General features: G+C 59.9%; 49 protein-coding genes and 1 pseudogene (1 of these 50 cut by a window edge). 19 read left to right on the forward strand and 31 right to left on the reverse strand.

Going from position 1 to position 49,683, the window contains the following annotated elements:
• The 7 genes from B9Z52_RS14705 to B9Z52_RS14735 all read left to right on the forward strand — a co-directional run.
• Positions 1-3,065: the 3' portion of a non-ribosomal peptide synthetase gene (locus B9Z52_RS14705; RefSeq protein ID WP_108414609.1), read on the forward strand. 2,770 nt of this gene lie to the left of the window's left edge; the window shows 3,065 of its 5,835 coding nt (coding positions 2,771-5,835); its start codon lies off the left edge, out of view; it ends in the stop codon at positions 3,063-3,065.
• Positions 3,062-3,874 (forward strand): 4'-phosphopantetheinyl transferase superfamily protein, encoded by an 813-nt coding sequence (locus tag B9Z52_RS17715; RefSeq protein WP_146182867.1) that lies wholly within the window; start codon positions 3,062-3,064, stop codon positions 3,872-3,874. The genes B9Z52_RS14705 and B9Z52_RS17715 overlap by 4 nt, the downstream gene beginning before the upstream one ends.
• Positions 3,875-3,945: 71 nt before the next feature.
• Complete coding sequence (locus B9Z52_RS14715) at positions 3,946-4,938, forward strand: hypothetical protein (RefSeq protein ID WP_146182868.1); 993 nt, start codon at positions 3,946-3,948, stop codon at positions 4,936-4,938.
• A gap of 24 nt (positions 4,939-4,962) precedes the next feature.
• Positions 4,963-5,529, forward strand: coding sequence for a hypothetical protein (locus B9Z52_RS14720; RefSeq protein WP_108414612.1), 567 nt, complete (start codon positions 4,963-4,965; stop codon positions 5,527-5,529).
• An 83-nt stretch (positions 5,530-5,612) separates the two neighbouring features.
• Positions 5,613-5,840 carry a hypothetical protein gene (locus B9Z52_RS14725; protein ID WP_108414613.1) on the forward strand — a complete coding sequence of 76 codons (228 nt, stop codon included), beginning with the start codon at positions 5,613-5,615 and terminating at the stop codon, positions 5,838-5,840.
• Positions 5,841-6,012: 172 nt separating this feature from the next.
• Entirely contained in the window at positions 6,013-6,297 is a 285-nt protein-coding gene (locus tag B9Z52_RS14730; protein ID WP_255417851.1) for a VanZ family protein, read from the forward strand.
• Positions 6,298-6,427: 130 nt separating this feature from the next.
• Positions 6,428-7,075: an OmpA family protein gene (locus B9Z52_RS14735; RefSeq protein ID WP_233251977.1), complete on the forward strand. Its 648-nt coding sequence runs from the start codon at positions 6,428-6,430 to the stop codon at positions 7,073-7,075.
• Positions 7,076-7,309: 234 nt separating this feature from the next.
• Here B9Z52_RS14735 and B9Z52_RS14740 read toward each other — a convergent pair whose 3' ends face one another.
• From B9Z52_RS14740 to B9Z52_RS14800, 13 genes are all read right to left on the reverse strand, one after another.
• A complete protein-coding gene (locus tag B9Z52_RS14740) occupies positions 7,310-7,639 on the reverse strand; it encodes a type II toxin-antitoxin system YafQ family toxin (RefSeq protein ID WP_108414614.1) in 330 nt (109 codons plus the stop codon).
• Entirely contained in the window at positions 7,611-7,892 is a 282-nt protein-coding gene (locus tag B9Z52_RS14745) for a type II toxin-antitoxin system RelB/DinJ family antitoxin (protein ID WP_108414652.1), read from the reverse strand. Before B9Z52_RS14745 ends, B9Z52_RS14740 begins: the two co-directional genes overlap by 29 nt.
• Positions 7,893-8,047: 155 nt before the next feature.
• Positions 8,048-8,635 carry a MarR family winged helix-turn-helix transcriptional regulator gene (locus B9Z52_RS14750; RefSeq protein ID WP_369907936.1) on the reverse strand — a complete coding sequence of 196 codons (588 nt, stop codon included), beginning with the start codon at positions 8,633-8,635 and terminating at the stop codon, positions 8,048-8,050.
• The gene (locus tag B9Z52_RS14755; RefSeq protein WP_108414615.1) at positions 8,632-10,359 is read right to left on the reverse strand and encodes an acyl-CoA dehydrogenase family protein; all 1,728 of its coding nucleotides are present in this window, start codon (positions 10,357-10,359) and stop codon (positions 8,632-8,634) included. Before B9Z52_RS14755 ends, B9Z52_RS14750 begins: the two co-directional genes overlap by 4 nt.
• Positions 10,360-10,824: 465 nt before the next feature.
• Positions 10,825-11,556: an ABC transporter ATP-binding protein gene (locus tag B9Z52_RS14760; protein WP_108414616.1), complete on the reverse strand. Its 732-nt coding sequence runs from the start codon at positions 11,554-11,556 to the stop codon at positions 10,825-10,827.
• A gap of 1 nt (position 11,557) precedes the next feature.
• The gene (locus tag B9Z52_RS14765) at positions 11,558-13,327 is read right to left on the reverse strand and encodes an ATP-binding cassette domain-containing protein (protein ID WP_108414617.1); all 1,770 of its coding nucleotides are present in this window, start codon (positions 13,325-13,327) and stop codon (positions 11,558-11,560) included.
• A gap of 1 nt (position 13,328) precedes the next feature.
• Positions 13,329-14,369: a branched-chain amino acid ABC transporter permease gene (locus B9Z52_RS14770; protein WP_108414618.1), complete on the reverse strand. Its 1,041-nt coding sequence runs from the start codon at positions 14,367-14,369 to the stop codon at positions 13,329-13,331.
• Between the two features lie 166 nt (positions 14,370-14,535).
• The gene (locus B9Z52_RS14775) at positions 14,536-15,669 is read right to left on the reverse strand and encodes an ABC transporter substrate-binding protein (RefSeq protein ID WP_108414619.1); all 1,134 of its coding nucleotides are present in this window, start codon (positions 15,667-15,669) and stop codon (positions 14,536-14,538) included.
• Between the two features lie 76 nt (positions 15,670-15,745).
• A complete protein-coding gene (locus B9Z52_RS14780; RefSeq protein ID WP_019430319.1) occupies positions 15,746-16,165 on the reverse strand; it encodes a thioesterase family protein in 420 nt (139 codons plus the stop codon).
• A gap of 10 nt (positions 16,166-16,175) precedes the next feature.
• Positions 16,176-16,961: an SDR family NAD(P)-dependent oxidoreductase gene (locus B9Z52_RS14785; protein WP_108414620.1), complete on the reverse strand. Its 786-nt coding sequence runs from the start codon at positions 16,959-16,961 to the stop codon at positions 16,176-16,178.
• A gap of 590 nt (positions 16,962-17,551) precedes the next feature.
• Positions 17,552-18,802, reverse strand: a complete 1,251-nt coding sequence (locus B9Z52_RS14790) for a thiolase family protein (protein WP_108414654.1) — start codon at positions 18,800-18,802, stop codon at positions 17,552-17,554.
• Positions 18,803-18,993: 191 nt separating this feature from the next.
• Positions 18,994-20,844, reverse strand: a complete 1,851-nt coding sequence (locus B9Z52_RS14795) for a feruloyl-CoA synthase (RefSeq protein WP_108414621.1) — start codon at positions 20,842-20,844, stop codon at positions 18,994-18,996.
• Between the two features lie 33 nt (positions 20,845-20,877).
• On the reverse strand, positions 20,878-21,684 hold the full coding sequence (locus tag B9Z52_RS14800) for a crotonase/enoyl-CoA hydratase family protein (protein WP_108414622.1): 807 nt from the start codon (positions 21,682-21,684) through the stop codon (positions 20,878-20,880).
• A gap of 452 nt (positions 21,685-22,136) precedes the next feature.
• Here B9Z52_RS14800 and B9Z52_RS14805 point away from each other — a divergent pair, with 452 nt between their 5' ends.
• Both B9Z52_RS14805 and B9Z52_RS14810 read left to right on the forward strand, forming a co-directional pair.
• Positions 22,137-23,009: an amidohydrolase family protein gene (locus tag B9Z52_RS14805; RefSeq protein WP_108414623.1), complete on the forward strand. Its 873-nt coding sequence runs from the start codon at positions 22,137-22,139 to the stop codon at positions 23,007-23,009.
• A gap of 103 nt (positions 23,010-23,112) precedes the next feature.
• A complete protein-coding gene (locus tag B9Z52_RS14810) occupies positions 23,113-23,790 on the forward strand; it encodes an SOS response-associated peptidase (RefSeq protein WP_108414624.1) in 678 nt (225 codons plus the stop codon).
• 139 nt (positions 23,791-23,929) lie between these two features.
• Here the strand turns inward: B9Z52_RS14810 and B9Z52_RS14815 are convergent, their stop codons facing one another.
• The 7 genes and pseudogenes from B9Z52_RS14815 to B9Z52_RS14845 form a co-directional block, all read right to left on the reverse strand.
• A complete protein-coding gene (locus B9Z52_RS14815; RefSeq protein ID WP_108414655.1) occupies positions 23,930-24,556 on the reverse strand; it encodes a pyridoxamine 5'-phosphate oxidase family protein in 627 nt (208 codons plus the stop codon).
• A gap of 41 nt (positions 24,557-24,597) precedes the next feature.
• Positions 24,598-24,813 carry an addiction module protein gene (locus tag B9Z52_RS14820; RefSeq protein ID WP_108414625.1) on the reverse strand — a complete coding sequence of 72 codons (216 nt, stop codon included), beginning with the start codon at positions 24,811-24,813 and terminating at the stop codon, positions 24,598-24,600.
• 3 nt (positions 24,814-24,816) lie between these two features.
• Positions 24,817-25,410: an RES family NAD+ phosphorylase gene (locus B9Z52_RS14825; RefSeq protein WP_108414626.1), complete on the reverse strand. Its 594-nt coding sequence runs from the start codon at positions 25,408-25,410 to the stop codon at positions 24,817-24,819.
• A 12-nt stretch (positions 25,411-25,422) separates the two neighbouring features.
• A complete protein-coding gene (locus B9Z52_RS14830; RefSeq protein ID WP_108414627.1) occupies positions 25,423-25,890 on the reverse strand; it encodes a helix-turn-helix domain-containing protein in 468 nt (155 codons plus the stop codon).
• Between the two features lie 142 nt (positions 25,891-26,032).
• Positions 26,033-26,341 (reverse strand): helix-turn-helix transcriptional regulator, encoded by a 309-nt coding sequence (locus tag B9Z52_RS14835; RefSeq protein ID WP_233251978.1) that lies wholly within the window; start codon positions 26,339-26,341, stop codon positions 26,033-26,035.
• Positions 26,334-26,660: a type II toxin-antitoxin system RelE/ParE family toxin gene (locus B9Z52_RS14840; RefSeq protein WP_108414629.1), complete on the reverse strand. Its 327-nt coding sequence runs from the start codon at positions 26,658-26,660 to the stop codon at positions 26,334-26,336. The genes B9Z52_RS14835 and B9Z52_RS14840 overlap by 8 nt, the downstream gene beginning before the upstream one ends.
• A gap of 50 nt (positions 26,661-26,710) precedes the next feature.
• A pseudogene (locus B9Z52_RS14845) lies at positions 26,711-26,824 on the reverse strand (DUF924 family protein); the annotation flags it as partial.
• On the opposite strand from B9Z52_RS14845, the gene B9Z52_RS14850 reads away from it, so the two are divergent.
• A complete protein-coding gene (locus B9Z52_RS14850) occupies positions 26,818-27,015 on the forward strand; it encodes a hypothetical protein (RefSeq protein ID WP_199222114.1) in 198 nt (65 codons plus the stop codon). The pseudogene B9Z52_RS14845 and the gene B9Z52_RS14850 overlap by 7 nt on opposite strands.
• Positions 27,016-27,130: 115 nt before the next feature.
• Complete coding sequence (locus B9Z52_RS14855; RefSeq protein WP_108414630.1) at positions 27,131-28,015, forward strand: BRO family protein; 885 nt, start codon at positions 27,131-27,133, stop codon at positions 28,013-28,015.
• A 69-nt stretch (positions 28,016-28,084) separates the two neighbouring features.
• Here B9Z52_RS14855 and B9Z52_RS14860 read toward each other — a convergent pair whose 3' ends face one another.
• Together B9Z52_RS14860 and B9Z52_RS14865 are read right to left on the reverse strand one after the other, a co-directional pair.
• Positions 28,085-28,972: a GIY-YIG nuclease family protein gene (locus tag B9Z52_RS14860; protein ID WP_108414631.1), complete on the reverse strand. Its 888-nt coding sequence runs from the start codon at positions 28,970-28,972 to the stop codon at positions 28,085-28,087.
• Between the two features lie 4 nt (positions 28,973-28,976).
• Positions 28,977-30,800: a glutamine--tRNA ligase/YqeY domain fusion protein gene (locus tag B9Z52_RS14865; RefSeq protein ID WP_108414632.1), complete on the reverse strand. Its 1,824-nt coding sequence runs from the start codon at positions 30,798-30,800 to the stop codon at positions 28,977-28,979.
• A gap of 163 nt (positions 30,801-30,963) precedes the next feature.
• Here B9Z52_RS14865 and B9Z52_RS14870 point away from each other — a divergent pair, with 163 nt between their 5' ends.
• The 3 genes from B9Z52_RS14870 (at position 30,964) to B9Z52_RS14880 (ending at position 33,603) form a co-directional block, all read left to right on the forward strand.
• Positions 30,964-31,332, forward strand: coding sequence for a hypothetical protein (locus B9Z52_RS14870; protein WP_108414633.1), 369 nt, complete (start codon positions 30,964-30,966; stop codon positions 31,330-31,332).
• Between the two features lie 332 nt (positions 31,333-31,664).
• Positions 31,665-32,372 (forward strand): DUF2239 family protein, encoded by a 708-nt coding sequence (locus B9Z52_RS14875; protein WP_108414634.1) that lies wholly within the window; start codon positions 31,665-31,667, stop codon positions 32,370-32,372.
• On the forward strand, positions 32,365-33,603 hold the full coding sequence (locus tag B9Z52_RS14880) for an MFS transporter (protein WP_233251979.1): 1,239 nt from the start codon (positions 32,365-32,367) through the stop codon (positions 33,601-33,603). Before B9Z52_RS14875 ends, B9Z52_RS14880 begins: the two co-directional genes overlap by 8 nt.
• A gap of 28 nt (positions 33,604-33,631) precedes the next feature.
• Here B9Z52_RS14880 and B9Z52_RS14885 read toward each other — a convergent pair whose 3' ends face one another.
• The 4 genes from B9Z52_RS14885 to B9Z52_RS14900 form a co-directional block, all read right to left on the reverse strand.
• Positions 33,632-34,447 carry a LytTR family DNA-binding domain-containing protein gene (locus B9Z52_RS14885; RefSeq protein WP_108414635.1) on the reverse strand — a complete coding sequence of 272 codons (816 nt, stop codon included), beginning with the start codon at positions 34,445-34,447 and terminating at the stop codon, positions 33,632-33,634.
• Positions 34,444-35,559, reverse strand: coding sequence for a sensor histidine kinase (locus B9Z52_RS14890; RefSeq protein WP_158270570.1), 1,116 nt, complete (start codon positions 35,557-35,559; stop codon positions 34,444-34,446). The genes B9Z52_RS14885 and B9Z52_RS14890 overlap by 4 nt, the downstream gene beginning before the upstream one ends.
• A 334-nt stretch (positions 35,560-35,893) precedes the next feature.
• Complete coding sequence (locus tag B9Z52_RS14895; RefSeq protein WP_108414637.1) at positions 35,894-36,412, reverse strand: DUF6622 family protein; 519 nt, start codon at positions 36,410-36,412, stop codon at positions 35,894-35,896.
• A 52-nt stretch (positions 36,413-36,464) separates the two neighbouring features.
• Positions 36,465-36,860, reverse strand: coding sequence for a DUF2306 domain-containing protein (locus tag B9Z52_RS14900; protein ID WP_108414657.1), 396 nt, complete (start codon positions 36,858-36,860; stop codon positions 36,465-36,467).
• Positions 36,861-37,051: 191 nt separating this feature from the next.
• Here B9Z52_RS14900 and B9Z52_RS14905 point away from each other — a divergent pair, with 191 nt between their 5' ends.
• A complete protein-coding gene (locus B9Z52_RS14905) occupies positions 37,052-37,876 on the forward strand; it encodes an undecaprenyl-diphosphate phosphatase (protein ID WP_108414638.1) in 825 nt (274 codons plus the stop codon).
• Positions 37,877-38,007: 131 nt separating this feature from the next.
• Here B9Z52_RS14905 and B9Z52_RS14910 read toward each other — a convergent pair whose 3' ends face one another.
• The 4 genes from B9Z52_RS14910 to B9Z52_RS14925 all read right to left on the reverse strand — a co-directional run bounded on the left by B9Z52_RS14910 (position 38,008) and on the right by B9Z52_RS14925 (position 43,371).
• Entirely contained in the window at positions 38,008-38,811 is an 804-nt protein-coding gene (locus B9Z52_RS14910; protein WP_108414639.1) for an alpha/beta fold hydrolase, read from the reverse strand.
• Positions 38,812-38,956: 145 nt separating this feature from the next.
• On the reverse strand, positions 38,957-39,784 hold the full coding sequence (locus B9Z52_RS14915; RefSeq protein WP_108414640.1) for a proteasome-type protease: 828 nt from the start codon (positions 39,782-39,784) through the stop codon (positions 38,957-38,959).
• Positions 39,785-39,795: 11 nt separating this feature from the next.
• A complete protein-coding gene (gene mutS / locus B9Z52_RS14920; protein WP_108414641.1) occupies positions 39,796-42,423 on the reverse strand; it encodes a DNA mismatch repair protein MutS in 2,628 nt (875 codons plus the stop codon).
• Positions 42,424-42,426: 3 nt separating this feature from the next.
• Positions 42,427-43,371, reverse strand: a complete 945-nt coding sequence (locus tag B9Z52_RS14925) for an inositol monophosphatase family protein (RefSeq protein ID WP_108414642.1) — start codon at positions 43,369-43,371, stop codon at positions 42,427-42,429.
• Between the two features lie 149 nt (positions 43,372-43,520).
• On the opposite strand from B9Z52_RS14925, the gene B9Z52_RS14930 reads away from it, so the two are divergent.
• Both B9Z52_RS14930 and cysE read left to right on the forward strand, forming a co-directional pair.
• Entirely contained in the window at positions 43,521-44,252 is a 732-nt protein-coding gene (locus B9Z52_RS14930; RefSeq protein WP_108414658.1) for an RNA methyltransferase, read from the forward strand.
• 9 nt (positions 44,253-44,261) lie between these two features.
• Positions 44,262-45,029 carry a serine O-acetyltransferase gene (gene cysE / locus B9Z52_RS14935; protein ID WP_108414643.1) on the forward strand — a complete coding sequence of 256 codons (768 nt, stop codon included), beginning with the start codon at positions 44,262-44,264 and terminating at the stop codon, positions 45,027-45,029.
• A gap of 97 nt (positions 45,030-45,126) precedes the next feature.
• Here the strand turns inward: cysE and dnaG are convergent, their stop codons facing one another.
• On the reverse strand, positions 45,127-47,181 hold the full coding sequence (dnaG, locus tag B9Z52_RS14940) for a DNA primase (RefSeq protein ID WP_108414644.1): 2,055 nt from the start codon (positions 47,179-47,181) through the stop codon (positions 45,127-45,129).
• Positions 47,182-47,309: 128 nt separating this feature from the next.
• Between dnaG and B9Z52_RS14945 the strand changes: the two genes are divergently transcribed.
• Together B9Z52_RS14945 and B9Z52_RS14950 are read left to right on the forward strand one after the other, a co-directional pair.
• A complete protein-coding gene (locus B9Z52_RS14945; protein ID WP_108414645.1) occupies positions 47,310-48,968 on the forward strand; it encodes an acyl-CoA synthetase in 1,659 nt (552 codons plus the stop codon).
• Between the two features lie 84 nt (positions 48,969-49,052).
• Complete coding sequence (locus B9Z52_RS14950; protein ID WP_108411841.1) at positions 49,053-49,583, forward strand: helix-turn-helix domain-containing protein; 531 nt, start codon at positions 49,053-49,055, stop codon at positions 49,581-49,583.
• The last annotated feature ends 100 nt before the right edge of the window (positions 49,584-49,683 follow it).

The following is a 49,683-nucleotide window of genomic DNA, read 5'->3' on the forward strand; positions in this document are numbered from 1 at the left end:
ATCCAGATGTAGAAAATTTAATAGGACTCTTTACCAACACCGTGGCATTGCGCATGAATCTGGCGGATCAACCGAGCATGCGGGTCTTGGTGTCGCGTGTTAAAGACACGTGCATTGATGCGCAAGTGCACCAGGATGTGCCTTTTTCTAGGGTGGTGGAGGCGCTGCGGTTTGAGCGCGAACCCAGCCGCGAGCCATTGGTGCAGGTAACGTTTGTTCTGCAAAACAACGATTTAACGGTGATCAAAGCCCCTGACCTGATCGGTCATGCTGTAAATATTGGCAATGCCACGTCAAAACAGGACTTGCTGCTTTTGGCAACGGAGAACGCGGGTGGACTGTCGTTGCGCTTGGAGTACGCCTTGGACTTGTTCTTGCCTGAAACGGCACGGCGTATGGCCAGCCAGTTTGTCAGCATACTGACGGGGGCATTAAAGCAGCCAGACCAGCCGCTAGAGTCCTTGTCGCTGCTGAGTGAGCTTGAGCGCGATCGTCTAATTGCCATGAATGTTGAAAAAGAACCTGCAATGACTGGTTCCATTCATGAGTGTTTTGCGATGATGGCTTTGCGGCAACCCCACGCTCCGGCCTTGCATGACGGCGAAGCTTGCATGACTTATGCGGAGCTTGACGCACGAGCCAATGGACTTGCGCATCATTTGCGTGACTGGGGTGTCGACGCAGATGTGCCAGTGGGTCTGGCGTTCGATCGCGGCATTGAAATGGTGGTGGCCATGTTGGCTGTGCTCAAGGCCGGTGGTGCGTATGTGCCGCTTGATCCGACCTACCCGCCACAGAGATTGATGAACATGTTGGAGGATTGTGGTGCTTCCATCGTGCTGACGGTGACAGCCCTGCAAACCCAGTTGCCAAGTCGCTCGAACCTGAAGTTACTGTGTTTGGATGCAAACGGCCGGGTATCTCCCCGAAGCGATGCACCGGTGGTCAACGTCAAAGCCCGCGATCTTGCTTATTTGATTTACACCTCGGGCTCTACCGGGCGTCCTAAGGGGGTTGCTGTGCCTCATCAGGGCGTTTTGCGCCTGGTGGCGCAGGACAGTGCTTTTTGCATCAGTCCAGATGATGTTGTTCTTCAGTTTGCCTCTGCATCGTTTGATGCCGCAACGCTAGAGATTTGGGGCGCTTTGCTCAATGGTGCTTGCTTAGCAGTGCATCCACCTGGTATGCCTTCAACCACAGAATTGGCTGAATTTCTGGTGACGCACAAGGTGAGCTTTGCTTGGTTGACCTCGGCGCTTTTTCAATTGATGGTCGATGAACAACCACATGCCCTGGCGGGGATACGGCAGCTGTTGTCCGGCGGCGATGTGCTGTCTGGCCGACATGTATGTCGCCTTTTGGCGCTCATGCCGAAAGAACATGCCCTCATCAATGGTTACGGACCAACAGAAAACACCACCTTCACTTGCTGCTATCGCATGCAAGGCGGTGCGGTGCCAGCAGATCGTTTTGAGAACGGAGTTCCGATTGGGTATCCCATTGCCTTCACGGATGTTTGGGTGCTGGATGAGAACCTGCAACCATTGCCCGTGGGGATGGCCGGTGAACTTTATACCGGTGGGCTGGGCTTGGCCCGTGGTTATTGGGGACAGTCGGCGTTAACTGCGCAGCGGTTTATTGCGCATCCCTGGCATGAGGGCGAGCGTTTGTACCGCACAGGCGATCAGGTGCGATGGCGAGTGGACGGTGCTCTGGAGTTTGTCGGGCGGCTTGACCAGCAAATTAAGCTGCGCGGCTTTCGCATCGAGTTGGGGGAAATTGAGTCAGCCTTGCGAGCGCACGATTCAGTGCGTGATGCTGCTGTAGTGGCATACAAGCCTCAGCAGGGAGACGCTCGCTTGGTGGCCCACATCGTGGCTCAGACTCCAATGGTCTTGCCTGATGCAGAAAAGATGCGCAACTTCTTGCAGCGAAGTTTGCCTGCATACATGTTGCCATCAACTTATCTGCAGGTGGAGGCGTTGCCCATAACACCCAATGGAAAGCTGGACCGCGATGCACTCCTGAGATCGTCAGCAATGAGTGCGAGTGTGCAAGCATCTCCAGTGACCCCGGCAACCTTGATGACCGGTAATTTACTGGAGTCCCGTTTGCTCGAATTGTGGCGCGATGCCTTAGATCAGCCAAATTTGAAAGTGGATGACAACTTCTTTGCTTTTGGAGGGCATTCTTTGGCTGCGGCGCGTTTGGTTCAACGGGCCGCCAAAGAGCTGGGGCTGAAGATGCAAGTGGCTCAATTCTTCTCTACACAAACCGTGGCCGAAATGGCGCAGCATCTGGGTTGTGCTGAGCAGCCACCCGCTTGGAGCACCATCGTACCCATGCAGCCGAAAGGCACAGCTAATCCCTTGTTCTTTTTCCATGGCGTTGGTGGTGATGTCTATGCCTTTGTGCCCATGGCCCAAGCGTTTGCACCTGAGCAACCCGTATACGGTATCCAAGCACAGGGCCTGGATGGAACTGCTGAGCAGCCCCTTCGCATTGAGGACATGGCCCAGCACTATGCAGATCAGTTGCTATCGGTGTCCTCCGGGCCCTTTCGACTGTGTGGCTATTCACTGGGAGGTTGGATTGCATGGGCAACGGCTGATGAGTTATTGAGGAGAGGTGTTCAAATTGAAGTGCTGATGATGCTGGATGTGCACAGCAGTGCCGATATGCCGCTTTGGGTGCGTTTCGGTGATCTGTTTTTTTCCTTTCCACAGCGTGGCCTGCGTTACTTGAGACGGCGTTCGAAAGCTGTCTTTAAGTTATTAGGGAATCTAGTTTCAGGTAAATATCGACACACTACTACCGTAACTCCCGGTAAGGAGTGCCTTATATATCTTTCTCATCGCAAATACCGTCCAAAGCGGTTGCCTGTGAAAGTTGAAGTTTTGTATCCAAAAGATACATCAAAATTCCACTTTTGGTATTGGTGGTTTATGGCGAAAAAAGGTTTTTCGCTTCACAAGTTACCACTCGAACATCATTTGACTTTTTTTGAAGCCCATCACGCCCAATTGCTGGTCAAGAAATTAGACGAGCTATTGAATAGCCGGTGATAATCAACAAAGAAGAGTTGGCATTGTCTAACTTGGAAAGTTGGACACGAAAATTAAGCTTCGATTGTCGGCAGCAACGGTTTGATGCGTGTGTGGTTTTTTTGAAATCAGACAACTTGTCATCAATACAGCTCAATAGCTTAGCTTCTCAACTTCCACAAGAGGAGCTTGCAGATGTTTTTAAAAATTCTATTTTCAGTCGACAAACAGATTATGTGCTGGGACGACTCTCGGCACGCAAAGCAGTATTGACTGCATTAGGCAATGATCCATTTCACAAGATTTCTGATTCGCAAAATCTGCGCATTTTGCCTGGCGTTTTCAATCAACCTGTTTTGAGTGCCCATGGCCAAGCCAACAGACTTGGCGTGAGCATCAGTCACCGCTGTGGCTCTGCCGTTGCTTTGGCATTTGACAGGAGGCACCCTATGGCATTGGATCTTGAATGCATCGATCCTGCACAGGAGATTGTTTTTCAGCAATTTGTCGATTCGGATGAACTTCAGAGCATTCGGTCTTCACTGTCTGGCTTGACTCACTTGGAGCAGATTTCCTTGATATGGACATGCAAAGAGGCGCTTGGCAAAGTGATGGGATGCGGATTGACTGTCCCCTCAGATTTTTTAGCTGTTGCCGGAGCCGAGCCAAGTCTTTGCTTTGAGCAACCGCAGGGCAGTGTATCGGGTTGGCGCGGCTTATTTCGAAATTGCCCTCAGTTTTCTTGGTACGCATGGAAACTGGAGGACTACTGGTTAACTGTCGTTGCACCTGCTCAGAGTCGTTTGATTTTTATTTCTCCAAGTCTATAATGAATTTAAAGCCTTGCTGCTGAGTTGCTTGAGTTGTTATCGGTGAAATAATTGATTCCGTTCATCTGTAAATGTGTGTTGGTATTGAAGTCGGTTGTGAGGAATTTTCTGTTTGGCTGATTTTTGAAAAGGAATTTCAAATGATTGATAAAAAACTTAAACAAATAAATTTTCCCCATTTTTCTAAGGTAAAAAATATGAAATTAAAAAAAATCGCCATCGCTGCGAGCGCCAGTTGTTTTGTTTTGTTGGGATACGCTCAACAAGCGAAACAAGGCGAATCTGTCAACTCGCAAGAGGTCGAGCAACTGAGCAAAGACCTTCAAGCCTTGCTCACGTTCACCAATACGCCACCGGCATCGTTGAACAAATTCATTGGTGCTCCAGGTACGACTTTTGGAACGCCATCGGCCTATGGTGCATCTCGGGGTCAGGGTTTTGTCGGTGTTTCCGGCATTTACGATTTCGATGGCAAAGGCATGGTTGACGGTAATGGCCGAGTAGACGGCTCCGTGGCTGCAGGTGTCGGGTTTGGTGACCCCGTCAAAGCGGTGGGTGTGGAACTCATGGGCTCGCTCACAAGCGTTAACCCAAGGGATGGCACTTTTGGCGACAGCGGCCAAATAGGTGTCAAGGTGCACCGCTTATTAGACGCAGCCTCGGGGCTGTCGATCGCGGTGGCCAGCACAGATGTCGCTCGCTGGGGAACTGCCAAATTAAGTCTTAGGAGCACCTATGTGGCCATGACCGGTAATTTGCCGATCAAACTCATTGGCAATTACCCGGTCTCGGCCACACTGGGGGCGGGCAATGGCAACTACCGTCCTTTCAGTGCCGTGCAAACGGGTCAAGACAAGGTGGGCGCGTTTGCGAGCATTGGCACCCAACTGACCGAAAGAACCTCTTTGAGTTTGAGCCACTTGGCGGGCCGTACCAACTTGGGTGTGGGCATCACGCCATTTGATGCGCCCATCTCTGTCATGGTGGGTCTGACGGACATTGATGGCCGCAGTGCGGCCGGTCGACAGTTGAACGTCAACGTTGGTTACGCTTTTAAATTCTGATTCAGTATTCGCCGGAGAATTTTCATGAAATTCAAGTCATTTCCTTTGCTGCCTGCTTTGTGCGCAGCTTTTATTGCCATTTCAGCCCATGCTGGAACCAAGCCCGCCACGATGGGGGGGAGCGCTAGCATGGTGGGTAACATTTTTGTGCCTGTCAGCATCAATCAAAACGTGATACCCGTCGTGAGCACGGGCACCAATGCCGTCACGCTTGCGCCTGTTGTGATCAATGCGGTGGCACCCTCGCAAGGTACTTATGCGGTTATTTCGCCAGCCGCAGTCCAGACGCTAGGGGTGATGTTCGGCCTGACCCCACCCGGCCCGAATTCTGCTGCCGCGGTCAATAACTTTGCGTCGAACATGACCAACATCATGCCGGCGCTCAATTCCGTTAACGTCAATCTTGGCTCCGGCAGCGCGCCAGTCAATCTGGGGCAATCCATCCAGGCTAGCTTATCGGTGCCCAGTTTGACCAGCGTCTTGAGTGCACTGCAGTTGACCATCATTGCGATTCAACAAAATCCTGGCAATCCTGCAGTCGTTCAGCTCGCTCGGCAGTTGATTGGAACTTACAAGTTGGTATCCAATTGATTTTTTAATAAGTACTAAAAAATACAATCAATTGATCAGCTGCTAAAGCGGCTGGTTTTCTCGACAGTTTTTGTGTGCACGTGATGGACAAGTTCAAAACACCGAGCTCGGACAATGTTCGATACCGAACAAAGAAAACAGGCCGAGCGGAGTCGGCCCGCTCGCGCAGCAGCAGGCGACGCAAGGACACCAAGTTGGACGCAGCCCGTTTGATCGAACTTTTGCGCAGGCACAGCACCTTGACCCTGATGGTCTGCGTGGTGATCATCAGCCTGTTGACGGGCTACGTCGCGATAGAACTCGGCGCTTGACCCTGTGCCGACACTTTCTTGCTGTGTTCGGTAAAGAACATAATCAATGGGCTCTGACCTGCCATTTCTCTAAAGCCAAGCATTGAAAAACACCCGGCTCAAACGACTTGTTTTTTGGACAGCAGCTTGTGTGATCGCTGTGTTGGCTTTGATGCCAGCTCAGCACCTGCAGATGCCACTGTTGGATTGGTGGGACAAGGCTCAGCACGCCTTGGCATTTGCGGTGCTGATGCTTTTAGGGGTGATGGCATATCCGTTTGCACCTGTTCGCGTGGCGCTGAGCTTGTTGGTTTTTGGGGTGGCCATTGAGTTGCTTCAGGACCTTTCTGGCTGGCGCAATGGCGATTGGCACGATGTTCTGGCCGATGCTGCCGGTCTGTTTGTGATGTGGGCGCTTGTGGGTTTGCATCATGAATATCGAGGCGAAGTCGCTTCGAGTTCACCCGATCGCCTTTGAGTTTTTTAAGCCAAAGTGTTGAACATTCGGCAGATGAAACGATTGCTTGCAACTTAAGTGTGGCGTATCACATGAACGAGCCGCAGGGCAGGGTAAATTCAAGAGAGTTCACAAAGGAGTAACTACCATCATGAAAAATGCACACATGACATCCATGGGTATCGCAGCTTGTGCCGTTGCTGTGTTGTTGGCCGGTTGCGCCACTGCAAGCTCTGAGCAAAAAGGAGCGGGTACAGGCGCTTTGATTGGCGCTGTGGCAGGGCAGGTGCTTGGGCACGATGCCCGATCTTCGGCCATTGGTGCCGGTTTAGGTGCGCTGGGCGGCTACATCTGGTCCAAGAACATGGAAGACAAAAAGCGCGCCATGGAGCAGGCTACTGCAGGCACAGGCACCGTGGTCACGCAAACAGCCGATAACCAGCTCAAGTTGAGCATTCCGAATGACATTTCATTTGCCACCGGGCGTCATGACATTCAGCCTCGCCTGATGCCCATTCTGGACCAGTTTGCGCAAGGCTTGAACCAGCAGCCGTCGATGGAGGTGCGCATTGTGGGGCACACCGACAACACGGGCAGCGATGCCATCAACAACCCTTTGTCGGTCAACCGTGCACAAAGCGCGCGTGACTATCTGGCGGGGCGTGGGGTGAGTGTGAACCGCATGGCCATCGATGGTCGTGGCTCGCGTGAGCCGATTGCCGACAACAGCAGCGAAGCCGGCCGTGCGCGCAACCGCCGCATTGACATTTTCTTGGCTGAACGCGCTACTGGCCGTTAAGCCCTCGCGTTGACAGATCCAAGGCGTGCCCGCGCAAGCGGGCACGCCTTCTTTTTGGGCGATGAGCGATGAGTTGTTTTGTAGGAGCCCACCCCGTGGGCGATGAGCTATTTTGTAGGAGCCCACCCCGTGGGCGATGAGCGATGAGCGTTGGGCATGACACACGCCCTGCAAGGCATCGCCCACGGGGTGGGCTCCTACGACAACAAAAAACGCATGACGATTCGTTGGCATTTACGAGAAAAGCTCTGAGTGAGTCCCGCTACGCACAAACACCACAAAGCCAGCTTTACCCGAATCATCAAGTCTGTAGATCAGTAGGAAATCACCGCCTACATGGCACTCACGATGGCCTAGCCAATCGCCCGTCAAGGGATGGTCTAACCACTCGGGGGGTAGCGGCCCATTGTTAGCAACCAGAAGCAACATGGCCTCTTTCAGTCCATTCATGTCGTACCGACCTGAATGAGAAAGACGCTGCCAATCCTTCTGAAATTCTCTGGTGTAGTCCGAAGCCCGAGGCAGGCTTGTCCGCTTACTTGAGGCTGGCTTTTTCGAGGTCATTCAACAGCGCGTCAGCAGTTGCAAAACGAGCTTGGCGGCTCTGAACTATCTGATCAGCCTCAGCGATGGCCGCACGACTGGTTTCATTAGGAGCTTTGAGCGCGAATGGCAGTTCTTTGTCCGCAACGATACGAGTCAGGAACACGCGAACAGCATCTGAAACAGTCAGCCCCATAGAGCTAAGCGTCTCAGCAGCTTGAGCTTTGATTTTTTCGTCCACCCGAACGTGGACCATTGTGGTGGTAGCAGCCATGATTGCCTCCTGAGACAGTGTATTGAGATACATTGTAACTCAATGCGCTGGTTTGACTAGAGCGCGGCCATCATCCATCCTAAGCGCCAAACCATTCCCAAGAAATTCGATATTTTTTGCCAATATTTACGAACTTCTCACAAACAGACCAAGACTCAGAGGTAGATTTTTTGCAGCAGTTCCAGCAAGGTCTTGCGCTGCGCAGGGGTCAGGCGTGTTGTTTTTTCGATTTCCAGGTCCGAAGCGGTTTGCTCGGCTTGTTCCATCAGGGCATGCCCCTTGGGGGTGGCATGCAGGCCCACGGCACGGCCATCGTGCGGGTGCGGTTTGCGTTCGATCAAGCCGCGAGACTCCAGCGACTGGATCAGCCCCACCAAGTTGGGGGGCAGCAAATTCAGGGCCGCGCACAACTGGCGTGAAGTCACGCCAGGGTTGTGGTGGATGGTGGTCATCACCGAAAAGTCCACGGGCTTGAGGCCATAAGGGGCCAGGCGCTCCAGAAACAATTCGATGATGCTCAGCGCCGCACGCCGGGCGTTGTAGCCCATCAGCGATTGCAGGTAGGAGGTGTCCACTTTGTCCACCGCCGCCACATCGCTGCCAGCGGCGGGTTGGGCTACAGCCGATGCACGCGATGCTTTGGCCGCTGGTGTTTTGGCCGCGCTGGCGCGCACCTTGGCCGCTGGCGCGGCCTTGGGGCCAGCGCTCAAAGTTTTTGAGCGTGAGCGCTGTGTCTCGCTCATGCCGCTGCCGCTGCTGCTGTGCACTGCTGCACGATGATGAAGGTGCGCATCTGGAACTCCGGCAGCACCCAGCTGCGCAGCGCTTTGGCCGGGGCCCGCCAGCGTGCATCGGCGTTGGGGGTGTCGGCATCCACACCCGCTTCGATGCGCAGCCAGGCCCAGTCCATCAGCACCAGCGCCACGGCGCGCAAATAATCGTCGGCCACGCGGAAGGCCAGCGCCGCGTCTTGCGGCGCGGTCTTTACGATCTGCTCGGTCACGGCGCGCAGGGTCTCGATGCGGGCTGCGGCTGCCGTGCTGGCTTGGGCACCTTGCGGCAAGTCGGCCACGATCGTGTCCAGCAGTGCGTTCATGCCGGTGCCGCCATCGGCCAGCACTTTGCGCACCAAGAGGTCAATCGCCTGGATCTCGTTGGTGCCTTCGTAAATCATGGCCACACGGGCGTCGCGCACGATCTGCTCGATGCCCCATTCGCGCACATAGCCATGGCCGCCAAACACCTGCAGGCAGTCGCTGCCGCCATGGAAGGCTTGGTGGGTGAACACCGACTTCATGACGGGCGTGACCAGCGCGCACCAGCACTGAGCAGCCGCTTGGGTGTCTGCGTCCTGGCTGTGCTTGATCAGGTCCAGCTCCAGCGCGGTGCGGTAGGCCAGCACGCGACCGGCATCGACCCAAGCACGCTGCGTGTCCAAGATGCGGCGCATGGCGGGATGCTCGCCAATCAAATCCGCTTCGCCAGCGCTCTTGCCTTTGCCGGGCGCACGCATCTGGCGGCGCTCTTGCGCATACGCATCGGCCTTTTGCCAAGCGGCATCCAGCAGGCCAATGCCTTGCAGGGCCACATGCAGGCGGGCGGCGTTCATCATCACGAACATCGCGCCCAAGCCCTTGCCGGGCTCGCCCACTATGGAAGAGACCGCTTCGTCAAAGCGCATCACGCAAGTGGGGCTGCCGTGCAGGCCCATCTTTTCCTCGATGCGGTCGCAGTGCACGCGGCTGCGCGAGCCGTCGGGGTAAAACTTGGGGACCAAAAACAGCGACAGGCCTTTGGGGCCGGGCGGCGCGTCGGGCAGGCGGGCCAGCACCAGGTGCACGATGTTGTCGCTCAGGTCGTGCTCACCACCCGAGATGAAAATTTTGGTGCCGCTCACGGCGTAGGTGCCATCGGCCAAGGGCACGGCCTTGGTGCGGGCCAGGCCCAGGTCAGAGCCCGCATGGGGCTCGGTCAGGCACATGGTGGCCAGCCATTCGCCGGTCGCTACTTTCTCCAGGTACAGCGCTTTGAGCTCGTCGCTGGCGTGGTGCTTGATGCACTCGTAAGCGCCGTGCAGCAGGCCGGGCGCCATGGTCCAGCCGTGGTTGGCGGCAGACAGCATTTCGTACAGCATGGCTTCGAGCACGCTGGGCAGGCCTTGACCACCGTCTTGGGTGCTGGAGGCCAGCGCGGGCCAGCCCGATTGCCAGAAGGACCGGTAAGCCGCTTTGAAGCCCGGCGGCATGGTGACCGCGCCGCCCGCCCATTGCGCACCGATCTCGTCGCCATCGCGGTTGAGCGGGGCGATGACTTCGCCCACAAACTTGCCTGCTTCATCGAGCACTTGCTGCATCAGGTCAGCGTCCACCTCGGCAAAGGCGGGCAGGGCTTGCAGTTGGGCGGGTGCGTTCAAAACGCGTGACAACACAAACTGCATGTCGTCGGTGCGGGGTTGGTAAGCGTTCATAAGGCGTTTCAGGTTGAGCGTTGTGATGGATACAGCCCCTTGAAGTCTTGAGAAACAGACAAGGGATGGATTTTTTTGTAGGAGCCCGCCCCTGTGGGCGATGGGCGTGGCACACGCCCTGCAAACCATCGCCCACAGGGTGGGCTCCTACTTTAGGAACAAGTAAGGCATGGATTTTTGTAGGAACCTACCCCGTTGGCGATGGTCTTTAGGAACAAGTAAGGCATGGATTTTTGTAGGAACCTACCCCTGTGGGCGATGGCCTTTAGGAACAAGTAAGGCATGGATTTTTGTAGGAGCCCACCCCTGTGGGCGATGGTCTTTAGGAACAAGTACGGCATGGATTTTTTGTAGGAGCCCACCCCTGTGGGCGATGGTTTGCACGGTGATGATGTGGAGGCCGTGTTCCAGGCCCATCGCCCACAGGGTGGGCTCCTACCCCAAGACATGCACGATGCCCTTCGTTCAACCTTTCTTAGCAGCACCCAAGTAGGTGTCGATCACACGCGGGTCATTGGCCAGGTCGGCGGCTTTGCCGTGCAGGCCAATCTCGCCCATCTCCAGCACATAGCCGTCGTCGGCCACGGCCAGCGCGGCGCGGGCGTTTTGCTCGACCAGCACGATGGTCACGCCGGTTTGGCGCAGGGTCTCGATGATCGAAAAGATTTCTTTGACGATCAGCGGGGCCAGGCCCAAGCTGGGCTCGTCCAGCATCAACAGCGAAGGGCGCGACATCAGCGAGCGGCCCACCGCCAACATTTGGCGTTCACCGCCCGAGAGCGTGCCGGCTTCTTGCAGACGGCGTTCTTTCAGGCGCGGGAACAGGTCGAACACATCGTCCAAGCGGCTGCGCCACTGCGCGTTGCCCAGGCGCATCTGGCGGTAGCCGCCCAGCACCAGGTTGTCTTCCACGCTCATGGTGCCAAACAGCTCGCGTTTTTCGGGCACCAGCGAGATGCCTTGCATCACGCGCTCTTCGAGCGTCAGCTCGGTGATCGACTGGCCCTCGAATTCGATCTGGCCCTTGGCGGGCAGGATGCCCATCAGGCTGTTCAAGAAGGTGGACTTGCCCGCACCGTTGGGGCCGATCACGGTGATCACGCTGCCCTTGTTGGCTTGCAGGCTCAGGCCGTGCAGCACTTCGGCTTTGCCGTAGCCCGCACGCAGGTCGGTGACTTTGAGAAGAGGGGTCGCCATGTCAGTGTTCCGTTCCAAGGTAAGCCGCACGCACGGCAGGGCTGGCCTGAATTTCAGCGGGGGTGCCTTGGGTCAGCAGCGTGCCGAACTCCATCACCACCAAGTGGTCGCACACGTCCATCACCAGGTCCATGTCGTGCTCGACCAGCAAGATGCTCATGCCCTCAGTTTGCAGCTGGCGCAGCACGGCGGCCAGGGCTTCCTTTTCCTTGTGGCGCAAACCGGCGGCGGGCTCGTCCAGCAGCAGCAGCGCAGGATCGCAGCACAGCGCCCGGGCGATTTCCATCAGGCGTTGCGGGCCCATGGCCAGGTTGCCGGCCTGCTCGTGCAGGTAAGCGCCCATGCCGATGCGTTCGAGCTGGCGCTGGGCTTCTTTCATCAGGCTTTGTTCTTCGGCCTGGTTGGTGCGCAGCATGGACGCGACCACGCCACTGCGGCCACGGGTGTAAGCGCCCATGGCCACGTTTTCGAGCACGGTCATGTCGGGGATCATCTTCACGTGCTGGAAGGTGCGGGCCATGCCCTGACGCGAGATGTCGCGTGAAGGCAGGGCGCTGATGTCGCTGCCACGGAACAAGACCTGCCCGCTGGTTTTGGACAACACGCCGGTGATCAGGTTGAAGGTGGTGGACTTGCCTGCACCGTTGGGTCCGATCAGGCCCACGATCTGGCCCGCCGCGATGTTGAAGCTGATGTCGTTGACGGCGGTCAGGCCACCGAACTGTTTGCGGATCTTGTCCACTTGCAGCACCACATCGCCTTGCGCTGGCTTGCTGCGTGCAGGCAGGTCGGGCGCGTTGTGCCAATCCACCTTGCGCGGCGGGCTGGGCATTTTGCGGGCGACGATCGACCACAGGCCATCGGGCAGGTACTTGAGCACCAGCACCAGCGCGATGCCGAAGACGATGACTTCGTAGCTGCCGCTGGTGCCGATCAGGGCAGGCAGCAGCACTTGCAACTGGTCGTCCAACAACTTGATGAGCCCCGCGCCTACGATGGCGCCCCAAACATAACCCACACCACCGACCACGGTCATGAACAGGTACTCAATGCCCATCTTCAGGCCAAAGGCCGAGGGGTTGACGGTGCGCTGGAAGTGCGCGAGCAACCAGCCCGCCACCGATGCGAACAGGGCGGCGATGACGAAAATCGTGACCTTGTAGCGGAAAGTGCTGATGCCCATGGCTTCGGCCATTTGCGTGCCGCCCTTGAGCGAGCGGATCGCCCGGCCAGGTCGCGAGTCCAGCAGGTTGAGCAGCGCAATCGCCCCGGCCAGCAAAATGGCCCAGGTCAGCACAAAAAACAGGCGGCCCTGGCCGATGTCAACGCCACCAATGGACAAGCTTTTCAGGCCCAGCAGGCCGTCGTATTTGCCCAATGCATCCAGGTTGCCCATGAGGTAGTACAGCGCCAGGCCCCAGGCAATCGTGGCCAGCGGCAGGTAGTGACCCGACATGCGCAGCGTGATCAGTCCCACGACCAGCGCACTGACGGCGGTGAAGCCCAAGCCCACAAACAAGGTCAGCCAGGGCGACATGCCGGTGTTGAGTGTGAGCCAGGCGGTGGTGTAGGCGCCGATGCCCACAAAGGCCGCTTGGCCAAACGAGGTGAGGCCACCCACGCCGGTCAGCAGCACCAGACCCAGACACACCAAGGCATACAGCCCGATGTAGTTGAGCTGTGCGATCCAGAAATCAGGCAATGGCAGCACGGCCACCAGCGGGACGGCGGCGATCAGCAGCCACAAAGCGATGTTTTGTTTTTTCAGCATGTCAGTGGTCCTCGTCCGAATGGCCGCTGCGCAGCGAGCGCACGAGAAGAATGGGCAGCACCAGCGTGAACACGATCACCTCTTTGAATGCACTGGCCCAGAAAGAGCCGAAAGACTCGACCACGCCGACGAACAGGGCGCCCAGCAAAGCGCCAGGGTAGCTCGACAGACCCGCGATCACGGCGGCCACAAAACCTTTGAGACCGATCAGGAAACCCGAGTCGTAAAACACGGTGGTGGTGGGGCCGATCAGCAGACCCGACAAAGCCCCGATGAAGGCCGCCAGCAAGAAGGTCAGTTGCCCCGAGGTGTGGCTGGAGATGCCCATCAGGCGGGCCCCCGTGCGGTTGACGGCGGTGGCGCGCAGGGCTTTGCCGCGCAGCGACTTTTCAAAGTACAGCCACATGAGCACGATCAGGGCCAGTGACACCACGAAGATGATCACAGTCTGGCCCGACAGCGCCAATGGGCCGACGGTGAAACGTTCGTCCCAAAACGGCGGGTTGCGAAAGCCTTCGGCGCCAAAGAACAGCAGGCCCAGACCCGTCATGGCGAAGTGCACACCGACCGACACGATCAACAGCACCAGCGGGGTGGCCGCTTCGAGCGACTGATAAGCCACGCGGTACACCAGCGGGCCAAATGCTGTGACGATGGCCACGCTGAGTGCGGCTTGCACGCCCAGCGGAAATTGTTGGGGCGCAGCCCAGATGGACAGCACGGAAATGAGGGCTGGGAAGGCCAAGGTCTTGAGTGCGGACTGTGCGGCACGCAGGGCATGACCATGGTGACGCCAGCGCTCAAACAGCTCCATCAGCGCCGCGACCACGGCCAAAATCAGCAGCAGCCAGACGGTGCCGGGCGTTTTGCCGGTTTGCAGCATGGCCAAGGTGAGGGCACCGTAGGCCACAAATTCACCTTGCGGAATGAAGATGACCCGCGTGACGGTGAACACCAGCACGGTGGCCAGCCCAAGCAGGGCATAGACAGCGCCATTGGTGAACCCGTCCAGCAGCAAAATGCTGGCGATCGAGAAGTCCATGGGAAACCTTGAAGAGAAAAACGGGGGAGCCCTTTGGCTTGGTGCACATGCCCACTTGAGGGCGATGTCTGGCATCTTTCGCCAGTCAGGCGGGGCCTGCAACAAGCCACATTCGCCCGCAGGGGCGGGCTCCTACAAGTGCGCCCCTGCGGGTGATGGCAAGGTCTTATTCGACCTTGAACTTGCCGTCGGCCACTTTCATGACCACACCGGTTTCCATGGTGTAGCCCCAGTGGTCAGTGGCGGTCCAGTTCATCACGCCGTGCGCGAACACGGTGCGGCCCATGGTTTCCAGCGAGTCGCGCAGTGCGGTGCGGAATTCAGGCGTGCCGGGCTTGGCTTTTTTCAGCGCCATGGGCACAGCTTTTTCCAGTGCGATCTGGGCGTCATAAGCGTGGCCCGAGAACTGGTTGTGTGTGCCCGCGCCGTAGGCTTTGTCGTACTTGGCCACGAAGTCCAGCGCCACCTTCTTGGAAGGGTGGCTGTCGGGCAACTGGTCAGGCACGATGACGGGACCGGCGGCCACAAAAGTGCCCTCGACGGTCTTGCCGCCCACGCGCATCAGGTCCATGGTGGCTGCGGCGTGTGTCTGGTAAATCTTGCCTTTGTAACCACGCTCGGCCAGGCCCAGCTGGGGCATGGCAGCGCCAGAGCCCGAAGCCACGACCAGCACCGCATCAGGGTTGGCGGCGTTGATCTTCAGGGCTTGTGGGGTCACGCTGGTGTCGGTGCGGGCAAAGCGCTCGGTGGCGACGATCTTGATGCCTGCCTTGTCGAGCAAAGGCGTGACTTCTTTGAGCCACTGCTCGCCATAAGCGTCGGTGTAGCCCAAGAAGCCCAGGGTCTTGATGCCCTGCTTTTTCATGTGCTCCACCATGGCGTGGCCAATGACCGTGTTGGACTGGGGCAGACGGAACATCCACTTGTCTTTGCCTGCTGGCACACCCACAGGTGAACCAGCCAATTGCACGGTGCCGGCTTCAGCGGCGATGTCGGTCATGGCGGCAGCCACGGCGGTGATGCACGAGCCGATGATCAGGTCGACCTTGTCCTCGGTCACAAAGCGGCGGGCGTTGGCCGCGCCTTTGCCGGGATCGGTGCCGTCGTCCAGCACGATCAGCTGGACTTTTTCACCGCCAATGGTTTGCGGGAAGAGCTTGAACTGGTTTTGCATGGGGATGCCCAGGCCGGAGCCAGGGCCGGTCAAGGCCAGGCTCACGCCGATCTTGATGTCGGCCAGCGCAGCGGTGCTGGACACGGCAGTGATGGCCAAAGCCAGCAGGGTTTTCTTGAGTTTCATGCTTGTCTCCTCGGAGGGTGGGTTGGAAAACGCAGGTTAGGGGATAACGGAAAAGTTGACAGCGGCAAGGCCCTGATCAGCTGCACAAGGCCTTGATGTCTTCAGGCACAGGGATCGCTTTGATGCGGTCCGGATCTTCGGGGTGCTTGATGCAAAAGGCGCGCACTTCGGTGCCTTCGCACAGCACGGTGTCGCCCCGCATGACCACATGCTTGTGGACGATGACCTTCTCGCGCCACTCCTGCACGCTGGTGTGCACTTGGATGGTTTCGCCATAGGTGGCGGGGCGGATGAATTTGGTGTTGATTTCCAAGAGCGGCGTGCCGATGATGCCGCGCGTCTTGACCAGCTCGCGCCAGGGCGGCACGCCGCACTTGACGAAAAAATTCAAGGACGAGGCGTCCATCCACTTGGAGAAGTTGGGGAAGAAAACGATGCCTGCGGGATCGCAGTCACCGAACATCACTTGCACTTCGTAAACAACGGTTTTGCTCATGTTTGTTCTCTCAGCGTGGGGCCATGCGCAGCGCGCCGTCCAGACGAATGGTTTCGCCGTTCAGGTGGTCGTTGCTGACGATGTGGCAGGCCAGCTCGGCGAACTCGCTGGGTTTGCCCAGACGTGCGGGGAAGGGAATGCTGGCGGCCAGCGACTGCTGGATGGGCTCGGGCAAGGTTTCCATCAGCGGGGTCTTGAACAAGCCGGGGGCGATGGTGCACACACGGATGCCGTGTTGCGCCAGATCGCGCGCCATGGGCAGCGTCATGCCGGCCACACCGGCTTTGGATGCGCTGTAGGCTTGCTGGCCGACTTGACCATCAAAGGCCGCGACCGAGGCGGTGAAGACCATCACGCCACGTGCACCGTCTTCCATGGGGTCGAGCTTGGCACAGGCGGCTGCAAACAAACGCGCGGCGTTGTAGGTGCCGATCAGGTTCACGTTGATCACCTTGGCGAAGTCTTCCAGCGGCGCGGCGTTACCGTCTTTGCCGACCACGCGCTTGGCCGAGCCGATGCCGGCGATCTGCATCAGGATGCGGGCGGGGCCGTGGGCAGCGGCGGCGGTCTCGATGGCATGCTGCATGCTGTCGGGGTCGCTCACATTGCACTTGACGGCCACGGCGCAGCCGTTTCCAAATTGCGCGCCGATGTCTTTGGCCACGCGTTCGGCGTTGTCCATATTGAGGTCGAGCACCGCGACCTTGGCGCCCAAACGGGCCAATTCGCGGGCCGTGGCCTCGCCCAAACCGGAGCCACCGCCGGTGACCAGTGCTGCTTGTCCTTGGATGTTCATGTCAGTTCCTTTTCGTGTGTCGTGTTTTGTAGGAGCCCACCCCCGTGGGCGATGGTATTAGACGGCGTGTACCACGCCCATCGCCCACAGGGTGGGCTCCTACAAAGGGTTCAAATGTGTTTGATCAGTGCGAGTCTGCTGTTGTTGTTGTAGGAGCCCACCCCGTGGGCGATGGCATTTGAGGGCGTGTACCACGCCCATCGCCCACAGGGTGGGCTCCTACAAAGGGTTCAAATGTGTTGGATCAGTGCGAATTTGCTGTTGTTGTTGTAGGAGCCCACCCCGTGGGCGATGGCATTTGAGGGCGTGTACCACGCCCATCGCCCACAGGGTGGGCTCCTACAAAGGGTTCAAATGTGTTGGATCAGTGCGAATTTGCTGTTGTTGTTGTAGGAGCCCACCCCCGTGGGCGATGGTATTAGACGGCGTGTGCCACGCCCATCGCCCACAGGGTGGGCTCCTACAGAGGGTTCAAATGTGTTGGATCAGTGCGAATCTGCTGTTGTTGTTGTAGGAGCCCACCCCGTGGGCGATGGTATTCGAGGGCGTGTACCACGCCCATCACCCACAGGGTGGGCTCCTACAAGGGGTCATATGGCTTCGGGGTTTTCGATCAGCAGCGCAATGCCTTGCCCACCGCCCACGCAGGCACTGGAGATGCCGTAGCGCAAACCGCTGCGTTTCAGTTCACGCGCCAGCGTGATGGTCAAGCGCACGCCGGTGGCGGCCAGGGGGTGGCCCAAGGCGATCGCGCCGCCGTTGACGTTGAGCTTGGACAAATCCAGGCCGAGCTCGCGGCCCACGGCCAGGGTTTGAGCGCCTTGGGCTTCGTTGATTTCGAAGCGGCCAATGTCGGACAGCTTGAGGCCTGTGCGCTCCAGCAGCAAGCGAATGGCGGGTGCGGGGCCAATGCCCATGATCTCGGGTGGTACGCCCACAGCCGCTGCCGCGACCACGCGGGCCAGCGGCTTTTTGCCTTGCGCTTTGGCGTAAGCACCGGACGTGACCACACAGGCCGCAGCAGCATCGACCAGGGCCGAGCTGTTGCCGCCGGTCTGCACGCCGCCTTCGTAAACAGATTTGAGCTTGGCCAGCACTTCGGGCGGCGAGATGCGGGGGTGCGTGTCGGTGGCCACTTCGGTGACCTTGCCTTGCAGCTTGATGCCACGGGCTTTGTAGCCTTCGAGTTCAAATTTTTCGGTGACCACGGGCACGATTTCACCGGCATGAAAACCGGCGGCTTGTGCGGCCACGGCCTTGGCAAACGAGTCGGACGCGAACTGGTCCACCTCTTCGCGGGTGATGTTGTACTTTTTGGCCAAGTTCTCGGCCGTCTGGATCATGTTGATGCCTGCGGCCGGATCTTTCAGCGCTTCCCACATGTAGTCTTTGAAGCCCACGGGTGCACCCAGCTTGAAACCGGTGCGGTGGTCAAAGGCGGCAATCGGGTTGCGCGTCATGCTCTCGGTGCCCACCACCAGTGCGGCGTCGCAAACGCCCGCTTCGATCTGCTCGCCCGCTTGGCGGAACAGTTCAAAGCCGGTGCCGCAAATGCGCTGGGTCATGATGGCGGGCACTTCTTGCGGCACGCCGGCATACAAACCAATGTGGCGGGGCAAGAAGAATTGGTCAAAGTCGCCAGGGGCCATGTTGCCGGTGATGACCGAGCCAATCTCGGTGGGGGCAATGCCTGCACGCTTCAAAGCTTCGCGTGCCGCCTTGATGCCCAAGTCTGTGGGCGAGATGTGGCCGAGAGCGCCGCAATAGTCCACCATGGGCGTGCGCACGCCTTCGTGCATCCACACATCGGCAAACGCGTTGAAAAATCCTTTGGAAGCCATAGTTGTCTTTCTGTTTTTGTAGGAGCCCACCCCGTGGGCGATGGCTTGCTGTGTATCCGGCGGCGAATCGCCCACAGGGGTGGGCTCCTACAGGGGTGTCATTGTGGTGTTTTGGTTTTTTGTAGGAGCCCACCCCGTGGGCGATGTATCCGGCGGCGAATCGCCCACAGGGGTGGGCTCCTACAAGGGGTTCATTGGGGTTTCACGATGTAGTGCAGCGTGCCTTCGTGCAGCGCCGCCACGGTGTCGGCGCGGTGGGTGAGCACCGAGCGTTGGTTGATCGAGCCCTTGTCGGTGATCTCGCCCTTGTCAATCGTCGGCGGCTCGCTCAGCAAGCACAGGCGGGCAATGCGGTTGGCGCTGCCGGTGCCGGTTTTGGCCAACGCGTTGACGATCTCCTGAAACTTGGCCAGCACCGGGGCTGAGGCGAGCACTTCGGACAAAGGCACATCAACGCCCAGACCGCTCAAAGCGCGCACAGCAGGCGTCGGGAAAATCATGGCCCCGACTTCTTTCATGTTGATGCCCGTCAGCACCGCGTCTTGAATGTAGGGCGCTCCGGCCGCGATGATCTTGCCGCGCAGCGGGCCCACACTCACGAAGGTGCCGGTGGCCAGTTTGAAGTCTTCGGCAATGCGGCCGTCAAACTTCAGGCCCAAATGCACATCGGTCTCGTCGATCCACTTGACCGCGTCGCCCGTCTTGAAGAAGCCTTCTTCGTCAAAGGCACCAGCGGTTTCTTCCGGGTTGCGCCAGTAGCCCGGCGTGATGTTGGGGCCACGGTACCGCACTTCGGTCTTGCCTTGCATGTCCACCAGCTTGAGTTCCAAGCCGGGGGTGGGCACGCCCAGGTCGCCCGCTTGCACAAAGGGGTTGGTCACGAAGATGCCGAACGGCCCGGACTCGGTCATGCCGAGACCCGTGCCCATGACGATGCGTTCTCCAACTTCGCGTTCTTGCGATTCGTACAGGCTGTCCCAAATCGGCTGGGCCAAGGCGGCACCGGCATAAAAGAACATCTGCACGCGTGACAGCAAGGTCTTGCGCAGTTGATCGTCGGTTTTCATCGCGTGGGCGATCGCTTCAAAGCCGGTGGGCACGTTGAAGTAGACCGTGGGCGCGATCTCGCGCAGGTTGCGCAAGGTCTCGCCAATCAGTGCGGGGGTGGGCTTGCCGTCGTCAATGTAGAGCGTGCCGCCGTGGTAGATCGTCATGCCCACGTTGTGGTTGCCACCGAAGGTGTGGTTCCACGGCAGCCAGTCGACCAGCACCAATTCTTTTTCGGCCAGCACCGGCATGGACTGCGCCATTTGCTGCTGGTTGGCGCACCACAGGCGCTGGGTGTTGATGACGGCTTTGGGCAACTTGGTCGAGCCGCTGGTGAACAAAAACTTGACGATGGTGTCGGGGCCGGTGGCAGCAATGGCGGCGTCCACGGCTGGCGTGGCGGTGGTGGCGCACAGGCTCTCGAACGTTGTGACTTGCCGGCCTTCCACAGCGCCATCACACATCACCACTTCCATGTCCTCACTCACCGTGGCGGCAATGGCTTTGGCGTAGCGCGCGTCGGTGGCGAACACCATGCCAGGCGTGACGGTTTTGAGCACATGCTTGAGCTTGTCGTAGTCGACGCTGACCAGCGAGTAGGGTGGCGAGGTGGGCACAAAGGGCACGCCTGCGACCATGGCCCCCAAGGCCAGCAGGGCGTGTTCCAGGCTGTTCTCGCTCAAGATGACCACGGGACGCTCGGCGTTCAGACCCCGGTCGATCAGGCCTTGCGCAATGCTGCGTGCGGTCTGCCAGGCTTGTGCGTAGCTGATGTGTTTCCAGTCGCCAGTGCTGCCGTCGGCTTGCTTGACACGGCGTGCCATGAACGTGTGGTCTGGCTGGGTTTCAGCCCAGTGTTGCAGGCGGTCGGTCATGCGCTCGGCAAAGGGCTGCAGTTCCTGATCGGCTTTGAGGTAGTGGGTGCCAGGTGCACCATCGCGCAGCGTGACGCGGGTCACGCCGAACTTCAGGGGGCGGAATTGGGGGGCGTTCATGCTTGTCTCCGTTGTTCTTCTTTGAGTGTTGACTCAGCTCTTTTGCACTTTGGCCGCCTTGCCTTCGAGGAAAGCACGCACACGGGCTTTGGCCTCAGGCGCGGCCTGGGCAATCGAGGCCATCAGCGCTTCGGTGAACAGGCCGTGGTCTGCAGGCTGTTCGGCAATGCGGGGCAGGGCGTGGGTCAGGGCGAAGTTGGTCAGGGGCGCATTGGTGGCAATGCGGGCGGCCAGCTCAATGGCCTTGGTCAAAGCCGTGCCGGTGGGCACCAGGTATTGCGCAAAGCCCACGCGTTCGCCGTCTTGCGCGTTGTACACGCGGCCCGTGAGCATCATGTCGGTCATGCGGGCTGCGCCAATCAGTTTGGGCACACGCACCGAGCCGCCGCCGCCCACAAAGATGCCGCGTGTGCCTTCGGGCAGGGCGTAAAAAGTGCTCTCATCGGCTACGCGGATGTGTGAGGCACTGGCCAGCTCCAGGCCACCACCGACCACCGCGCCGTGCAGGGCTGCGACCACGGGCACGCGGCCTTGCTCAACGGCGTTCAGGGCCACATGCCAGCTGCGTGAGTGGTGAATGCCTTCACCGGCATCGCGCTCTTTGAGTTCGGACAGGTCCAGACCGGCGCAAAAGTGGTCGCCTTCACCGTGGATGACGGCCGCACCGGCCTCTGGGGGCAGGTTTTGGAACACATCGCGCAGGGCTTCGATCAGGCCATCGTTCAGCGCATTGCGCTTGGCCGGGCGGCACAGACGCACCACGGCCACAGCGCCTTGCATCTCCAAAACAACGCCATTGGCGGCTGCACGATCAAGGATGGGATTGCTTTGCGGGGTCATCGGTGGGTCTCTCAAATGGCTTGACCAGAAGGTCAAGAAGGTTATTATTGATAACGATATTGTGACCAGTCGGTGGTGCTTTCTTGCTTGGTGTTTTCCCTAGAGTTGCGGCTTGACACGTGACTTTTGCTTGCCTTTTGTAGGAGCCCACCCCGTGGGCGATTGCATGCATTGGCGCGATGCCCAAAATCGCCCACAGGGGTGGGCTCCTACAAACAGCCACCCAGGCCATTGCTTGTGCCGTCGTAAGAGCCCACCCTGTGGGCGATGGGTTTGTTGTAGGAGCCCACCCCGTGGGCGATGGGCTTGTTGTAGGAGCCCACCCCGTGGGCGATGGGCTGGCATTCATGGGGCGATAGGCTTGGCCTGCGCAAAGGGGGTGGTCTTGCTGGTGACCTGAGCGGCGGCAGGCATCGGCTATTGTTCGTTCATATTTGCCGACAAGGAAACCCATGAAACACCAAGACCTGATCGCCATCGACATCCACACCCACGCCGAAGTGAGCTGCTGGAACCCCTTTGACAACTACGGTGAGGAATACGACCGCGCTGCTGACAAGTTCTTTGGCAGCAACCGCCGCCCGACCATCGACGAAACCGTGGCCTACTACCGTGAGAAGAAGATCGGTTTGGTCATGTTCACCGTGGACAGCGAATCGCAGCTGGGGCGTCGGCGCATTCCCAATGAAGAGATTGCCAAGGCCGCACGCGACAACAGCGACATGATGATTGCCTTTGCGAGCATCGACCCGCACAAGGGCAAGATGGGCGCCCGCGAGGCCGAACGCCTGATCAAAGAAGAAGGCATCAAAGGTTTCAAGTTTCATCCCACGGTGCAGGGCTACCACCCTTACGACAAGATGGCCTGGCCCATTTACGACGTGATCAATGAATACAAGCTGCCCGCGATCTTTCACACCGGACACAGCGGCATTGGCTCGGGCATGCGCTGCGGTGGTGGCTTGCGACTGGCCTACAGCAACCCCATGCACCTGGACGACGTGGCGATCGACTGGCCCGACATGCAGATCGTCATGGCGCACCCCAGCTTCCCGTGGCAAGACGAGGCCCTGAGCGTGGCCACACACAAGCCCAATGTGTGGATCGACCTGTCGGGTTGGAGCCCCAAGTACTTTCCCAAGCAGTTGATCCAGTACGCCAACACCCTGCTCAAAGACCGCATCTTGTTTGGCAGCGACTACCCGCTCATCACGCCCGAGCGCTGGATGAAAGACTTTGAAGTGGCAGGCTTTCGCCCCGAGGTGATGCCAGGCATCTTGAAAGACAACGCGGTGCGTTTGCTCGGGCTCGACAAAACCGCCTGAGTTTTCAGGCGACACAGTCTTTGGCGGTGGCTTTACTGTTTTGTCAGCGCTTGGGCTCCGACAAGCGGCTGTCCCCACCGTTGTGTGGGTTAGCATCCCCTGCATGAGTTCCCAATACGAATGCCTGAAAAGCGCTGACCTTTATGCCGAGGCCTTTGGCGTCTCGGCCCCCGAAACCCTGCTGGACAAAGAAGTTTGGCCACGCAAACAAGGCTTTTTCATCCGCAAGGCACACACCGATGCACCCACTGCACCCGATGAAGCAGCACCGCCTGTGGTGCTGGAGCTGGCCCAAGGCCAGTTCGGTCTGGTGCCCACCTGGGTCAAATCGGCGTCAGACGCCAAACTGCGCTCGACCAAACTGGCCGTGACCCGCTACGAAACCATGAGCACCGCCACGCCCACGCGCGGTACATGGCTACAAGGCCAGCGCTGCATCATCCCCATGCAGGCGTTTTTTGAAGACGACTGGCGCAGCGGCAAAGCCGTGCCCACCCGCATCGCCCGCGTGGACGGCAAACCCATGGGCGTGGCTGGTTTGTGGGAGCACTGGACCAAAGACGGGGAAGAAATCACCAGCTTCACCTTGCTGACGGTCAACGCCAACAGCCACGCGCTGATGAACCGCTATGGCCAAAACGGCAACGAAAAACGCATGCCCGCCATCTTGAACGAAGGCGCTTGGTCCGCTTGGCTGAGCGCACCGATCGACAAAGCGCGTGAATTCATGCGGGCCTACCCGGCCAACTTGCTGTTGGCCAATCCGGTGCAGAAAAAATAAGACGCTTCGGCTGCCTGTTTAAAAGGCAGTCCGTGGCAGACCGCATGGTTTAAGGGTTCACGCGGATATCCCTGCAGTTGTCCACAGCTTCATTCACAGAAGCGCGTAACAACTTCTGGCCATTCGCCGTTTGACGTTTTCACAGTGACTGCCGGTAGCGCACCAGCATCTGGGCCTGGGTTTCGATCTCGATCTCTTCGCCCTCGAGGGTGCGGATCTGGTCACGCATCATCTCGGCCATGCTGGGCATTTGCGCCCGGTCGATGTGGCGCGAGGCATCCCACAAGCCCGAGCGCATGAAAGCCTTGGCGCAATGCAAATACACCGACTCCACCGACAGGCGGATCACCAGCGCGGGCGTGCGCCGCGCATCGGCACACAGGGCCAAGTCGGCCGGGTCGGTGGACAGCACAGCGCGGCCATTCACCCGCAAAGTCTCGTCAAAGCCCGGCACCATGAACAAAGCGCCCAAGCGGCCGGTGGCGATGATGTTCTCCAGCGTGTCGAGGCGGTTGTTGCCCGGCGCATCGTGCACCAGCAGCGTCTGCGTGCCGAGCACCTTGACGAAACCCGCATCGCCCCCGCGAGGCGATGCGTCCATGTGCCCATCCGCATCGCTGCTGGCCAGCACCACAAAGGGCGACAAGCCAATGAACCGCACCGCATGCGCGTCCAGCGCCGGAATTTCCTTTTTGAGCGAACGCTCACGGGCAGGGCCGTAGAGCTGGCGCAGGGCGGGGAGGGTGGTGATGTGATGGGTGGTCATGGGCGGAGTTGAATTGTTGGGCATACCCAAATTGGGTTGGTTCATGCCCATTTTGGGTATTTGGCAAGCACTGCTTCCAAAGGCGTAGCTTCAACCTTCCCGCTTCGATATGCCGCCAGACGGGACTCTGCTTCGAGTCCCCACTGGACATCGATGGAGAGTCCTTGTGTTTCTGGTGTTCGATCGTCCTGAGTGCCTCGCTCTTGAGAAACCGATGGTGGAGTGTGATCCCGGAGTTTTTTGATGTTGTGGTTCATTGCTCATTCCATGTCAGCGAAGTCCATCAGGGGAACACCAGAACGCCTTGCGGCATCGCTTACGCATGTCAGCAGTTGCCGAGTACCCGGTTTGACCAGCGGCAGGGATACGACTTTCTTCACCTGCGCCATGCCCGACGCGAACAGCGCAAGGCACGAATGCAGCGGGTGCTGGGCCGATGCATAGACGATGCCGTCCAGTTGCTGGGCACGGCACTCTTGGGCAAAGGCTTGGGTGATGGCGATCCGTTGGGCTTGAAGCACGGGGTAGGGCTCGGCCAGCGCCCGCACATCGGCCAAACGCAAACTGCCTTTGGTGGTGAACGTCACCAGCGACTTACGGGCCAATTCGTCGAGCGAGCGGCTGTGCACATCGCGCCGAAAGATCGACTCATAGAGCGCTGTGTGCTCGCTGTCGGCCAGATAGGCCGTGGGCTCGGATGGCAAACAAAAACGCCCCGATTGCAAACCGGTGGGTGCCAACAACAAGCCGTTGATGCGCACGCTGGTTTTGCGCGCACGCGTCAGCTGCACGCGGTGAAACGTCTGGCCCGGGGCCAGCTCAAGAATGGGTGGATGCAGGTCTTTGAATTTCATGGAAAGAGGCGGTCAATGCCCCTCTGCCGTGGCCAGATTGATCACGCGCTGGGCGGCTGTGCCTTGCTCCAGCGCGGTGCGGGGTGACTGGCCGTCCAGTGCCGGGTGCGGGCTTTCCAAGAAAGCCAGCAATTGCCAGCCGTCGGTCGAGGCCAAGGCCGCAGCCATGGGCGCGATGACCGGAAAGATGAACGGCTCGAACTGCCAGCGGGGCAGCTTGTAGCCCCGGCGCAGGTGCGACACGCCAATGCAGCGGCCGCTTTTGATCCAGGCGTTCATGGTCACGCGGGTGGTGCCCGACAGGGCGGCAGCTTCGTCGGTGGTGATCATGTCAGCGGCCTGAATGCGTTGCAGCCGGTACTGCGCACCAAAGCGCAGCAGCGCATTGGTTTGCGCTTCTGAGGCATAAGGGTCTTGGCCGCTGGCTTTGTCACGGGGAATTTCCGGGACGGTCGAAAGGGGGAAGGTGAGCGTGTTCATGGTGTGAAGCTTCCAGTTGCCGCCTGTTACCAAACAAAACGGGGCCAGCAAACGACATGCCGGCCCCATAATTTTAGGATGACTTGTTAATTTCGTAAAGTTGGTTCGTTGCGTAAGCCTTTGGTGTTGCCGTCATACCGCGTTACACCATCTGGATCACCAATTTTTTGCCACAAGCCTGCGCGTATTTGCGCAGTGTGGCGAACGAGGGCGAATGTTTTTCGCTGCGCAAAGACGCCTCCAGCCTGGACACGGCGGACACAGTCGTTCCCATGCGAATGGCCACTTCGGCTTGGGTCAGGCCTGCAGCTTGACGTGCTTCCAGCATGGCATGCAATGCGGTGTATTCCTCTTCCAGATCGTCAAACGCCTTTTGCACGCCAGGCTTGGCCAGCAGTGCTTTGCGAAAAGCCGCGTCATGCGGCACGGGTTTGTAGCCAGTTTCAGCCATGTTGCACATCCTTCAGTCGTTTACGGGCCAGCCTAAGCTCAGCGTCCGGGGTCTCTTGTGTCTTTTTCACGAACGAGTGCAGCACCACGATGGATCTGCCCACCTGCGTGCAGTAAAACACCCGCCCAATACCTTCTGGCCCCTTGGGGCGCAATTCAAACAGTCCGTTGCCCATCGCTTTGGAGTGGGGCATGCGAAGGTCCGCACCGTGAACGGCCATCGCATCTGTGAGGCGCACATAGTCTGCAACGATGCCAGCAGGCATGGACATCACCTCGCGCCGGACTTTGTCATTGAAGTAGGTGATGGACCAGTTCATGGGGAAAAGATGTTAGCACATTTGCTAATAAATGGACGACGCTTTGAAGCTCAAAACCCCGATCCCGGCTCTCTCAAAAACGCCAGCTCCTCGGGCGTGGACTGGCGGCCCAGGATCGCGTTGCGGTGGGGGTAGCGGCCAAAGCGCTCGTTGTGGCTTGTGTGTGCATCAGGGCGGACTCGCCGACTCTGACCGACTGGACTACTACGACCGCCTGGAGCGCGAACGCATCCATCTGCTGTTGATCGACGACGCCAAGCGTGGCCTGGCCGACATCACCGCAGGCCGCAGGTTTGAAGCAGACGCCGCGCTGGCCCAGCTGCAACGCCCGTTGGCACCATCGACGCATGAATGAACCGAAAAGCTCACGGATTGAGCCTTGGCCTTGATATGCTTGCCAGCCCTGCGGGTGATTTAAACAGCCAAACTCAACGCCCCCAATTCACCCCAAACAACAACAAGGTTTCAGCATGGCGAGCATCCACGACAAGTTCGGCGCCGACAGCAAAATCAAGCTGTTCGAGTCGCAGCACATCCGTAGCGAATGGGATGCCGAGGCTGAGAAATGGTGGTTTTCGGTGCTGGACGTGGTGGCCGTGCTGACCGACCAGCCCGACTACAAAAAGGTGCGCAACTATTGGAAGTGGCTCAAGAACAAGCTGATCGCCGAAGGCAGTCAGTTGGTTAGTGCCACTAACCAACTGAAATTGCCCGCCGCCGATGGCAAAAAATACCTGACCGATGTGGCCGACACCGAGCAAATCTTGCGGCTCATCCAGTCCATCCCCAGCAAGCGGGCCGAACCCTTCAAGCTCTGGCTGGCCGAAGTGGGCAGCCAGCGCCTGGACCAGCTGCAAGACCCGGAGCTGAGCATCGAGCAGGCCATGCGCGACTACAAGCGCCTGGGGTACACAGACAACTGGATCAACCAGCGGCTCAAGAGCATCGAGATCCGCAAGGAGCTGACCGACGAGTGGAAAAAGCACGGCTTGCAAGAAGGGCCACAGTTCGCCTTTTTGACCGACGTGATTTACAAAACCTGGGCCGACAAAACCGCCAAGGAATACAAGCAGCACAAGGGCCTGAAAAAAGAAAACCTGCGCGACAACATGACCAACAAAGAATTGATCATGAGCATGCTGGCCGAGCTGTCCACCAAGGAAATTTCAGAGGCCGTGCAGCCGCAAACGCTGGACGACCACGAAGATGTGGCCAAGCGCGGCGGCGGCGTGGCCCGGCAGGCGCGACTCAAGCTGGAGGCCGAAACGGGCAAAAAGCTGGTGAGCCCGCAAAACGCCAAGCAGCTGCGGGCCTTGGCGCAGAATCCCAGCAAAAAAGCAGGCGGCAAGGCATGAACAGGCACAAGCCCACAATGCGTGATCAAACCACCGAGTTTCTGCTTTAAAGCTCAAGGCGCTTTGTGGTCAGTCATCATTTGTACTGATGACACCCTGTCGCTTGACCTCATCCAAAGTCTTGCCTGCCGCTGTTTTCCATTCGACCCAGCCATTGGCTGATCGGCCCATGACTGCCATGGCGGCGGTACTGGGGCTTGAAAACAGGTGGTCGCGTGTGAAAACCAGCAGAGATCCAGCACAGCCAGCGTTTTCTGTCAGAACGCCTTCCGTAATCAATTGGCTGCGCATGCGCTCGTGAGAAGTTCCCTGAATTGAAGGAACGATCTCTGCTCGCCCCTTCGAACCTTTGTGCACCACAAAACCTTCGGTGGTGTATTCGCCCACGCCGTCGGCCCCCGAGCCCTTGCAGTAGAACAATTCGACGATGCCTTTGGCGGTTGGGGCACTGGTCAAGGGTTCAAAAATGGGCTGACCCAACGTGGCCAACAAAGTGGCTGCGGTTTCGTGAATCTCATGACAATCCGCTTGCAAAGGAGCAGGTGTGTAGGGCTGCGAACCGGTGTTGCCATTCTCTAGACCATAACGTCCTGCCTTTGTGGCTTCTGCAATGGCAAGCCATTCCAAAAACAATGCATGCGTTTGCGTCAAGCTGTTGGTCAGCGAGATGACCACGAAAGCTCGGTTCCAAAAATCTTTGTTTTGATGGTGTTGCTCCAAGCGCTTGCCCACACTGCCGGACTGTCCGATGTAAGAGCGAGGTAAACCCGCCTCAGACAATTCGCCCATCAAAAAGTACATACCCACTTGCTGGGCCTCTGGCATCTTCAGGAAGTCGGCCAGTTGGCTGCGCGGCACCTCGATCACACGAACAATGCGGGTTGTGATTTCGGCCACGCGCATGCCGCGTGGGTCGCCTGATGGGAGGAAAATTTGGATGGTCTGCGGGCGGCTCATCGAATCACTTGCCCCAGCTGTCCTTCAACCCCGTCACCCGGTTAAACACCGGCTTGGCTCCCTCCACATGATCCAGGCGGTCCGCTACAAAGTACCCAAAGCGCTCAAACTGAAACTTCTGGTCTGGCTGCGCTTGGGCCAATGATGGCTCCACATAAGCGGTGACGACCTTCAAGCTGTCCGGGTTGAGCGATTGCAAGAAGTCTTTGCCGCCCGCGTCGGGGTGTGCTTCGGCAAACAGGCGGTCGTACAGGCGAACCTCGGCTTGCACGCCGTCGGCCACGGCCACCCAGGTGATGGCGGCTTTGGCTTTGACGCTGTCGGCGCCGGGGGTGCCGCTCTTGGTGCCGGGGATCACTTTGGCGTGCACTTCGGTCACGTTGCCCGCCGCGTCGCGTGCGCAGCCTGTGCATTCGATCACGTAGCCGCCTTTCAGGCGCACCACGTTGCCGGGGAACAATCGCTTGTAGCCCTTGGGCGGCACTTCTTCAAAGTCTTCGCGCTCGATCCACACTTCTTTGCCGATCAGGAAGGTGCGCTGAACATTTGAGTTTTCGGGGGGCGTTTGGCCTTCGGCAATCGCGCTGTGGGGCAGGGCGGGTTGGGTGCAGGCTTCGGTGTAGTCGTCTGTGCCAAAGGCTTCGGCCCAGTTGGTCAGCACCAGCTTGACGGGGTCGAGCACGGCCATGCCGCGGTGGGCTTTGTTTTCCAGGTCTTCGCGGAGGCACCCTTCGAGCGTGCTGTAGTCGATCCAGCTGTCGCTTTTGGTCACGCCAATGCGGTCGGCAAACAGGCGCAGGCTCTCAGGCGTGTAGCCCCGGCGGCGCAGGCCCACTATTGTGGGCATGCGCGGGTCGTCCCAGCCGCTGACTTTGCCTTCATTCACCAGTTGCGCCAGCTTGCGTTTGCTGGTGATCACATAGGTCAGGTTCAGGCGGGCAAATTCGTATTGTTTGGGGCTGGGTGCTGCCAGCAGCTTGCATTCGCACAGGCGCTCCATCAGCCAGTCGTAAAACGGGCGCTGGTCTTCAAACTCCAGCGTGCAGATGCTGTGGGTGATTTGCTCCAGCGCGTCTTCAATGGGGTGGGCAAAGGTGTACATCGGGTAGATGCACCATTTGTCGCCCGTGTGGTGGTGGGTGGCTCGGCGGATGCGGTAGATGGCCGGGTCGCGCAGGTTGATGTTGGGCGAGGCCATGTCGATCTTGGCGCGCAGCACGGCTGCGCCGTCATCGAGCTTGCCGTCGCGCATCTCGCGGAAGCGCGCCAGGTTTTCTGCTGTACTGCGCGTGCGGTACGGGCTGTCCACGCCGGGTTTGCCAAAGTCGCCCCGGTTGGCGCGCATGTCTTCTGCGCTTTGTTCGTCCACATAGGCGTAGCCGGCTTCGATCAGCGCTTCGGCGGCGCGGTACATGAAGTCGAAGTAGTCGCTGGCTTGGTAGGGCTTGTCGTTGCCCGGTTGGCTCCAGTCAAAGCCGAGCCATTTCACGGCGTCGATGATGCTGTTGACGTATTCGGTGTCTTCTTTTTCAGGGTTGGTGTCGTCAAAGCGCAGGTGGCACACGCCGCCGTATTCCTTGGCCAGCCCAAAGTTGATGCAGATGCTTTTGGCGTGGCCCACATGCAGGTAGCCGTTGGGCTCGGGCGGGAAGCGGGTGCGGATCTTGGCCGGGTCGGGTTCGCCTGCAGCGTGGTGCGCGGCATCACCCGGGCTGCCTGCCCAGCGGCGGCTGGCATAGGTGCCTTGTTCCAGGTCTTTTTCGATGATTTGGCGCAGGAAGTTGCTGACTTTGGTGTCGGCCGTGTCTTTGGGGGTGGGGGCATTCATAGCGCTAGATTTTAGGCCTTGGCAGGGGGCATTCCTGCAGGCTGGCGTTACGAATAGACACCATTGTGAAGCGGCCTAGGTCCACCCAATGCAGGGCTGGCGCGCTTGAGGAACAGGGACGGCGGTTTTCCATCCATGCCGACCCGCTACAAGGAGTCCATCCATGCGTTTTTCTGTCAAACACTCGATTTCCAAAGCGGCTTACCTGCTGGGTCTGCTCGGGGCGGCTTTTGCTCAGACCGGTTGCGCCCACCCGATGCTGGTTCAGCCTTCGGTGATGATCCAGCCGCAAGTGGGCTACCCGCAGGTGTATGGGCAGCAGCAGGTGTATCCGCAGGTTTATGGTCAGCCCTATGGCGCTGCGTCCATGGTCGTCATGCCCCGAATGGCCCCGCAGGTCGTGTATTCACCACCGGTTTACCGCCCTGTGTATGGCTATGGTTTTGGGGGTTACCGTGGCTATGGCCATGGAGGTCACGAAGGTCATGAGGGCCATGGCGGTTTTGGTGGCCATGGCGGATGGCGTCGCTGAGCCTGGTCAGCCCATCTCAGCGCGGGGCATCAGCGTGCAGGGGTGGGCTCTTTGTTGGCACAACCGGTGAGAGCCAGACTGGTCATCAGCAAAAGTGCGCTGAGACAGCGCAATGTGCGCATGGGCAGGGATGTGGTGTTCATGGCGTGCCTTATTGGCCAGGACGCCATGCGCCTTGGTTCATGCTGTTGACCAAGATGGTTTGGGCTTGGCTGCCCATGCGGCATACGCCGCAGTGAACACGTCACGCATTTCCAATGGTTCGTTTATTTAATCTGGGTAATTTATTTTGATCCGGGTATAATAAGTGGTTTTGCAATTGGACGTGTGGCATGAGCGCTCTCAGTCTCGACGCGGTATTCACTGAATTCATCGCTTTTGAAGGCAGCCGTTGCCTGGCCCGTGGCGGTTTGGCGAAAGTGGTTTTGCAGATGAAAGCGGCCACCGAAGCGCGGCCCTTGGCACGCTACATGGTGTTCAACGCCAGCAGCAGCGAGGTCTTGGACTTTGACCTTCGCGGCACACCTGAAGAGGTCGTGGCTCGGCTGACCTTGGCGTATCCGGCCATGATGAGTTCTGCCGCCACTTCAACCGATGGCACGCCCCCCACAGACAAACCGAGTGCAGACCTTCGCAGCGAAGCCGTGGTTGCGGCCAAGGTTGGCCCAGGCCGCCCCAAGCTGGGCGTGGTGGCGCGAGAGGTGACGCTGCTGCCGCGCCATTGGGCTTGGCTGAGCAGCCAGCCCGGCGGCGCTTCTGTGGCTTTGCGCAAGTTGGTCGAGCAAGCCCGCCAAGACAGCCAGTCGAAAGACCAACGCCGCCTGTCGCAAGAGGCCACTTACCGCTTCATGTCGGCCATGGCGGGCAGTCTGGAAGGCTTTGAAGAAGCGGCTCGCGCCCTGTTCGCCGCCGAGCGCTCGCGCTTTGAAGCCTTGCTGGCACCTTGGCCGCAAGACATCCAAAACCATTTGCAGCACCTGGCCCAAGCGGCCTGGATGCCCGCTGACGCCCCTTGTTCTTCGGAGTTGCCCCATGCGTGAAAAGTTTCGTTCCAGAGAGGCCGCGATGCCTTTCATCATGTTGGCCGTGCTCATCGACATGGCCGCCATTGGCATCATCATTCCGGTCCTGCCCGCTTTGGTGGGCAGTTTCGCCACCAGCCAGGCCGACCAAGCCTATTGGTATGGTGTGGCGGCAGTGGCGTTTGGGGCTGCCAACTTTTTGGCGGCACCGGTGCTGGGCGCTTTGTCTGACCGGTATGGGCGCAGGCCTGTGTTGCTGTTGGGCTTCATGGGCCTCGGTGTGAGCTTTTTTGGCACGGCCCTGAGCACCACGCTGTGGGGCTTGATTGCGGTGCGCACTCTGGGCGGCGTGATGCAGGCCAATGCGGCCATTGCCAACGCGTATGTGGCCGACATTTCTGCACCCGAGCAACGCGCCAAGCGCTTTGGCCTGCTGGGCGCCATGATGGGCTTGGGCTTCATCATCGGTCCGGTGATGGGCGGCTTGCTGGGCGCGGTCAATTTGCATTTGCCGTTTTATGTGGCGGGCGGCTTGACCTTGCTCAATTGGCTTTATGGCTACTTTGTTTTGCCCGAGTCTTTGCCCATGTCGCAGCGCAAGCCGTTCAGTTGGCGTGCGGCCAATCCAGCATCGTCGCTTCGAAAGCTGGCGCAGCTCAAAGGCGTGGGGCCGCTGGTGGGTGTGGTGGCTTTCAGCGGGCTTGCACAGTTTGTGCTCTACACCGTCTGGGTGCTCTACAACAGCTTCAAGTTCGGCTGGGGGCCGCAAGAAAACGGTTGGTCGCTGGCCGTGGTGGGCATTGTGGCGGTCCTGGTGCAGGGTGTTTTGATGGGCCGTTTGCTCAAGCGCTTTGCGCCACAAAAGCTGGCCATCATGGGCTTGGTGTCTTCGGTCGTCGCCTACACGCTGTGGGGCGCGGCCACCGAGGGCTGGATGATGTACGCCGTCATCGCCATCAACTTGCTGGGTGGCACGGTGACAGCTTCGGTTCAAAGCATGATTTCTTCAGCTGCCGACAGCAAAAGCCAAGGCCAGACCATGGGCGCGGTCAGTGCCCTGAGCAGCCTGACTGCCGTGGTGGCCCCTATGCTGGGGGCGCCTTTGCTGGGCCTGGTGTCGCACTTGCCGCGTGGCGACTGGCGCATGGGCGCACCGTTTTACTTTTGCGCGGTCTTGCAGCTGGCGTCGCTGGCGCTGGCGGTGATGCATTTGCGCAGACATCGGCGTGCACGTTTGCACGCGGCATGAGGGCCGTGGGGGCAGGGCCTTTTGTTGCTTACATCGCCTTGAACAGGTGCGCGTAAAGGCGACTCACGTTCAGTTTTTCGCGCTGCCCCTTCAAGCTCAGGCTCAGACGACCTGACTCGTCGCGGGCGACCGACTCGATGGCGCTGGCCCGCACCACCGAGCCCCGGTGGATTTGCCAAAAGACCTGGGCGTCCAGCCGCTGCATGAGTTCTTTGAGCGGGGTGCGCAAGAGCACTTCGCTGCCGTCATGGGTGAACACGCGCACGTATTTGTCAGCGGCCTCCAGGCGCAGCACGTCTGCCACGGGCACCATGCGCAGCTGGTTGCCCACGCTGGCTTGCAGCAGTTGCAAGGGCGCTTGCTGGCGAGGTTGCTCGGTGGGGGCGTTCAACAGAGCACGCAGCTGTTGCAGCACCGGGTCCAGATCGGTCGTGGTGGCTGGCTTGTGCTGGCGCTGGCCCAAGGCCTTTTGCAGTCGGCTCACGGTTTGGGCCAGGCGGTCTGTGCGCACAGGCTTGAGCACGTAGTCCACCGCCTGCGCTTCAAACGCCTGGATGGCGTATTGGTCGTAAGCGGTGACGAACACCAACAGCGGAAAGGGCCTGTCGTCTGGCCACTCATCGGCCAGGGCGGCTGCGGCCTCCAAGCCACTTTGGCCGGGCATGCGGATGTCAAAAAACAGCACATCGGGCCAGTGTTGCAACGCCAGTTGCACGGCGCTCAGGCCGTCGCCTGCGGTGGCCAGCACTTGCAGATCGGGCCACAGTGTTTGCAGTTCGGTTTGCAGGGCCTGGGCCAGCAGGACTTCGTCTTCGGCGATCAGGGCGGTGGGGCGGGTGTTCATGCGGCGGCGTGTGGATTTGTCACAGGCAAAGTCAGCACCACGCAGGTGCCGCCAGTGCGCAAGGGGTTGATGTGCATGCCTGCGCGGTTGCCATACAAGGTGTGCAGGCGTTGGCGCACATGGGCCAGGCCCCACGATGCAGTGGTGCCGCTGGTGCTGGCAGTGCTGCCTGATTCGGCCAGCGCCAGTTCGCTGATGCCCAAGCCGTTGTCGCGCACGGTCAGCAGCAGTTGTGTGCCGTCGGCACTTGCCTGCACCTCGATTCGGCCACCAGCTACGACGGGTTCCAGTCCGTGGCGGATGGCGTTTTCGACCAGCGGTTGCAAGATGAAGCTGGGCACTTGGGTGTGGTGCAGGCTAGAGGGCAAGTCCAGCTCAAAGCTCAATCGCGGCCCCATGCGGATCGCCATCAGGCTCAGGTAGTCCTCCAGCCGCGAAAACTCATCGCTCAGCGGGTGCAGCACTTGGCGCGAGGCCTGCAGCGTGGTGCGCAGGTAGTCGTTCAGGTGGTCGAGCATCGCCAGGGCACGTTCGGTGTCGTGCCCAATGAGCGCGCGCAAATGCGCCAGCGTGTTGAACAGCATGTGCGGCTCCAGCTGCGACTGCAGCAGCATGAGCTGGGCTTGTGTGACCTCTTGGGCCAAGGCCTCGGCCTTGCCGCGTTGGAAAAAGAAAGTCACAAACCCGGCGCTGATGACGATGGCACTGACCAGCATGCCGACAAAGCGGTTGGTGTTGAGACGCCACAAATCCCAGGTGGACCAGCCAGCATACGCATCACCGACCAACGTGCCCAATACATAGCCTATGGGTACGCCGATCAGCATCATCAAGCCCGCACGCAGCGCGGGCGGCCAGTAGTACGGCGCTTGGGAACGCAGAACGCCCTTGAACGCAAACCGCGCCACATCGGTGAACAGCCAAATGAAGGTGGAGATGGCGTAGGAATACACCAGTGACATGTCAAAACTGTGCGGCATGCCATCGCCTTTGCGGCCTATCCAAGTGGCCACCGCAATCGGCAGCGCAACCGCCCACACGATCAGCAGACGTTTCAGCAGCGGTTTGCGTTGGTTATGGGGCAGCCAGGCAAGAATGTAGTTGGTGGTCATGGCGGGATGATTGTTCTGGCTTTGTGAGGTCCTGAAGCGGTAGGCATAGAGCATGTCTGGGTGCAGGAGCCCACCCCGTGGGCGATGGTTCGCATGGCGTGTGTCAGCCTATCGCCCACGGGGTGGGCTCCTACGGGGTCAAGGTCAATGGGACGCCTCCAAGGCACACGAAAATTCAAACATCGTGAGGCCGGCTCAATAGAGCTTGTGCATGAAGAATAACGCGATTTGGTCAAAGGCTTTTTGGCGGTCTGTGTCGCTGAAAGCCGGGTTGGGCAAGCCGCCGCGGATTTGGGTGGCGGCCACGGTTTCATGTTGGGCTGAAGCCGATGCCCTACGGGGACAAAGGGACACGCAGGTTCTGGCGTGTGGGCAGTTTCAGCAAACGCAACGCCCGGCCATTGAGCACCCCCGAAAACAAGCCATACACGGCGCTGATGCCGATGGCTGCGTTCAGGCTGTGAATGTGCTCTGGTGCGGTAGCGGTCAGCATGCCCACCACAAACTTGCAGGCAAAAATCGCTATGAACAAGGCCAGAGGCAGCCAGCTGCCCGGCACCGTGTAGCGCCGGGTGTCGGCGTTGTAGCTTGCGCCTGTCGGTGCTGGGCCTTGGCCCAAGGCCCAGCCCACAAGTGCGCAGCTGGCCGCCCAGCTGAGCAGGCCCAGCGCCAGCCAAGGCGTGGGTCGCCACTGCTGGACGACCCCCACCAGTGTGAATACCGTCAGCGCGATGTTGATGCCCAAAAGCCGTTGCTTGGGGATGTGCCGGGTGCGCGTTTGCAGCAGGCCCAAAGCGATCAGGCCGATGAGCAGGCCGAAAACCCAGACGGGGATGTGTTGGAGTGTTTGCATGGATTCTTTTTGTGTGTGATGGATTAAATCAAGCCCAGCCAGTCAGACCAGATCAATTGACCCAGGTAGCGCCCAGGTAGCGCCCAGGCAGCAAGGTGAATGCGCCAGCGACGAGACACGCACTGACGTACAGCCGCTGCATGCTTTGGCGGTGGCCCTGAACGTTGCCTTGAAGCAAATACACAAAGGCGCGGTACAACATGAAAAACGTCAGCGGAATGAACAAGTGAATCGGGGTGTACCCAGCCAGATTGGGCCATTGGAAGTCGCGTATGAACACGGCACTCACGGCCGCCGCAACCATGCAGGTGACCCAGGCATAGCCCAAGGCGCGGTGCAGGCGCGGGCGTGTGGTGCGGCCTAGCCGGGCCCACAGGGCAAAGGGGCCGAGCACCACGGCGGTGATGGCGGCGCTCATGTGCACAGCGATAAGGGGTGTCAGTTGCATGTTTCGTCCTGAAGCTTTGATCTGGCCGTAATGTGCCTGCGGGGTGTCCACAGGTAAATGGGTTTGCGATGAAAGCCAATGGCCCGGGCGCAAGATGCCAATGTGCGGTGCGAGTGGCAGCCGGTGCACGCAGCTTGTCCGGTCAAAGCGCACTCTGAGGCGATAATCCATTTCAAATTTCTGGAGTACTTGTGGATACTTTATTGCTGCTCAAAGCCGCCGTGATGGGGCTGGTCGAAGGTTTGACCGAGTTCTTGCCGATTTCTTCAACAGGGCATTTGATCCTGGCCGGGGCCTTGCTGGGCTTTGACGATGACAAGGCCAAGGTGTTTGACATCGCGATCCAGACCGGCGCGATTTTTGCCGTGATCATCGTGTACTGGCAAAAGATCAGCTCGACAATTAAAGCTTTGCCGCACAGCGCAGCGGCGCAGCGTTTTGCCTTCAATGTCTTCATCGGCTTTGTGCCCGCCGTGATTTTGGGTTTGCTGCTGGGCAAGGCGATCAAGGCGCATTTGTTCACGCCGGGCGTAGTGGCCAGCACCTTCATCATCGGTGGCTTCATCATCTTGTGGGCTGAGCGTCGCCCGGCCAGCACGGTGCGCATTCACGAGGTGGAAGACATGCGCGGGCGCGATGCCCTCAAGGTGGGTTTGGTGCAGTGCCTGGCCATGATCCCGGGCACCAGCCGCAGTGGCGCCACCATCATTGGCGGCATGTTGCTCGGCTTGTCGCGCAAGGCGGCGACCGATTTCTCGTTTTATCTGGCGATCCCCACGCTGATTGGCGCGGGCGCTTACAGCCTCTACAAAGAACGCGCCTTGCTGAGCATGGCCGATGCGCCTTTGTTTGGCGTTGGCCTCTTCGTGTCTTTCATCAGCGCTTGGGTGTGTGTGCGCTGGCTGCTCAAGTTCATCTCGAGCCACAGCTTTGAGGTGTTCGCTTGGTACCGGATCGTATTTGGCTTGGTGGTGTTGGGCACCAGCTACAGCGGGCTGGTGACCTGGGCGGCTTGAGGTCTGCCGTTGACGGTGTGTCCCTTTGTAGGAGCCCACCCCGTGGGCGATGACTTGCCGCCCGTGTTCCACGCCCATCGCCCGCAGGGTGGGCTCCTACAAAACGCACGCTGGGGCCCACGGCCTACAGATCAGGCTCCGATGTTGCGCAAGCTGGCTTCGATGGCGGCTGCTGTGGCCAGCGGTTTTTCCATCGGGAACAGGTGTGAGCCGTCGAGCATCATGATGCGGCCCTTGACCACTTTGTGGGTCAGCTCAGCACCCGCTTGGCGCATTTCGGCAGAGTGCGTCCCGCCAATGAATGCGGCGGGGCATTTGAGGGGTTTGCGTTTGAGCAGGCTGTCGAGTTTGTGAGGCAGGCTGTTGTAGATCGCGGTTTCCACATCGCGGTCAAAACTCAGGACCCGTTGCCCACCTGCGTCGTGCGTGCCGTACTCGATGTAGTCACGCAGCACCTGCGGGTCCCAGTGGGCAAAGGATTTTTTGTGCTGGAAACTCTCCAACGCGGCCTGTGCGCTGGGCCAGTGGTGGCGGCGTTTTTGGCTGATGCGCCCGGGTGACAGCGCCCCGATCAGGGGGGTGCGTTTGGCCAGACCCAGCGTGGTGGCGCGCCAACCGCCCAGCACGGGCGAGTCGAGCAGCAACACGCCACGCGCCAGCTCGGGGTGGCGGGCCGCGCACATCAGGCTCAGGATGCCGCCCAGCGAGTGGCCGACCAAAAAGGCCGGAGCACCATCACCTTGCTTGTCACGCGCAAAGTCGGCCAATTGCTGCACCAGATGTGGCCAGTTGTTGGTCACCGGATACTTGGGGTCGTGGCCGAACATCTCCACTGCATCGAGGTCAAACCCCCGCTGGCGCAGGCTGTCGAGCATGACGCGGTAGGTGCTGGCCGGAAAGCTGTTGCCGTGCGAGAAAATGATGCGGGCGGTCATGCGGATCGTTGTGTGTGTTGCAGTGGTGGCCACGCCCTGTGGCCATGGCTTTTGAATCTCGGACGACTGAATCGCCCACGGGGTGGGCTCCTACAGGATGCAAGGCTTCGCAGAAGCTAACCTGTGTGGGCGACGCGAGTGCCCATCAGATCAGTTTTTCTTCGGGCGTGGTGATCTTCTTGAGCAAGGCGTTGCGCACAGGCGGCACCATGAGTGGGATGTCGGTCGCGCCGCCGTGCCACATCGGGTCTTCGATGCTGTCGAACATCTGGCGCAGCTTGTCGCCCCAGCTGCTGCGCAACATCTGAAAGTAAGGGTTGTGCTCGTCGATGCACATGATGCGATCGGTGTGCAGGCTGCCCGCTTTGTAGACCACCATGTCCAGCGGCAGGCCCACCGACAGGTTGGACTTGAGGGTTGAGTCCATCGACACCAGGGCGCATTTGGCGGCTTCGTCCAGCGGGGTGTCGGGGGTGATGACGCGGTCGAGCACAGGCTTGCCGTATTTGGATTCGCCAATCTGGAAGTAGGGCGTCTCGTCGGTGGCTTCGATGAAGTTGCCGGGCGAATAGACCTGGAAGAGGCGCATGCCTTCGCCGCCGATCTGGCCACCAAAAATCATGGACACGTTGAACTCCACGCCCGAAGCCCGCAGTGCAGCGGCGTCGCGCTCGTACACCCGGCGCACGGCCGCGCCCAGCACGCGGGTGGCGTCGAACATGCTCTTGGCGTTCCAGATGGTCAGTGGCTCGTCCTGGCCGGGTTCGACCAGTTTTTCGATTTGCAGCACTTCGCGCACCGACTGCGAAATGCTCAGGTTGCCTGCTGACAGCAGCGTCATGAAACGGTCGCCCGCTTTTTCATAGACGATCATTTTGCGGAAGGTGCTGATTTGGTCCAGGCCCGCATTGGTGCGGGAATCAGAGAGGAACACCAAACCGGCGCGGGTTTTGACGGCAACGCAATAAGTCATGGATCAGCTCTTTAATTTTTGGGCAGCAAACGCTGCAAGGCATACAGGGCATCGAGCGCCTCGCGGGGGCTCAAAGCGTCGGGGTTGATTTGGGCCAGGGCCGCTTCCACAGGTGAGGGGCCAGCGGCTTCGGTCTCCGGCGGGGCGGCAAACAGGTCCACCTGAGCGCGTGCATCTTGGGCGCCCGATTCGAGCGCGCTCAGCGCATGGCGCGCGTGGTTGAGCACCGCCGCAGGCATACCCGCCAGCCGCGCCACCTGCACGCCATAACTTTTGCTGGCCGGGCCGGGTTGCAGCTCGTGCAAGAACACGATGGACGCGCCCGATTCGGCCGCGCTCACATGCATGTTGACGGCGGCGGTGTGCGTGGCCGGGAACTCGGTCAGCTCAAAGTAGTGCGTGGCAAAGAGCGCAAAGGCCTGCGTTTTGTTGTGCAGGTGCGTGGCGATGCCGCTGGCCAGGGCCAGGCCATCAAAAGTCGAGGTGCCACGCCCGATCTCGTCCATCAGCACCAGGCTGTGGGGTGTGGCGCTGTGCAAGATTTGCGCGGCTTCGGTCATCTCCAGCATGAAGGTCGATTGGGCGTTGGCCAGGTCGTCGGCCGCGCCGATTCGGGTGTGGATGGCGTCGATGGGGCCGAGGCGGCAGCGGCTGGCGGGCACATGGCTGCCGATGCTGGCCAAAAGCACGATCAGTGCCACCTGGCGCATGTAGGTCGATTTACCGCCCATGTTGGGGCCGGTGATGATTTGCAGGCGCTGCTTGCTGCCCAGCACCGTGTCGTTGGCGATGAAGCTGGCACCCGACAGCTCGGCCAAGCGTGCTTCGACCACAGGGTGGCGACCTTGGCGGATTTCGATGCAAGGCTCTTTGCTGAACTCGGGCGCACACCAATTGAGTGTCAAAGAGCGCTCGGTCAGTGCACACAGCACGTCGAGCGATGCCATGGCTTGCGCCAAAGCGGTGAGCGCGGGCACAAAGGGCTGCAGCTGGTCGAGCAGGCCTTCATACAGCCACTTCTCGCGGGCCAGCGCCCGCTCTTGGGCAGACAGGGCTTTGTCTTCAAAGGTTTTCAGCTCGGGCGTGATGAAGCGCTCGGCGTTTTTCAGGGTTTGGCGGCGGCGGTAGTCGTCCGGCACTTTGTCGAGTTGGCCTTGCGTGACCTCGATGTAAAAGCCATGCACCTTGTTGAACTGCACGCGCAGGTTGGCAATGCCGGTGCGCTCTTTTTCGCGGGTTTCCAGGTCCAACAAAAACGCATCGCAGTTGGTCTGGATGCCGCGCAGCTCGTCCAGCTCGGCGTCCATGCCGTCGGCGATCACGCCGCCGTCGCGCACCAGCGCAGCGGGCACTTCGAGCAGGGCCATTTGCAACAGCTCGGCGCAGTTTGTGGGCGGGGTCAGCCAGCGGGCCATGCCGGCCAGCAAGCTGCCGGGCTCGGGCTGAAGGGCTTGCAGTTGCGTGGACAGCGAAGCCGCACGCGCCAGCGCATGGCGCAGCGCCACCAGCTCACGTGGGCGCACTTGGCGCAGCGCGGTGCGGGCGGTGATGCGTTCCACGTCGCTTGTGCCCTTGAGTTGTTCGCGCAGGCTGCTCCAGGGGCCTGCGCCGCTCTCGCCGCGCAGCACAGCTTGCGCTTGCAGGCGGTCGATGGCGACCTGCCGGTCACGCGGCGGGCTCAGCAGCCAGCTTTTGAGCAAGCGGCTGCCCATGCCGGTCATGCAGGTGTCCAGCAGCGAAAACAGCGTGGGTGAATCCTCGCCTCGCAGGGTTTGCGTCAGCTCCAGATTGCGGCGCGTGCTGGCGGGCAGGTCGATCAGCGCGTCAGAGCGCTGAACTTGCACGCGCTGCACATGCGGCAATGTGCGGCCTTGGGTGTGCTCGGCATAGGTGAGCAGCGCAGCGGCGGCGGCATGCGCGTCGGCCAGCGCCTCGGCGCTCCAGGCGGCCAGCGATGCGGCTTGCAGTTGTTCGCGCAGCTTGCGCTGGCCCAAGCCTGCGTCAAACTGAAAATCTGGCCGCAGGGCCAGTGCCCAGCTGCCGCGCCCGGCGGTTTTGAGGCCGCGCAGTTTTTGCTCAAACGTGGGCGTCATGCCCGCGCTGGCCAGCAGCTCGCTGGGGCTGATGCGGTCAACCCAGTCGGCCAGTTCGTCTTGCGCACATTCGGCCAAATGCACCACGCCTTGTGTGATGCTCAGCCAAGCCAGGCCGCAACGGTTTTTGGCGGCCTGGTGCACGGCCAGCAAGATGGCTTCGCTCTTGTCGGGCAGCAGTTCGGTGTCGGTGAGTGTGCCGGGGGTGACCACGCGCACCACTTTGCGCTCCACCGGGCCTTTGGCCGTGGCCACATCGCCGACCTGTTCACACAGGGCGACCGATTCGCCCAGTTTGATGAGCCGGGCCAGATACGTCTCGACCGAATGGAAGGGCACGCCCGCCATGACCACCGGTTGGCCAGCGGACTGGCCCCGGCGCGTCAAGGTGATGTCGAGCAGGCCGGCGGCTTTTTCAGCGTCGGCAAAGAACAACTCGTAAAAGTCGCCCATGCGGTAGAACACCAGCGTGTCAGGGAACTCCGCCTTGATGCCCAAGTACTGGGCCATCATGGGGGTGTGGGCACTCAGGTCGAGCGCGCTCATGGCTTAAAACGGTGCGTCTTTGGGTTCGTCGCCTTCGGCCGCAGCGTCTTGGGCTTCGGCTTCCGGGTCATGGCTGTCCGAGGTGCGTTCGCGGCTCAGGGTCTCGACAGCGCTGCGCACAGCGGCTTTGTCGCCAGCGTTGGCGAACTTGCTGAACTTGCCCAAGATGCTGACCAATTGGCCGTAGATGCGCGGCGCACCGGCCAGGCATTCTTTTTGTTCCAAAAAGTCGGACTCGCCGGTGAAGTTGCCGATCAGGCCACCGGCTTCGGTGACCAGCAGCGATCCTGCAGCCACGTCCCAAGGCGAGAGGCCTGTTTCAAAGAAACCGTCGGTGAAACCAGCGGCCACATAGGCCAGGTCGAGTGCGGCCGAGCCGGGGCGGCGCAGGCCGGCGGTGCGCTGCATCACGTCGCCCATCATGCGCAGGTATTGGTTGAAGTTGTCGCCCTTGCGGAAGGGGAAACCGGTGGAGATGATGCATTCCTGCAGGCGAATGCGCTTGCTCACACGCAGGCGGCGGTCGTTCATGAAGGCGCCACGGCCTTTGGTGGCGGTGAACAGGTCGTTGCGGGTGGGGTCGTAAATGACAGCTTGCTCGATCTTGCCGCGCACTTGCAGGGCAATGCTCACGCAGTAAATAGGGAAGCCGTGGATGAAGTTGGTCGTGCCGTCCAAGGGGTCGATGATCCAGATGTGGTCAGCGTGGGGGTTGCCGTGTGTGCTGCCCGACTCTTCGGCCAGGATGCCGTGGTCAGGGTAGGCGGTCAGCAAGGTGTCGATGATGACTTTTTCACTCGCATGGTCGACCTCGGTCACGAAGTCGTTGACTTGCTTTTGCGAGATGCGGACCGCTTCAACGTCGAGCGCGGCGCGGTTGATGATGGCGCCAGCGGCGCGCGCAGCCTTGACGGCCACGTTGAGCATGGGGTGGAGATTGGACGACATAAATTGTGTGAAGAACCTGGACTGGCCGCCGCACGATCACGGTGGCGAAGCGCTGATTTTCCCATGAAATCGGGCCTTTGTGGCGCACTTTTGGGCCAGATGGTGTGGTTTGTCTCGGAGGCAGTGGGTCTTGCATGGACAATCAGGGCATGAAAACGCGATTCATCCTGATAGAAACCAGCCATGCTGGCAATGTGGGCGCAGCCGCCCGGGCCATGAAGGTCATGGGCTTTGACGACCTGGTGTTGGTCAAGCCGCGCTGGGCCAATGTGCTGCGCAAGGAAGAAACCATCCAGCGCGCCAGCGGGGCCAATGATGTGCTGGCCAACGCCCGTGTGGTGGAGACGCTGGACGAAGCCCTGGACGGTGTGACCCACCTGTGCGCCACCGCCATGACGCCGCGCGACTTTGGCCCACCCACCCGCTCGCCGCGTGAGCACTTTGCCGAGCTGACGAAGCCCGGCGCACCCGAGCAATGCGTGGCCTTCTTGTTCGGCTCCGAGCGCTTTGGCATGAAAAACGAAGACGTTTACCGCTGCAACGTGGCCTTGTCGATCCCGACGAATCCGCAGTTCGGCTCGCTCAATCTGGGCTCGGCCATCCAGGTGGTCGCCTACGACTGGCGGGTGGCTTTGGGCGGTTTTCCGGTGCAGGGCGTGATCGCACCTGCCGACAAGGCCGATGCCCAGCAGGTGGCAGGCATGCTCGGCCATTGGGAGCAGGCGTTGACCGACATTGGTTTTCTGGACCCGGCCGCACCCAAAAAGCTGATGCCCCGTTTGAACCAGTTGTTCAACCGGGCGGAACTGAGCCCGGAGGAAATCCACATCCTGCGTGGGGTGGCCAAGGCCATGATCCAGGCTACTCAGGCCAAGCGATAGACTAGGGCTATGTTTTCTCGCCTTCGCTCCGACATCCAGTGCATCCTTGACCGGGACCCTGCGGCCCGCACCGCTTGGGAGGTCTTGACTTGTTACCCCGGTTTGCACGCTTTGGTATTGCACCGCCGTGCGCACTGGTGCTGGAACCACGGCTTCAAATGGTTGGGGCGTTTCATCTCGCACATTTCGCGTGGGCTCACTGGGATCGAGATTCACCCTGGCGCCAAGATTGGCGAGCGGGTGTTTTTTGACCACGCCATGGGCGTGGTGGTGGGTGAGACGGCCGAAATTGGCGACGGCTGCACCATTTACCAAGGTGTGACCTTGGGCGGCACATCCCTGTACAAAGGGGCCAAACGCCATCCCACATTGGGTAAAGACGTGGTGGTGAGTGCTGGGGCCAAGGTGCTGGGCGGCTTTGAAGTGGGCGACGGCGCCAAGATCGGCAGCAACGCGGTGGTGATCAAGCCCGTCCCCGCCGGGGCAACGGCTGTGGGCATTCCCGCCCGGATCATCCCCTCCAAGTCGGGCGAGAGCGCTGATGTGTCGAGCGCGCAACCCAAGTTCAATGCCTATGGCATCACCCAGGACGACGACCCGCTGAGCCAGGCCATGCGCGGCTTGATCGACAATGCCGCCGGTCAGGAACACCAGATTGCCATGATCTGGAAAGCGCTGGAGGAGCTGTGCGCGCACCAGCAAGTGCACCTGCCACGCGAGGCCGCCACGCATGAGAACTTTGAGGCCGACAAGCTCAATCAGTTGGTGGGCAAGTAATCTTTAGCTCAGCGCACAGCTTTTGTGGGCCTGTTGACGAACTGCAGCGCCCCGCTAGGTTCGCGATCACAAAAGGAAGGCGTTCACCTTGGCCTTATCACAGCGTGGTGATCGCCGATGTCGCCATCAGTTCCTTGCGTCGTTCATGCAGGCTGCGCCAACGTTGTTGGGCTTCGGGGTCTTGGCCTGAGCTGGCCTGTGTCAGGGCTTCGGTTTCGAGTTGCTTCAAGCGGTCGATCAACATCATGTTGAGCAGTCTGCGCAGCTCTTGCCGGGCCTCTTGCGGCTCGGGCGGGGTAGCCTCTTCCTGGCCGGGTATGGTGCCCAGATTGTCCTGAGCCATCCAGCGCTTGGCGTCATAGGCAAAGGCTTGGGCTTGCATCTCGCCTTGCAGCGCAGACCAGCCCAGGGCCCCGTGTTCATGGAATTGCGATTCGAGCCAGACGAACAAGGGGCCGTGTGGCTCGGGCAGGGCGCACAGCATGGCGTGGTCTTCACCGGCCAGTGTTTCCCACAGGGCCATATTGCCCAGCAGCAAGCGGGCCGCATGGTCGGCACGGCTGGCGGGGATGGTGCGCGGGCCCGTGTAGGGTGGTGGTTGGTCGCGCTTGAAGCGGCTGTTGCCGCCTTTCCAGTTCGGTGTCCAGTTGGGGTTTTTGCTTTTCCAGTGGCTGCCGCTGGCGGGTGCAAAACCGGTGTTGCCCGACCAGGTCGAAGGCTCGCCGTAGTGAGGCTCGTAGTTCGGGTACTCGTCGTGCCCGGCACTGTCAGCTTGGCTGAAGGACGCGTTGGCCGAAGCAGCTGCAGGGGCGGCAGCGCTGCGTGCACCGGGCGCAAAGCGTTGGTCACTGGCCGCTTGTTGGCCCCAAAGTTTTTCCAAGCCTGCCGTTTCCAGCTGGATGAGTTGCGCCAGCTCTGACAGCAATTGCTGTTTGAGCGCACCTTCGGGCAGCAGTTGCCACAGCGGACGGGCCTGACTGGACAGTCTGGCGCGGCCTTCGGCGGTTTGCAGATCGCAGTCGGCGCTGGCCGCTTCGATCAAAAAGCGTGACAGGGGCATGGCCTGTTTGATCTGCTCGGCAAAAGCCTCTTGGCCAAATTCGCGCACATAGCTGTCGGGGTCGTGCTCGGCGGGCAAGAACAAAAACTTGATGCTGCGCACATCGGTGGCGTAGGGCAGGGCGCCGTCGAGCGCCTTGCGGGCAGCGCGTCGGCCTGCACCGTCGCCGTCAAAGCTGAAGACCACCGCGTCGGTGAAGCGGAACAGCTTTTGCACATGGTCGGGCGTGCAGGCCGTGCCCAGCGTGGCCACCGCGTTGGCAAAGCCCAGTTGGGCCAGGGCCACCACGTCCATGTAGCCTTCGGTCACCAGCACATAGCCTGCGCTGTGCAGGGCTTCGCGGGCTTCGTAGAGGCCATACAGCTCGCGGCCTTTGTGGAACACCGGGGTTTCGGGCGAATTCAAATATTTTGGGGTACCGCTGCCGATCACCCGTCCGCCAAAGCCGATGCATTCGCCCTTGATGTTGCGGATGGGGAACATGATGCGGTCGCGAAAACGGTCGTAGCGCTTGTCGTCTTCTTCGTTGACGATGACCAGGCCAGATTCGGCCAAGAGCGGGTCGTCGTATTTGGGGAAGACGCTGGCCAGAGAGCGCCACCCCTCGGGCGCGTAGCCCAGGCCAAAGCGCTTGGCGATCTGGCCGGACAGGCCCCGGCCTTTGAGGTAGTCGATGGCGTGCGGGGTGATCTTGAGTTGGTCGCGGTAGGCTTGCCCGGCTTTTTCCAGCACATCGCTCAGGCTGTCTTGCTTGGCCTTTTGGGCTGCAGCGCGTGCACGGTCTTCGGGTGATTGCTGTTCTTCGGGCACCACCATGCCCGTTTGTTGGGCCAGGTCTTTCACCGCCTCGATGAAGGTCATGCCCGCGTGCTCCATCAGGAAACCAATGGCGTTGCCGTTCTTGCCGCAGCCAAAGCAGTGGAAAAACTGCTTGGTGGGACTGACGCTGAAGCTGGGTGATTTTTCGCCATGGAAGGGGCAAAGGCCCATGAAGTTGGCGCCGCCTTTCTTGAGCTGCACGTATTTGCCCACGATGTCGACGACGTCGACACGGGACAGCAACTCTTGGATGAAAGACTGGGGGATGGCCATAAGGGAGCTATTTTCGCCGATAAGGGCGGTTCATTCCGCACGGGTTTCGGGGCAAACCAGCATGGCTTTCAGCCCCGGGTCAGGCAAACTGTTCAACATCTGACCGTCAGCCGAAACAGGACCCTTCCATGACCGATACCCAAGTCAGCATCTTCGACCAGGATTTGCCCCAGACCCCTGCCAACCACGCGCCGATTTCACCGCTGAGTTTCATCGAGCGCACGGCCGAGGTGTACCCCACGCGTTTGGCCATCGTGCACGGCGATGTGCGCCAAGACTGGGCCAGCACCTACCGCCGCAGCCGCCAGTTGGCCAGTGCCTTGGCGCAGGCAGGCATTGGCAAGAACGACACGGTGGCCGTGATGCTGCCCAACACGCCGCCCATGGTGGAGGCGCACTTTGGCATTCCCATGGCAGGGGCAGTGCTCAACGCTCTGAACACCCGACTGGACCCGGAGACGGTGGCTTTCATGCTGGACCACGGCGAGGCCAAGGCGGTGATCGTGGACCCGGAGTTTGCGGGCGTGATGAAAAAAGCCTTGGCGCTGCGCCAGTCCACACGGCCCTTGCTGGTGATCGACGTGGAGGACGCGTTGTACACCGGCCCAAGCGAAAAGCTGGGGTCAGTGACTTATGAAGCTTTTGTGGCCCGGGGAGACGGCAACTTTGCCTGGAGCCTGCCCGCCAACGAGTGGGACGCGATTGCGCTGAACTACACCAGCGGCACCACGGGCAACCCCAAGGGCGTGGTCTACCACCACCGGGGTGCGGCGACGAACGCGATCTCGAACATTCTGGAATGGGACATGCCCAAGCATGCGGCCTATTTGTGGACGCTGCCCATGTTCCATTGCAACGGTTGGTGCTTTCCGTGGACGGTGGCGGCACGTGCGGGCGTGAACGTGTGTTTGCGCAAGGTGGACGCGCAGGCCATGTTCGACGCCATGCGCGACCATGGCGTCACGCATTACTGCGGTGCCCCCATCGTGCACGGCCTGCTGGTCAACGCCTCGGCAGCCATGAAAGCGGGGGTGCCTGCCGGCATCAAGGCCATGGTGGCGGGCGCTGCGCCACCCGCATCCATGATCGAAGGCATGGAACAGATGGGTTTTGACTTGACCCATGTGTATGGCCTGACCGAGGTCTACGGCCCCGCCACCGTGTGCCCCAAGCACCCTGAGTGGGACGCGCTCGACATTGGCGAGCGCGCCCGCTTGAACGCCCGCCAGGGTGTGCGTTACCACCTGGAGCGCGATGTGCGCGTGCTCGACCCCGAAACCATGCAGCCCGTGCCGCAAGACGGCGAGACCATGGGCGAGATCATGTTCAAGGGCAACATCGCCATGAAGGGTTACCTCAAGAACCCCAAGGCCACGCAAGAGGCGTTTGCGGGTGGCTGGTTCCACAGCGGCGACCTGGCGGTGCAGTACCCCGACGGTTACATCAAGATCAAGGACCGCAGCAAGGACATCATCATCTCGGGCGGCGAGAATATCTCGTCAATCGAGGTCGAAGATGTGCTGTACCGCCACCCCGATGTGTTGGCTGCCGCTGTGGTAGCCAAGCCTGATGCCCGCTGGGGCGAGACGCCTTGCGCCTTTGTGGAGCTCAAAGCCGGAGCGCAAACCACGCCCGAGCAGATCGTGGCGCACTGCAAGCAGCACCTGGCGGGTTTTAAGGTGCCGCGTGCGGTGGTGTTTGGCGAGTTGCCCAAAACCAGCACCGGCAAGATCCAGAAGTTCGAGCTGCGCAAACTGGCGGGGTCCGCCGCAGCGATCGATGTGTAACAGCGGTCAGTCGCCAAAGAAAAAGCCACATTGTGAACTGCACCCCAAAAGTTGGACACCAATCCAACCTTTGGGGTGTTTTTCATGACGAAGTACGACGAGAAATTTAAAAAATCTGTTGTTCAAGATTACTTAGCCGGTGGGGGTGGCTACACAAAGCTTTCTGCCAAGTACGGAGTCAATGATGGACAGATACGGCATTGGGTGGGCGCCTTTCTTCAAAACGGCGATAGTGGGCTAACCAAGAAGTCCAGTCATTACAGCGCTGAATTTAAGCTGCGTGTCCTAGAGCACATGTGGCGCGAAGAGCTTTCGTTTAACCAGACCATTCACTTGTTTGATCTGCGCGGGGGCACTGGAGTTGTCTCGGATTGGGAGCGCAAGTACCATGAGGGCGGTATCACAGCATTAGCTCCCAAGCCCCGAGGGCGCCCAAAACCGATGAAACCTCCCGAACCCACTACGCCCTCTAGCGAGCAGCCCGTGCAGGACAAAACGTTGCAAGAGCTGCAACGCGAAAATGAGTACTTGCGAGCGGAGGTGGCTTATCTAAAAAAGTTGGATGCCTTAGTTCGAGCCAAGCAGCAGGCTGCGCAGACAAAGCGAAAGCCCTGATCGAACTAAGGCAGCATCACCCCTTGGCCACTTTGCTCCAGGTGGCCGAGCTGCCTCGCAGCACGTTTTACTACCAAGTCAAGGCGCTGCAAAGGCATGC

The organism is Limnohabitans sp. Jir72 (assembly GCF_003063575.1).
Taxonomy (GTDB): Bacteria; Pseudomonadota; Gammaproteobacteria; order Burkholderiales; family Burkholderiaceae_C; genus Limnohabitans_A.

Coding starts and splice junctions, on each gene's coding strand:
- B9Z52_RS14715 (WP_146182868.1), top strand. CDS start 3,946: ATGTGTGTTGGTATTGAAGTCGGTTGTGAGGAATTTTCTGTTTGGCTG.
- B9Z52_RS14720 (WP_108414612.1), top strand. CDS start 4,963: ATGAAATTCAAGTCATTTCCTTTGCTGCCTGCTTTGTGCGCAGCTTTT.
- B9Z52_RS14725 (WP_108414613.1), top strand. CDS start 5,613: ATGGACAAGTTCAAAACACCGAGCTCGGACAATGTTCGATACCGAACA.
- B9Z52_RS14730 (WP_255417851.1), top strand. CDS start 6,013: ATGCCACTGTTGGATTGGTGGGACAAGGCTCAGCACGCCTTGGCATTT.
- B9Z52_RS14735 (WP_233251977.1), top strand. CDS start 6,428: ATGAAAAATGCACACATGACATCCATGGGTATCGCAGCTTGTGCCGTT.
- B9Z52_RS14740 (WP_108414614.1), bottom strand. CDS start 7,639: ATGACCTCGAAAAAGCCAGCCTCAAGTAAGCGGACAAGCCTGCCTCGG.
- B9Z52_RS14745 (WP_108414652.1), bottom strand. CDS start 7,892: ATGGCTGCTACCACCACAATGGTCCACGTTCGGGTGGACGAAAAAATC.
- B9Z52_RS14750 (WP_369907936.1), bottom strand. CDS start 8,635: ATGAGCGAGACACAGCGCTCACGCTCAAAAACTTTGAGCGCTGGCCCC.
- B9Z52_RS14755 (WP_108414615.1), bottom strand. CDS start 10,359: ATGAACGCTTACCAACCCCGCACCGACGACATGCAGTTTGTGTTGTCA.
- B9Z52_RS14760 (WP_108414616.1), bottom strand. CDS start 11,556: ATGGCGACCCCTCTTCTCAAAGTCACCGACCTGCGTGCGGGCTACGGC.
- B9Z52_RS14765 (WP_108414617.1), bottom strand. CDS start 13,327: ATGCTGAAAAAACAAAACATCGCTTTGTGGCTGCTGATCGCCGCCGTC.
- B9Z52_RS14770 (WP_108414618.1), bottom strand. CDS start 14,369: ATGGACTTCTCGATCGCCAGCATTTTGCTGCTGGACGGGTTCACCAAT.
- B9Z52_RS14775 (WP_108414619.1), bottom strand. CDS start 15,669: ATGAAACTCAAGAAAACCCTGCTGGCTTTGGCCATCACTGCCGTGTCC.
- B9Z52_RS14780 (WP_019430319.1), bottom strand. CDS start 16,165: ATGAGCAAAACCGTTGTTTACGAAGTGCAAGTGATGTTCGGTGACTGC.
- B9Z52_RS14785 (WP_108414620.1), bottom strand. CDS start 16,961: ATGAACATCCAAGGACAAGCAGCACTGGTCACCGGCGGTGGCTCCGGT.
- B9Z52_RS14790 (WP_108414654.1), bottom strand. CDS start 18,802: ATGGCTTCCAAAGGATTTTTCAACGCGTTTGCCGATGTGTGGATGCAC.
- B9Z52_RS14795 (WP_108414621.1), bottom strand. CDS start 20,844: ATGAACGCCCCCCAATTCCGCCCCCTGAAGTTCGGCGTGACCCGCGTC.
- B9Z52_RS14800 (WP_108414622.1), bottom strand. CDS start 21,684: ATGACCCCGCAAAGCAATCCCATCCTTGATCGTGCAGCCGCCAATGGC.
- B9Z52_RS14805 (WP_108414623.1), top strand. CDS start 22,137: ATGAAACACCAAGACCTGATCGCCATCGACATCCACACCCACGCCGAA.
- B9Z52_RS14810 (WP_108414624.1), top strand. CDS start 23,113: ATGAGTTCCCAATACGAATGCCTGAAAAGCGCTGACCTTTATGCCGAG.
- B9Z52_RS14815 (WP_108414655.1), bottom strand. CDS start 24,556: ATGACCACCCATCACATCACCACCCTCCCCGCCCTGCGCCAGCTCTAC.
- B9Z52_RS14820 (WP_108414625.1), bottom strand. CDS start 24,813: ATGAACCACAACATCAAAAAACTCCGGGATCACACTCCACCATCGGTT.
- B9Z52_RS14825 (WP_108414626.1), bottom strand. CDS start 25,410: ATGAAATTCAAAGACCTGCATCCACCCATTCTTGAGCTGGCCCCGGGC.
- B9Z52_RS14830 (WP_108414627.1), bottom strand. CDS start 25,890: ATGAACACGCTCACCTTCCCCCTTTCGACCGTCCCGGAAATTCCCCGT.
- B9Z52_RS14835 (WP_233251978.1), bottom strand. CDS start 26,341: ATGGCTGAAACTGGCTACAAACCCGTGCCGCATGACGCGGCTTTTCGC.
- B9Z52_RS14840 (WP_108414629.1), bottom strand. CDS start 26,660: ATGAACTGGTCCATCACCTACTTCAATGACAAAGTCCGGCGCGAGGTG.
- B9Z52_RS14855 (WP_108414630.1), top strand. CDS start 27,131: ATGGCGAGCATCCACGACAAGTTCGGCGCCGACAGCAAAATCAAGCTG.
- B9Z52_RS14860 (WP_108414631.1), bottom strand. CDS start 28,972: ATGAGCCGCCCGCAGACCATCCAAATTTTCCTCCCATCAGGCGACCCA.
- B9Z52_RS14865 (WP_108414632.1), bottom strand. CDS start 30,800: ATGAATGCCCCCACCCCCAAAGACACGGCCGACACCAAAGTCAGCAAC.
- B9Z52_RS14870 (WP_108414633.1), top strand. CDS start 30,964: ATGCGTTTTTCTGTCAAACACTCGATTTCCAAAGCGGCTTACCTGCTG.
- B9Z52_RS14875 (WP_108414634.1), top strand. CDS start 31,665: ATGAGCGCTCTCAGTCTCGACGCGGTATTCACTGAATTCATCGCTTTT.
- B9Z52_RS14880 (WP_233251979.1), top strand. CDS start 32,365: ATGCGTGAAAAGTTTCGTTCCAGAGAGGCCGCGATGCCTTTCATCATG.
- B9Z52_RS14885 (WP_108414635.1), bottom strand. CDS start 34,447: ATGAACACCCGCCCCACCGCCCTGATCGCCGAAGACGAAGTCCTGCTG.
- B9Z52_RS14890 (WP_158270570.1), bottom strand. CDS start 35,559: ATGACCACCAACTACATTCTTGCCTGGCTGCCCCATAACCAACGCAAA.
- B9Z52_RS14895 (WP_108414637.1), bottom strand. CDS start 36,412: ATGCAAACACTCCAACACATCCCCGTCTGGGTTTTCGGCCTGCTCATC.
- B9Z52_RS14900 (WP_108414657.1), bottom strand. CDS start 36,860: ATGCAACTGACACCCCTTATCGCTGTGCACATGAGCGCCGCCATCACC.
- B9Z52_RS14910 (WP_108414639.1), bottom strand. CDS start 38,811: ATGACCGCCCGCATCATTTTCTCGCACGGCAACAGCTTTCCGGCCAGC.
- B9Z52_RS14915 (WP_108414640.1), bottom strand. CDS start 39,784: ATGACTTATTGCGTTGCCGTCAAAACCCGCGCCGGTTTGGTGTTCCTC.
- mutS (WP_108414641.1), bottom strand. CDS start 42,423: ATGAGCGCGCTCGACCTGAGTGCCCACACCCCCATGATGGCCCAGTAC.
- B9Z52_RS14925 (WP_108414642.1), bottom strand. CDS start 43,371: ATGTCGTCCAATCTCCACCCCATGCTCAACGTGGCCGTCAAGGCTGCG.
- B9Z52_RS14930 (WP_108414658.1), top strand. CDS start 43,521: ATGAAAACGCGATTCATCCTGATAGAAACCAGCCATGCTGGCAATGTG.
- cysE (WP_108414643.1), top strand. CDS start 44,262: ATGTTTTCTCGCCTTCGCTCCGACATCCAGTGCATCCTTGACCGGGAC.
- dnaG (WP_108414644.1), bottom strand. CDS start 47,181: ATGGCCATCCCCCAGTCTTTCATCCAAGAGTTGCTGTCCCGTGTCGAC.
- B9Z52_RS14945 (WP_108414645.1), top strand. CDS start 47,310: ATGACCGATACCCAAGTCAGCATCTTCGACCAGGATTTGCCCCAGACC.
- B9Z52_RS14950 (WP_108411841.1), top strand. CDS start 49,053: ATGACGAAGTACGACGAGAAATTTAAAAAATCTGTTGTTCAAGATTAC.